We start from the raw sequence: 57,671 nt of genomic DNA, 5'->3' as shown, positions 1-57,671 counted from the left end.
AACCAAAAGGCGAGCATTAGGATCGTTAATGTTCTGTTTATAACGTCATTAATGATTTCTTTGGCCATGAGCGTATTTGTATCGAGTAACTCTAGCTGCTGAGGTGCGACTGTCTCTAGCTGGGCAGATAGCTCAGTCTTCAGCCATTCAAAGTTAACGATATCGAAATAAGCCCCCCAAAATAGGAAAGGGGAGAGAATCAGAACGATATAAGGTTGCCAGCCCCACATTCCTCTCTGGTGTAGTGCCAGAAAGCATGAACTTGGGGAGCGAAAAATATCGACCAGCATACTCAAAGGGTTACTTGACGGCGTCATACGCTTACCTTAGTCACATCCACATAGAGTTTGAGTTGTTGCCCGGGCTTAATGAATGTGGCTTTGCTCAAACCATTCCATTTGACAATATCTTGTGATTTCACTTTGAACTTGTTCGCTATGCCACTGATGGTGTCACCTGAACGTACTTTATAGAAAACGGTTCGGATAATTCCGCCATCAGTATTGTCTTTCCAAATAACCAGTTTTTGGCCTTGACGCAGCGTATCGCGTGGCCCCATGCCATTCCATTTCGCTAGGGATTGATGAGACACCTTATTGGCTTTAGCGATACTCCAAAGACTTTCACCTGAAGAGACTGTGTGTGTTAGCTTGTACTTACCACGACTCTTTGATTGCGTTTTCGCAAGACGATTTGTCGCTGACAGTTCGTAGGTCTGTTCTTCTTTCGCAGAGACAGGTATCAATAAGTATTGACCCGCGCGGATATTGTGTCCATTCAGACCGTTGGCTTTCTGAATCACTTTCGTGGTCGTGTTATTGCGCTTAGCCAAGACACTCAGAGAGTCGCCAGACTTCACTTTGTACCGCACTAGCTTTAACCCTTTACCGCGATTTTTCTCTACTTCGACTTTGAATTTATCAACGGAGTGGTTAGGAATAAGTAGTTGATGTGGTCCGCTTGGCGCGGTTGACCATTGGTTATAAGCAGGGTTTAAACTTTGAAGTTGTTTAACAGAAATACCTGCGTATTGCGCTGCGATAGCGAGATCCAACTGTTCTTTCGGGTCGACCAAAGTCACAACTGGCTTGTTCGCAATTGGCGGTATTTTGATGCCATATTTCTCCTGATTCGCAATAACATCTGCGAGCGCCAGAAGTTTTGGTACGTAACCACTTGTCTCTTTAGGCAGATCAAGAGAGAAGAAGTCGATAGGTTTCCCTAGTCCGTTATTCTTTCGTATTGCCCGAGATACACGACCACCGCCACTGTTGTAAGCGGCAATTGCATGCGTCCATTCGCCGTCGAATCGTTTATTGAGGTTGGTGAGGTAGGTAAGTGCTGCATCGGTAGATTTGGATACATCACGACGACCGTCGTACCAAAAGTTTTGTTCAAGGCCAAACATTTTGCCAGTTGAAGGGATAAACTGCCATAAACCCGCAGCACTTCCGTGAGAGTAGGCAAACGCATCAAACGAACTCTCTACGACGGGAAGCAACGCCAATTCCAGTGGTAGGCCACGCTCTTCTATCTCTTCTGTAATGAGATAGAGGAAGGGTTCAGCACGCTTAGAAACCGTTTTTAAATGATTTGGGTGCTTTAGATACCACGATCGATAGTAGTTGACCGCTTTATGATCTGGGATAGGCATCTCTAGCTGCATAGCGATACGTTGCCATACGTCTTCTTGAGATTGGGGGGTCTCAACAGGTTGCGGATTCGCGTTATGTTGAGAAGATTCAGTCTGATCGACCGCAGGGGTATTGTTGGTGGCTGAAGAGGCATTCTCTCCAGAATCAGTTGGCTGGGTTAGCTGACATCCGGCTAATAAAAGTGCTAATACCCAGCTGTACGTTACTCGCATTACACAGCCCTTTTTTATTTTGGCTGGAGATAATACTTGCCACTGAGTAAGAGTGACAAGTAACAAATCGTTAAAATTCGTTTTTCCACTCACGCAAAGCGGTAAAAATTGAAAGTGGATCGGTTTTTTGAGTCCGGTTTGCCACTGAACGCATGACACTGGTTTGGTCTGTTCTCAAAAATGGGTTGATCCATTTTTCGCGGCGGATAGTGGTTGGTAATGTCGGTCTATTTTGTGCGCGAAGACGATTTACGTCATCTCTGTATTGTTGCAGTTGCGTATTGTCCGGTTCAACGGCTAATGCAAATGCGACGTTACTCGCGGTGTATTCATGGGCGCAGTACACTTCGGTTTCTTCTGGAAGAGAGGAGAGTTTAGTCAGAGAGCTATACATCTGCTCCATTGTGCCTTCGAAGACGCGACCACATCCTGCTGAAAATAGCACATCGCCGCAAAACAGTTTGCCATCGCCAATGTATCCAATGTGTCCACTTGTATGGCCTTCAAGACCTAATACAAGAAATATCTCATCAAATAACTCAATTTGGTCACCTGCTTCAACCGCGTGTGTCAAAGTCGGTACTGGTTCATTCGCCGGACCAACGACACTGATTCCCGGGTACTGTCGTACAAGCTCAGACACGCCACCGATATGATCGTTATGGTGGTGAGTGATCAGGATCGCTTCTAAGCTTAGGTCGTGCTGTTTAAGGTATTCTAATACGGGTTTGGCGTCTCCTGGGTCAACAACAGCGCAACGCTGATCGCTATTTTGAATCAGCCAGATGTAATTATCATGAAACGCAGGTATGCTTTTGATATCTAACATGGTCGTCTCTCCCGTTACCAGAGTGAAGCAGGTTATGTATGAAACCAGCACGCAGCAATAAGAAGCTTGAACAGCCTCATTCATGGTCTCAGCTTAAAAATGGCCAATGGGTGCATGAATCAATTCAAACTCGCATCGACGAATGGTGCACGAAGCTTTTTGGCTATCATATGCTTAAGCTTGGTGGGCTTAGTTGCGAGTTAACCAGTTTTGCCTGTAATATTCAACATCAAGTCCACCTTGATTGCCAGAATCCACTACATAATGTTATTGCAGATGCGCACGACCTACCTTTTTTGGAAAAAAGTTTTGATGCAGTGGTAATGGCTCATCAACTCGACTATAGCAATGACCCGCATCGATTACTTCGCGAAGTGGATAGAGTGATGATCGACGATGGTTACCTAATAGTGACCGGATTTAATCCCATTAGCTTTATTGGTCTTGGAAGTCTGATGCCTTGGAGAAGGCGCTGCCTACCGTGGAGTGGACGGATGTTTACGCCAAATCGCATCGCCGATTGGCTAGGTGTCCTTAACTATCAGGTAATAGAGCGAGATTGCTACGCACTCTTTCCAATGCAAAAGTATCGCCCTATGTGGACGTGGTTAGAGAATGGTCTTGGTGATTGCGCATCCCCATTTGGCAGCCTGTATTTCATTGTTGCCAGAAAACGAACCTACCCACTTAAACCTATAAAGTCGTATCGGTCACTGAAACGAAAATTGACGCCACTGGGCGTCAATTACAAAATTTCAAACCGATAGATTTAGCTCGGAATATAACCCGTATCTTCGTCCGTTGGGTTTTCCGCCGCCGCGCGTGCGAGCTCGTCACACATTTCGTTTTCTCTGTGACCAGCATGACCTTTCACCCAATGCCACTCCACTTGATGACGTTGAGTTTCTGTATCAAGTGCTTTCCATAAATCGGCGTTTTTAACCGGCTTTTTGTCGGCGGTTTTCCAGCCACGTTTTTTCCAGTTATGGATCCACTGAGTAATACCTTGGCGAACATATTGACTGTCGGTGGTAAGGATAACCTTGCATGGCTCTTTAAGTGTTTGCAGCGCAACAATGCTAGCCAGCATCTCCATGCGATTGTTGGTGGTTAGGGTATAACCCTTAGAAAGAGTTTTTTCGACTTGTTTATAGCGAAGTACGATGCCATATCCACCTGGCCCCGGATTACCCAAGCAAGAACCATCTGTGAAAATTTCCACCTGTTTCGTCATGATTTGATACTATTGGTTAAAGCATTTAATTGGCATAGTCTGACACACATATTGTTATGAATACCAGCGACAATTCGAAATACAATCGTATCGTAGTACTTGATACCGAAACCACGGGTATGAACCGAGAAGGTGGTCCTCACTACCAAGGACACCGGATCATTGAAATCGGTGCGGTAGAGATCATCAACCGTAAATTAACCGGGCGTCACTTTCACGTTTACATCAAGCCTGATCGAGAGATTCAATCCGAGGCTGTTGAAGTTCACGGTATTACCGATGAGTTTCTGGTTGATAAGCCAGAGTATCAAGACGTCCATGCCGAGTTCTTAGAGTTTATTAAAGGCGCAGAGCTAGTTGCCCACAACGCGCCCTTCGATACCGGCTTTATGGACCATGAGTTTTCTATGCTCGATTCAAGCATCGGAAAGACGGACGATTACTGTAAGGTGACGGATACCCTTGCCATGGCGAAGAAAATCTTCCCGGGCAAGCGAAATAACCTTGATGTGTTGTGTGATCGCTATGGTATTGATAACTCACACCGTACGCTCCACGGGGCACTTCTCGATGCGGAGATACTGGCTGACGTCTATCTATTAATGACCGGTGGGCAGACCTCATTGCAGTTTAATGCGGGAAGCTCTGAAGGCGATATGGGAGGCGAGTCAATAAAACGAGCAGTTGCTGGACGAAAAGCGCTAAAGGTAATTCGTGCGACTGCCGATGAGCTAGATGCACATCAGAGTAGATTAGATATCGTCGAGAAAAGCGGAAGCTGCCTTTGGCGTCAGTAGGAGAGAGAATGTTAAGGATTTGGTTTGTTGTTTTCGGTTTATTACTAAGCAGTGCCAGCTTCGCTGCGCAAGAATCTTCGATGAGCTTGATTGATAACCGTTTCCGCGTCGATCCTTCGATTCAGCAAATTACGTTTGTCATTTATCGAGAAGAAAACTCTCAGCCAACAGTGTTAGTCCGCCCAGACGGTAAGAAATATTACGCATGGCGTAGCCCAGACAACGTACGTTGGTATCAAGAGCCATCAATGGACATCATCTCGATTGATAACCCGATGCCGGGGCCTTGGCAAGCTGTTGGTAAAGTGACACCAAAGAACAACATCAAATTGATTTCCCACTTAAAGCTCTCTTCTGATGTATTACCAACACGTTTGTTTCAAGGAGAGTCACTGAAATTTACAGCTCGGTTGACGTCGGACGACAAGCCTCTGGTTCTACGAGATTTTATAGATAGAGTGAAATTAAACGTCACTTTTACTAAGTACGTAGAAAATGAAGAGACTCTTAATAAAGAGGCAAAACCACTGCCGATGACCATTGGTGAGTTTGCTGATGACGGGTTAGAGCTAGACGAAGTGGCTGGTGATGGCGTGTTTACGGTTTCTCTACCCATTAGCAGTGCGCCAGGGAAATATCGAGTGCGTATTACTTCAGGAAACGGCATCTTCCTACGCGCGCAAGAGCAAGAAGTGCTTGTATATCCAACGCCGATGGAAATCACGTTCATTCAATCGCGAGCGGATACTGAACCACATCGCGTTGTTGTGTCTGGTGAGCAGGGGATGATTGCGCCAGGTTCAATTGCAGCTTTTGTCGAACACAAAGATCCTAAAGGGAATGTAGTGAACGTTCAAGGTTCAGCTGGACAAGAGAGCAATAAACTTGAACTGACCATCCCTTATACTCAATTGCTAGGGAACTACGCATGGACAGGGGGAATCTTCGCCACTGAACTAGGTTCAGGACGTCCTTTAACATTCACGATGGACGAGCGCACTTATAGCGTTGTTGAGGAAGTCGATATTGCTGAAACTCGACGTCTTCAGGAAATAGAGCGGCTAAAGCAACAGCAACTGCTTGAAGAGCAACGCCTGATAGAAATGCGCGAAGCAGAGAAAACGAAGGCGATGATTATGATCGCGGTGGGTAATGTGGTCGTGATTATTCTTGCATTAGTGGCTTGGTTTGTTATGGGTAAACTGAGGGCGCGCAAACAAGCATTGCCAGAATTGCAGTTAAATGTACCTAAGAAATAAACACATTTAACTCTCAAAACATGAAAAGGGCTGCAAACGCAGCCCTTTGTTTTAGGAGAGCGGGGGAGGTGACGGTTAAGCCACTTCTTCCATTGGTGTTATTTGAGTTGGAAGTGGTTTAGCGGCTAACTCTTCTGGAGAAAAATCATCGACATTGATGGCATACAAGCGATGTTCTTCCGCTTCTTTCAGAAGTTTCGCTTCGCTGTTATTGATAATTCCTTTCTCTAAACCGATATCCGCAATCGCATCTAAGCGAAGGAATGGACGTCGTTCTCCAATGGCTTTACACACTTTGTCGAAAACAGGTTCTGCTTCCAGAATAATTTCTAGTGCTTGTTCCAATCGACCTGCCGGGTTGAATGGCGTTGCAGCGGTGTATTGGTTGCGGCCGATACGTGATCGTGTCGCAGATGGCGTTTGCAGAATGCGTGCAACTTGGCTATCGAGTGTATCACTTGGCGCTTTTCTTACACGGCCAAATGGCATAATGAGAACACGCAGTGCTTTACCTAACCATTTGTTCGGGAAGTTAGCCAAAAACTCATCAATGGCTACTTCTGTTTGTTTTAAGCTATCTTGAAGTCCCCAGTGAACCAAAGGCAGATCGTCTGCAATTCGACCATCACTTTCAAAGCGTTTTAGAGCCGCAGAGCTTAGATACAGTTGACTTAAGATATCGCCAAGTCGAGCAGATAAACGTTCTTTGCGTTTTAAAGAGCCGCCTAGTACCGCCATCGAGATATCTGACAAGAACGCGATATTAGCGCTGTAACGGTTAAGCTGTTGGTAGTAGCGCGTGGTGGCGTCTTTGACTGGCGCACTTGAAAAACGCCCATCCGTCAAACCAAGCCAAAAGCTTCTTACTAAATTGCTCATCGTAAAACTTACGTGACCTGCCAATGCACTATCAAATTTGTTTAGGGCATCTGATGAGTCCGAGTACGCGGCGTTCATTTCTTCCAACACATATGGATGGCAGCGGATGGCACCTTGACCAAAGATGATCATGGAGCGAGTTAGAATGTTTGCTCCTTCTACAGTCACGGCAATTGGCGCACCTTGGTAACCGCGAGCTAAGAAGTTTGATGGACCAAGACAGATCCCTTTACCCCCAACAATATCCATCGCGTCGATGATGCTTTGCTGACCACGATGAGTACAGTGGTACTTCACAATTGCGGAGATAACAGATGGCTTTTCACCTAGGTCGATACCAGCAACGGTTAGATTGCTTGCCGCATCCATCACATACGCGTTACCGCCCAATCGCGCCAATGGCTCTTCCACACCTTCCATATGGCCAATAGGCTGCTTGAATTGACGGCGAATACGTGAATACGCACCGGTAGCCAAAGCTGCACTCTTGATGCCACCAGTAGAGTTAGACGGTAGTGTGATTCCTCGACCTACTGAAAGACATTCCACTAGCATACGCCAGCCTTGACCCGCCATCTTAGGTCCACCGATGATGAAGTCCAAAGGCACAAATAAGTCATTGGCACGTGTTGGACCATTTTGGAACGGTACATTCAATGGGAAGTGACGGTTACCGATCTCAACGCCTTTTAGATCAGTCGGGATTAGCGCACAAGTAATGCCGATGTCTTCTTTATCGCCTAACAGACCGTCAGGGTCGCGCAGCTTGAATGCAAGACCAAGGACTGTCGCAACAGGTGCTAAAGTGATATAGCGTTTGTTCCAGGTTAGGCGCATACCCAGCACCTCTTTTCCTTGCCACTCACCTTTACATACCACACCGAAATCAGGGATCGATCCTGCATCTGAACCCGCTTCAGGGCTGGTTAACGCGAAACAAGGGATCTCTTTACCTTCTGCTAGGCGAGGTAGGTAATGGTCCTGTTGCTCACGTGTGCCATAGTGCTGAAGAAGCTCACCAGGGCCAAGAGAGTTAGGCACCCCAACCGTTGAAGAAAGTACACCAGACACACCTGTCAGTTTTTGTAGCACTAACGATTGGGCGTACGCAGAAAACTCTAGACCACCGTATTTTTTCTTGATGATCATGGCGAAGAACTTGTGGTCTTTTAGGTATTGCCATACCTCTGGCGGAAGGTCTGCCAATTCATGAGTGACTTGGTAATCATTGACCATTGCGCAGACTTCATTCACTGGGCCGTCAAGAAAGGCTTGTTCTTCGGCGCTCAGACTTGGTGCTTTAATGCCGTGTAACTTGTTCCAGTCAGGTTTGCCTTTAAACAGCTCTGCTTCCCACCAGACAGTACCCGCATCGAGTGCTTCTTTCTCTGTTTGAGACATGGCAGGCAGGACTTTTTTAAACAGGCTCAGCGCTTTTTTACTGATTAATGATTGGCGAATCGCTGGTACGGCGAATACGATGACTGCCGCGACATAAAGCAGCCAACCGACAGAGCCCGCTGTTCCAGCAAAAGAAAGTATCACCATCGTTGCCGTTAACGCTGCTATTGAGATGAGTAGTGAGGCTCTGTGGTACATGCATATGGCCAGTACCGCAGTAAACCCGAGTATAGAGAGCAAGATATCCATATTTATTTTCCTTGTTCGACGTTTTTAGTTTGAGCACGTCGTGTTTTGGTAAGAGGTCTTACCAGTTAAGTGTAATCAAAGTATTAACAAAATGTAAAACATGTTCTTGTTCAAAAAGTGATCTAAGTAGAGTGAAAATTCTAAAAATGGCTGATGGTGCTGATTTTCTGAGCGTTGAAGGTCAAGAAAGGGGGAAATGTTAGGGGTGATCTATCGACAGTTAGGATTGTTTGAGTAAACTCAACCAATAAAGGAGGTAACGCCATCGGCGTGCCGTATATTTCATATTAATTAGAGATAGCCTATGTACCAGGATCTGATTAAAAACGAGCTACTTGAAGCTGCAGACGTTCTGAACAAGTTTTTAAGCGATGACAACAACATTGCTCAAATTGAAGCGGCAGCAAAAATGCTTGCAGACTCATTTAAACAAGGCGGTAAAGTACTGTCTTGTGGTAATGGCGGCTCACATTGTGACTCCATGCACTTTGCTGAAGAATTAACAGGTCGCTACCGTGAAAACCGTCCGGGTCTTCCGGGTATTGCCATCTCTGACCCAAGCCACCTTTCTTGTGTAAGTAACGATTTTGGTTACGATTACGTATTCTCTCGTTATGTTGAAGCCGTTGGTTCTAAAGGTGATGTTCTGTTTGGCCTATCGACGTCTGGTAACTCGGGCAATATTTTAAAGGCGATTGATGCCGCAAAAGAAAAAGGCATGAAAACCATCGCTTTGACGGGTAAAGATGGCGGAAAAATGGCGGGTCTGGCGGATATCGAAATTCGTGTTCCTCACTTTGGTTACGCGGACCGTATCCAAGAGATCCACATCAAAATCATCCATATTATTATTCAGTTAATTGAAAAGGAGATGGAGAAGTAAATCTTCTTCATTTTATCGCGGTGAAGCACTCGAGCATCGGGTGCTTTCAACAGCGATGGTCGTAGTAAGGGAGTTGCTTAAACCATGTGTGAATTGCTCGGAATGAGCGCGAATGTGCCGACAGATATCTGTTTTAGTTTTACAGGTCTGATGCAACGTGGTGGTAAAACTGGACCTCACCGAGACGGTTGGGGGATTACGTTTTACGAAGGAAAAGGCTTCCGTACTTTTAAAGATCCTAACCCGAGTTGCCAGTCGAAAATTGCTGAACTGGTGCAGAACTACCCGATAAAAAGTCGTGCGGTGGTGAGCCATATTCGTCAGGCGAACCGTGGTGGTGTAAACCTAGAAAATACGCACCCATTTACCCGTGAGTTATGGGGACGTTACTGGACGTTTGCCCACAATGGTCAACTCACTGACTACCAGAGTTTAGAGACAGGGCGACATCGTCCGGTCGGGCAAACGGATAGCGAGTTGTCATTTTGCTGGTTACTCAAGCAGATGGAAGATCGGTATCCAGAGCCCCCGCAAGACATGATCGGTGTGTTTCGTTTTGTCGCACAGTGCTGCGAAATACTTAAAGCGAAAGGCGTATTTAACATGTTGCTTTCAGACGGTGAGTACGTCATGACCTTCTGTACCAACCATCTTTACTGGATCACCCGCCGAGCACCATTTGGAAAAGCGACGTTGATTGATGAAGATGTGACGATTAACTTCCAAGAAGAAACCACGCCCAACGATATTGTCTCAGTGGTTGCGACTCAGCCACTCACCGATAACGAAAAATGGCATCGAATGAAGCCAGGTGAGTTTGGTATTTTTCATTTTGGTGAGTTGATTGATGGCAATGCATCAGAGCTAGCAGATGTTGCTTTCGCGCCAAAGAAAGTGGAAAGCCAAGCGCCGACTGAACCTTTGGAGTAACTCTCTGTTAGGGTGGTTTTTGACGGTTTGAAAATTAAATAGAAATAAAAAAGGTTGATGCATTGGCATCAACCTTTTTCTTTATTTACTAAATGGAAATTATGCTATCTGAGCTTTTACGTGCTCGACGATGTCCGCCATCGCAACAGCAGCTTTCTCACCAGTACGGCGGTTCTTGTACTCGAAGTTGCCTTCTTTCATTGAACGGTCACCGATGATGATGGTGTGTGGTACACCAAGCAGTTCCATATCAGAGAACATCACGCCTGGACGCTCTTTACGATCGTCAAACAGAACTTCGATACCCATAGCGGTCAGTTCAGCGTACAGCTTCTCAGCTGCTTCTTTCACTTCTTCAGACTTGTGCATGTTCATCGGTACAATCGCAACCTGGAATGGAGCAAGTGCATCAGGCCAGATGATACCGTACTTGTCGTGGTTTTGTTCGATAGCTGCCGCAACAACACGCGTGACACCGATACCGTAACAACCCATCTCAAGAATGACATTCTTACCGTCAGGGCCAAGCACGCCACAGTTCATCTTCTCAGAGTAGTTTTTACCTAGTTGGAAGATATGGCCGACTTCGATACCGCGTTTAAGCTGAATAGTACCTTTACCACATGGGCTAGGATCGCCTTCAACCACGTTACGTAGGTCTTCTACTTGACCCAACTCAACGTCACGACCCCAGTTAATTCCGAAGTAATGTTTGTCATCGATGTTCGCACCCGCGCCGAAGTCGCTCATGACTGCTACGCTACGATCAACGATGAATGGCAGTTTAAGACCAACAGGGCCTAGAGAACCTGGGCCTGCACCGATAAGTGCACGAATCTCTTCTTCCGTTGCCATTTCAAGTGGAGCAGCAACTTCTTTCAAGTTTTCTGCTTTCACTTCGTTTAGCTCGTGGTCACCACGGATGATCAGAGCAATGATGTCTGCATCAACTTCGTCAGACGCTTTGACAAACAATGTCTTAACTGTTTTCTCGATTGCCAGACCGTGTTGCTCAACCAATTCTGCGATCGTTTTCGCGTTTGGCGTATCCACTAGCGTCATTTCTTGAGTTGGCGCTGGAGCTGCATCAGCAAGAGCCAAAGCTTCTGCTTTTTCGATGTTCGCTGCGTAGTCAGACTCAGTGGAGAACGCAATCAGGTCTTCACCGCTCTCTGCTAGCACGTGGAACTCTTGAGAGCCGCTACCACCGATAGCACCGCTATCTGCAAGTACAGGGCGGTAATCCAGACCCATGCGGTCGAAGGCTTTACAGTAAGCATCGTGCATTGCGTCGTAAGACTTCTGTAGACCGTCTTTATCGATGTCAAAGCTGTATGCATCCATCATCGAGAATTCGCGAGAACGCATTACGCCAAAGCGTGGACGGCGTTCGTCACGGAATTTAGTCTGGATTTGGTACAGGTTGAGTGGAAGTTGCTTATAAGAGCTGACTTCGTTACGTACCAAGCTGGTGATCACTTCTTCAGCTGTCGGGCTAAGAACAAACGGACGAACATGACGGTCAGTAAAGCGAAGTAGCTCAGGTCCCATTTTTTCGCTGCGGCCTGTCTCTTCCCATAGTTCAAACGGCTGAACAACGGGCATCAAAGTTTCGATTGCACCTGCATTGTCGATCTCTTGACGAACGATGTTTTCGACTTTACGCAGCACACGTAGACCAGTAGGTAGCCAGGTGTAAAGACCTGAAGCCAGCTTACGGATCATACCTGCACGTAGCATGAGCTGGTGGCTCACTACTTCTGCGTCGTTTGGAGTCTCCTTCAGAGTAGAAAGAAGATATTTACTGGTACGCATTAAATTTATCCGTTTATTTAAGTTAGATACTCATGCCAGATCTGGCAGAAGTACGGAGGTCCCATAATGGGAAAATTGTTAGCCGCTTATAATATCAGCCAATTGGCTTTGTCAAAAGCTCTCTATAGCAGTAACTGTTATTAAGTTGGTATTCGCTACGAACTTTACGTTCAAATTGAACAAATTTACCGCATATTCTTTAGTGTCAGGTTTGTTTTTTTTATAGGCTGGACGAGGGTCTTGAGCGAGAACTTGTTCTATCACTTTTTGTTTCATGTCTTTGTCTTTGCTGGATTGCAATACGGCTAACGCGTCCGGGGAAAATTCGACGAGCAATGTTTCTGGCTCAGCTTCTGCGTAGCCGCCAGCAGCGTTGTTAATGGCGTCAGAGTAGGGGATGTAAGGTTTGATATCCACAATCGGTGTGCCATCGACTAAGTCGACACTGCCTAATTCTAGATACAACTGATCGCCTTTTTTACTCACACCTTTCACTTCTACTGCCGACATGCCTATTCCGTTTGGGCGGAACGTTGAGCGTGATGCAAAAACCCCAATCCGCTCGTTGCCACCAAGCCTTGGTGGTCGTACGGTCGGTTTCCAGCCAGCTTCAAGATTTTGATCGAACAAGAACAATAGCCAAACATGGCTAAACTGCTCTATTCCGCGTAGTGCTTCAGGAGAGTTCGCAGCACCACTCAAACGTACTCTAGAGTTTGCGGCTGGAACCAAGCGTGGTTGTCTTGGTACAGCAAATTTCTCTTTATATGGGCTTTCAATGTAACCAATCGGTTCAATGGAATACATGCTTTTTGATTTCTGTAGAAATACATGGCGTTAAAAATATCACAGAAATGTCTTGCAATTCTTTTTGAGAATGATTACTAATTAATATGTTATAACATAACATTTATTGATTATCTTGGAGAGAACTATGCAACCTAATATTCATCCGGAATACCGTGAAGTGGTGTTTCACGATACAAGCGTCGACAAATATTTTGTCGTTGGATCTACCCTACAGACTGATCGAACCATTGAATGGAAAGACGGTAAGACGTATCCCTATTTTACGATTGAAGTCTCTTCTGAATCGCATCCGTTTTATACCGGTAAGCAGCGGGTAATCCATAAGGAAGGGCGTGTCGCTAATTTCAATCGTAAATTTGGTCAGTTTAGTCAAGAGAAGGAATAAGAAGTGAAAGTCGTAAAATCATTAAAAAGTGCCAAAAATCGCCACCCTGACTGCCAGATTGTTAAGAGAAGAGGGCGTATGTATGTGATTTGTAAGACCAATCCGCGTTTTAAAGCGGTTCAGAAGTAATGGGGCTAGTTTGGTTGCATATATGTGAATTATAGTTCTATTATTTGTTTACTGAGTGGTGATATTTGCTATTAATCTGTTCAAAAGGCGTTAAATAATCCGATCTAGTACACAGTTTGTAACATTTTGGATTTCTATTTGACCTCCTTGTCGAGTAACCTTCGCCCGCTTTTTGACATTTTTGTCATAAATGCACAGGAATCACTACAAGGAGGAACCAGATGAGTTCATCTGCTTCGATTAAACAAAATTCACCAAAGAAGCCGTTATTTACAAGGTTTCTAGATACGGTTGAATATTTGGGGAACCTATTACCCCACCCAATTACGCTTTTCGCGCTGTTCTGCTTAGCTATTCTGGTTGCTTCTGGAATTGCAGGTTACTTTGAAGTTTCAGTTGTCGATCCTCGTCCTGAGGGCGCGAATGGCCGTGCCGCGGATGGCATGATCCACGTTGTAAGCTTACTTAACGCCGATGGCCTTGAGCTAATCGTAACTAGCCTAGTTAAAAACTTTGTTGGTTTCGCTCCACTAGGGACAGTGCTTGTCGCAATGTTGGGTGTAGCGATTGCAGAATATTCAGGACTTCTGTCTGCTGCAATGCGTGGCTTGGTAATGGGCGCATCTAAGCGCATGGTGACTGTAACAGTAGTATTTGCTGGTATCATTTCTAATACAGCATCTGAGCTTGGTTATGTGGTACTTATTCCACTAGCGGCGATGTTGTTCCACTCTTTAGGTCGTCACCCTCTAGCTGGTCTTGCTGCGGCATTCGCTGGTGTATCAGGTGGCTACTCAGCAAACCTACTTATCGGTACCGTTGACCCACTGCTTTCTGGTATCACAGAAACAGCGGCACAAATGATTGATCCGACTTACACTGTTGGTCCAGAAGTAAACTGGTACTTCATGTTTGTTTCTACCTTCTTCATTGCGGGTATGGGTGCATTCGTAACCGAAAAAATCGTTGAGCCAAAACTAGGTAAATACAACGACGAAGAAGCGGCTGAAGATCTTTCAAACGACAAAATGGGTAGCCTCACTGCCATCGAGAAGAAAGGTCTAAAACTAGCAGGTGTTGCGATCCTAGTCGTATCAGCACTCCTTGCTTGGACAGTTGTTCCAGCAGACGGCATTCTACGTTCTGACGCAGGTACAATCGCAGGATCTCCATTCCTGAAAAGTATTGTAGCGTTCATTTTTGTGTTCTTCGCAATTCCGGGTTTTGTGTACGGTAAAGTGGTAGGCACAATGAACACAGACCGCGATGTGATCGATGCGATGGCGAAATCAATGTCATCTATGGGTATGTACATTGTATTGGTGTTCTTCGCGGCTCAGTTTGTTGCTTTCTTTAAGTGGACTAACTTCGGTCAGGTATTCGCTGTTGCGGGCGCAGATTTCCTACAAAACATTGGTCTAACGGGCCCAATGTTGTTCTTCGCGTTTATCTTGATGTGTGGCTTCATCAACCTGATGATCGGTTCGGCGTCTGCTCAGTGGGCGGTAACAGCACCAATCTTCGTTCCTATGCTGATGCTTGTAGGCTACGCTCCTGAAACTATTCAGGCTGCTTACCGTATTGGTGACTCGACAACCAACATCATCACTCCAATGATGAGTTACTTTGGTCTGATCTTGGCTGTAGCGACACGCTATATGAAGAACCTAGGTATCGGTACGCTGATCGCGACTATGTTGCCTTACTCAATCTGCTTTATTGTAGGTTGGAGTATTCTGTTCTACCTATGGGTATTCGTATTTGGCCTACCTGTTGGTCCTGGTGCGGCAACCTACTACACACCTTAATTTTTAGACCTCACTTTCTTTCACCAAAGCCGGAGCAACTTGCTCCGGTTTTTTTCGTTCATACCCAATCAATTCCAGCACGTACTTGGATATTCTACATTTGCAGAGGTAAGGCTGATTGCGTTTACACCGGATGGGAAGCAGCTATCGCTATTTTGTCCACGCTGTGTTTTTGCTGTCGCAGTAATGGTATAAGCAGCGGTTGCTGAGCTTGTTATCGAGAAAGAGAATCGCTCAGAATTCGAATCACACAAGGTGCAGTTCCCTCCTGAAATGATGTGGCTCCAATCATATCCACCATCATAAGACGTCTCTAATTCTAACTGGATACGGCTGATATCACTCAGCGCCACCGTGCGGTGCGATGTGATGACATGTTGTGTGTAGGCCGGGTAGGCGATCGAGGAAATAATCCCAATGACCACAACAGCGATCATTAATTCGATCAATGTCATACCTTTGTTCATTTTTTTGTAGTAATTACAGCGAGAAATTCGAATCGTCACGAGTAGTTCCTTTTGATTTAACAGCCTATTTTTGTCAGGTGATAGCATCCATGCAAGTTGATTTATGGTCACTTTGACGTTTGCATAGGAATTTGGGAAATGCCTCGCGGGTTTACGTTGTTAGAGCTTCTTATAACAATTTCGGTGCTAAGTATTTTATTGGCTACGGCTGCGCCGAGTTTTAGTAGTACTTCTCAATCTGTACAAATGCAGAGCCTAGCAACAGAACTCTTTGGGTTTTTGAGCCAAAGTAAATCTGAGGCAGTCATGAGAAATAAGAAGTTATATGTACATTTGTCTATGGCTAAGAACGTTCCAGCTGAAAAGGGAGCTTGGTCGTTAAGTCTGACTGACTCTGCTAGCGGTACAGGTAATACAATTCTATACATGTCTGGTGAGGCATATTCTAAATTGTCAATAACTCATGGTTATGCCGGTGACAATATTAGTTTTGATGGGGTGAGGGGAAGACCTAAGAGCGGGGGGGTTGAAATTTATCCAACATCGAACCCTAGCTTGAAGCTGAAATTTAATTTATCTAACCCGCCGGGGCGAATAAAAGTCTGTAGTCTGTCTGGAGCGAAGTTATATGGCTACCCTAAGTGCTAGGAGGTGTTCTCAACTTGGTAGTTCCCTCGTTGAGATGATGGTTGGTTCCCTACTGGGGATAGTGATATTGGGTGTGATCAGTTCCGTCTTTTTGAGTTTTCAACGAGCTGCAAAAGAAAAAAGTCTGGAACTGCATTTACAACAACAGCTTAGTATAGCGCTTGTTACCCTAAAAGAGGACATCCAGAGAGCGGGCTATGACGGCGGGAAAGGATTTTCATTAAAGCTTTCAGGAGCAGATGAAACTATACAAGTTAGTGGTGGGACTTCTATTGGCCTAGCCTACTTCAGAGAAGGATCCAGAGAAAACAAAGATTTCAGAAGCATTAAATATATGCTGAGTGGTAAGAAGTTACTCGCTTGTGAAAAAGGAGTCGTATCGAAAGCTCAAGTTGTGGCTCTTTCTGATATTAGCCCATGTGCTTCCTTGTTTGATGAAGATCTGATTGAAGTGAGTCACTTTAGCATGAGTTCTGCAAAGATAACCGATGGGGCAATAGAAAGTGCTGTTACGAGCATTAAAGTGAGTCTACAGACTGCTGATGGAGCTTATAGTGAGACAGGTGAAACTTCATTTAAGCAAAGGAATTGGCAATGATATTGAAGGCTAGGCAACGGGGCTATGTCGCTTTGTTGGTCACATCAGTGATTCTGTTATTGGCGCTGATCATTTCTTTGGCGTTGTCTAAAAGTGTCTTTTATCAGATTAAAGTAGCGCAGAATGAAGTAAAAATGCGGAAATCGCACTGGAAAGCGGAGGCAGGTCTAGAATGCGCATATTCCATAAACAAACTTTATAAAACGACCTTACCTACAGATCAAGATTATTCATCCTGTGATTTGAGTACTTTGACGGTGACTCAATCTATCACAAACCCAGAACATTTTTTGGTTTCTTCAACTGCAGATACAGTTACGTTAAAAAAGCAGATCAAGGTGTCAGGCCGCACTACTGGTGCTATTCAAGCTCGCTCAGATCTAAAGCTAATGGGGTCTTACACATTTACCCCTGAATTTGTTGAACCGGACACATGCATTTCCGTACGCTTCCAACATAAGCTCTCTTTAGCGGGGGGATTTGTGACAAAAAATCCAAGTGGGAAAATTTGTAAATCAAGCCAATTGACTGATACACAGCGTCCGGATTTGTGTGTTGATGGGCAGGCACAGTGTGATGATTCGAGAGGCGTAAACGATTATAGACTCACTATGGATCCTGAGCATGAGTCACATTACATCGGCGATGAGAAAATGTTTGAGGATGATTTTGTCTATGATGAATTTCTGGACCCTTTTGAATCTTTTTTTGGATATCCACGCAGTCAAATAGCCACAGTCAAGAGTGATTTTGAAGTAATAAGTGGGAGTACTAGCAATTGCCAAGAGTTAATTAAAAATGCTTTTGCATCAAAAAATCAGGTTTGGGTTACAGGTGACTGTGATTTAAAAGATGGGCAAAAATTATCTGCGTCAGTAATAGGTTCAAGCCCAAAAGTACTAGTTATAGAAAACGGTTTATTAACTGCTAATGGTACGAATGTGTTTCCTGGCATGATATACCACCTTTTCACCTCCGATATAAAAAGTATTGATATGACATCAAGGTGGTCGAACTTATCAACAAGTGCGTTTCTTACGGGACTCTCTGCTACTGAAAAATCCAAACTTACCTTTTACAGCCATGGCTCATTCAGGCCTAAAGGTGGTTATGTGTTTGATACAGAAAACGGGTTAAGTGTGTTCGGGAGTGCAGTAGACTTGGAGTTTGATGCTGCATCTATCCCAAATGATATTAAAAAAGTCTCATGGGTTAGAGGGTCTTGGAATGATCTGTAAACAGAAAGGCTTTAGTTTACTTGAAGTCGTTATCGCATTCTTACTCGTTGGTATTGGAGTACTTGGTCTGACTAAATTACAGGTACATATCGAGCGGCAGTCTGATTACGCAATTGAAAGTGTAAGTGCTTTACGTTTAGCAGAATTAAAACTGGAGGAGTTTCGGACTCGAGGTGCATCTTCTGCTATTTCTTTGACCGCGATTACTGACTTTGATTCTATAACATCTGGCACTAAGACTTCTGGTGCTTACACCGTGGAGTGGGATGTGGAGCCACCAACAATATCTGGGTCGTTGAAAAGCATTATCGTAACGACTAGCTGGGTAGACCGAGTAGGAGTCTCTCAGTCAGTACAGCTAGAATCCATGATTTCAAGTCATAGTGAATTTAAGCGTTAGAGTCTAAGCCTTCATGAACGCTAGTAGGTTAATACGAGGTTATGGGTTGTTGTCGGTAAAGATAATAAGATGTTTTGATGCTGTTTATCTTAAACTGTATTTTTGCAAAATATATCTCTAAACATAGAAAAACCACTGGAATACTGTGCTTTCATAATGTGATTTGAATAGAATGTTTGGCTGAAAGACGGCTGAAATAATAATTCGTAAACGTCTAAGTCAACAACATCACATTATGGAGTTACGATGAGTAACCAAGCTGTAAATAGAGGTCCTGCTACAAAGCCGAGTGGTATGGACCGATTTTTGAATTTTATCGAACGTGCGGGTAACAAGATCCCAGATCCTGCTATTTTGTTCTTTTGGGCATTAATTATTACTTGGGTCGCATCAGCGTTACTGTCTAACATTTCGTTTGATCTGATTAACCCTCGAACTGGCGATGTGCTTGCGATCAACAACCTTCTTACTGGCGACTCTTTAGCAAGCTTCTTGGCCAACATGGTTAAAACCTTCACAGGTTTTGCGCCTTTGGGTATCGTTCTTGTTGCAATGCTGGGTGTCGGTGTCGCAGATTCTTCAGGCTTTATTACTACAGGCCTTAAGAAAATGCTGAACTTTACCCCGGCAAAACTGTTAACGCCGATGCTGATTTTAGTTGCGATTGTGTCGCACACAGCAGCAGATGCAGGCTATGTTCTTGTTATTCCTCTGGGCGGTATTATATTCCATGCTGCGGGTCGCCACCCACTAGCCGGGATTGCTGCTGCATTCGCGGGTGTATCAGGCGGTTTCTCAGCAAACTTCATTCCTTCAGGTATTGACCCTCTATTGGCTGGCTTTACACAAACAGCCGCGCAGGTTTTGGATCCTGAATATATCGTTAACCCTTTGGCGAACATCTTCTTTACGGGCCTATCTTCAATTCTCATTGTTGGTATCGGCTGGTATGTGACTGAGAAAATCATTGAGCCTCGTTTGGCAAACACACCGATTGATAAAGATGCGGAGCAAGCGCCAGATCTAGGGTCTTTTACTGAGCTGGAATCTAAAGCATTCCGTTATGCTGGTTGGGCGATGCTTGCGGGGATCGCTCTGCTGATTTTTGCTTTGATCCCTGAAAACTCAGCACTGCGTTCACCTGAAGGTGAAATCACGGCGTTTTCTGCTCCTATCATGAAGTCGATTGTGCCGCTGATCTTTATCTTGTTCATTATTCCTGGCTACGTTTACGGTAAGGTATCCGGCACATTTAAAACCAGTAACGACATCGTAAAGGCGATGGCAGACACCATGTCGACCATGGGCGCTTACATCGTAATGGCGTTCTTTTGTGCCCAATTCCTTTCAGCGTTTGCTCAATCTAACATCGGTACTATGTTGGCACTTTACGGCGCGCAAGGCCTTAAAGCGATGAACCTTCCGGGTGAAGCAACGATTGTGGGCATGATTCTGCTGACTGCCGCTGTAAACTTATTGATTGGTTCTGCTTCTGCAAAGTGGGCGCTGATTGGTCCTATCCTAGTTCCAATGTTGATGGCAGTGGGGATTTCTCCAGAGCTTTCTCAGGCGGCTTATCGTGTGGGTGACTCGGTCTCAAATATCATTTCTCCTCTGATGGTGTTCTTCCCACTGGTTGTGGTTTACTGCCAGCGTTATGTGAAATCGACGGGTATCGGCACACTTGCATCACTGATGATGCCATTTTCAATCGCGATGCTGATTGGGTGGTCAATCTTCCTGCTAGGTTACTGGGCAATTGGTATTCCACTGGGTATTCAAGCGCCGTATACCTACTCAATGTAAGCTAGGCTGAAACAGTATTGATGAAAGGCTCGTCTACCAAGACGGGCCTTTTTGTTTTTCTTATATTTGATTTCCGTTATCCTTAGCCGCATCTAGCCTTTATAAAAAATGAATTAGGATTCCACTGTGTCAGAGTCACTTTTTACGCCTGAAGATGAACAGTTTATGCGCCGCGCCATTGAGTTAGCAGAGCAAGCTGAATTGGAGGGAGAAGTACCCGTTGGAGCCGTGCTGGTCAAAAATGGAAAGGTGATCGCCGAGGGCTGGAACCAGTCTATTGGTCAACATGATGCCACAGCGCACGCTGAGATGCAGACATTGCGACAAGCCGGTCAGGTGCTAGAAAATTATCGATTGCTGGATACGACTCTGTATGTGACGTTAGAACCTTGTCCCATGTGCGCGGGCGCATTGTTGCACAGTCGAGTCAAAAGAATTGTGTTTGGCGCTCCAGATCTCAAAGCTGGTGCAGCGGGAACGGTGCTTAACTTGTTTGAACATCAAGCTGCCTATCACTATGCCGATGTAGAGCAAGGTTTGTTAGAAGAGGAATGCCGCTCTCAACTGCAGAGCTTTTTTAAGCGCCGTCGTAAAGAGAAAAAGGCGGAGAGGCAAGCTAAGCGATTAGGGGAAGGTGATAGCGAGAGTTAAGCAAACACCTTGTTGAAAGTGTTTGCTCAATCGATGATTTAATCGCTGATTAATTTCATAAACGCGCGATGGCGTGCAATTACTTTTTTCTTATTGTTACTTAACATTCGTTTGCGGCGATTTGACGCAACGGTTTTGTTGATTCGTTTTGATTTCAGTTTACGTCCACGCATAAAGTTATCTCCTATTGGGACACAACTCAGCCAATAGTTTGTGTTCAATCTCGCTATTGGCCGTTCGTTATTCTGGGTTATACCAGTCTTTTATTACAAAATTAATATCTTTGAGTGCTCATCAGAGGGTTTACTTCTCGATAGTCGTAGATTCATCCGACATTGTTTCGTTTGGCCCATTTTCACTAGACATATCTTCACTAGGTACGGCTTCGCTAGGGGGCGTTTCATCGCTTGAATCAGCCGCAGAAACATTGTTCGCACCCGACAAAGCAGATTCTGGGATTTGAATGACGGTAAAGTCGTCCATATTCTCCGCGTCAACTTCAGCCGACTGCTGCTCAACATGACCGATAATGCTTTGATAGTACCTGCGAATATTTTCTACGTAATTCTTCGCCTCATCTCCACGAGCGTATCCGTATCGGGTCTGGCTGTAATAGGCATGTTGACGCAATAAAGGAAGTCTGTCTTTTACATCGGACCATGCATCCTGGTTTGCGCCTTGCTTACGCGTCAAGCGTCTCGCGTCCATTACATGACCATAGCCAACATTATATGAAGCAAGAGCAAACCATATTTTCTCATGTTCATCAATTGAGTCGGGGATTCGATCAACCATACGGCGCAAGTATTTGACACCGCCTTTAACAGATTGTTCAGGATCTAAGCGATTGGTTACCCCTACAATTTTAGCAGTCGGTAGAGTTAGCATCATCATACCACGCACACCAGTCGGTGATTTAGCGGTAGGGTTCCAATGAGATTCTTGATAAGCAAGCGCTGCAATTAAGCGCCAGTCAAACTCTTCAGAGTATTTTTGGAAAAGCGATGACCATTTAGGTAGTTTAGAATCGAGTGCGCGAATAAATGCACGTGTATCAACATAATCAAAAGAGTCGATGTGGCCTATGTATTTCTCTTCAAGCGCGCCAAGCTCGCCAGACTGTTTGATGTTCCCAAAGAACTCAATAACGAGGGCATATAAGCTTTCATCTTGAGAGGGCTTTAAAAACCACGAAATTGGCTGGTCTTCGGTTAGCTCAAAGGCAACAGCAATATCAGGGTAGATGCGTTGAGAAAGGGAAACCTCTACTGAGTCTGCGACAGTAAACGATAAGTCTCCATCCGATACTTTTTTAAGAAGGTCATTAACATCGGCATCTTGATCTATTTCATAGCTAAACTCTGGATGCTGTGCATGGATATTACTCAGCGTTTGGTTAAAATGTGAATCGCCAACAATCTGAAGAACAGAGTCCCCTTCATTTTTTTCTATCAGTTCAGCTTGCTTGTTTAGCAGCTGATCCAGGTTTCTAGGTCGCCACTTGCCCTGCTTATACACGACTTGCTGACTGACATAGTAATAAGCAGGGCCAGGGCGGAAACTCTTCATTCTCTCTGGAGATTGTGTCAATCCGGCGGCAATGATATCTATTTCGCCATTGAGAAGTGCTGGATAAAGACTCGATGCGCGATAAGCCGGTTTCATTTCTAGCTTCACGCCGAGTTGGTTAGCAAACTCTCGTGCTAACTCATAATCCAGACCCGCAGGGCCATCAGGGCCAATATAGTAGGATAGCTGATTATTAAGTGTACCAACACGCAGCACGCCTCGTTCTCTTATCTGCTCCAGATCACTTTTAGGTTCAGACTCGATTTGGCAGCCTGCCAGTGTCAAAGCGCTAACTATTATTAAAGCAAACGCGCGTAGATGGGAAAGGTAATACTTTTTCATTAAATAACGATCTCATACATCCAGTAAGGCATTTATATCAAAGTGTCATAACAAGGCAAGACAATGAGAAAGCAATCGAACCTATGTCCGGATTTTGGTGTAATTCAAAATTGACAAAAAAAATGACGCAAACGGTTGCGTTTGATGTTACATCACAAAAACAATTGCTATATAATGCGCTCGCAAAGGAGAGGTGGAATCGGTATAAGTTCGACTTGATTTAGTATAAGTGACTGAATTTATTCCAATACTACCTTAATTAATTGCATAAGAGACCTAAGCACATGAGAATTTTGCGTGGCTCCCCAGCTCTATCTGAGTTTCGTGTTAATAAACTACTGGAACTTTGTCGTGAACAAGACTTACCTGTAACAGGTATTTACGCAGAGTTTATGCACTTTGCTGATCTTACCGCTGATTTAGACGTGCCAGAGTTAGAAAAGTTAGAAAAACTTCTAACGTACGGTCCTACGATCGAAGAGCACGAGCCTCAAGGTCTTTTGCTTTTGGTTACCCCTCGTCCGGGTACTATCTCACCTTGGTCTTCAAAATCTACCGACATTGCTAAAAACTGTGGTTTAGGCAAAGTTAAGCGTCTTGAGCGCGGTACAGCCTACTACGTTGAGACGACATCTGAACTGTCTCAAGCGCAAGTTGATGTGATTAAGTCACTAATCCATGACCGTATGATGGAAACGGTATTCACCGAACTTGAAGCGGCTTCAGCACTATTTACCATTGCAGAACCTGCACCAGTGGCACACGTTGATATCTTGGCTGGTGGTCGTCTTGCGCTTGAAGAAGCAAACGTTTCCCTAGGCTTAGCACTCGCAGAAGATGAAATTGATTACTTGGTAGAGAACTTTACTAAGCTTGGTCGTAACCCGAACGACATTGAACTGATGATGTTTGCACAGGCGAACTCAGAGCACTGTCGTCACAAGATCTTTAATGCAGATTGGACTATCGATGGCGTAGACCAAGAGAAGTCTCTGTTTAAGATGATCAAAAACACATTCGAAACGACACCAGACCACGTTCTGTCTGCTTACAAAGATAACGCAGCGGTAATGACGGGGTCGAAAGTGGGTCGTTTCTTCCCAGATCCTAAATCTCGTCAATACACATACCACCATGAAGATGCACACATCTTAATGAAGGTAGAGACGCACAACCACCCAACTGCTATCTCTCCATGGCCAGGTGCATCAACCGGCTCAGGCGGTGAAATCCGTGATGAAGGCGCGACCGGTATCGGTGGTAAGCCAAAAGCGGGTCTGGTTGGCTTCACAACTTCTAACTTGCGTATTCCTGGTTTTGAACAGCCGTGGGAAACAGACTTCGGTAAGCCGGGTCGTATCGTAAACGCACTAGACATCATGCTTGAAGGTCCTCTAGGCGGCGCGGCATTCAACAACGAATTTGGTCGTCCAAACCTGCTAGGCTACTTCCGTACCTACGAAGAAAAAGTGACGTCTCACGCGGGTGAAGAAGTGCGTGGTTACCACAAGCCAATCATGATTGCTGGTGGTATGGGTAACATCCGTGACGAGCACGTTCAGAAGAAAGAGATCCCAGTAGGTGCGAGCCTAATCGTACTTGGTGGTCCTGCAATGAACATCGGTCTTGGTGGCGGTGCGGCTTCTTCAATGGCGTCTGGTCAATCTGCAGAAGATCTGGACTTCGCTTCAGTACAACGTGAAAACCCAGAGATGGAGCGTCGTTGTCAGGAAGTGATCGACCGTTGTTGGCAGCTAGGTGAAGAGAACCCAATCGCATTTATCCACGATGTGGGTGCGGGCGGTATCTCTAACGCACTTCCTGAGCTTTGTGACGACGGCGAGCGCGGTGGTAAGTTCCAGCTACGTGATGTACCAAATGATGAATTGAGCATGAGCCCTCTGGAAATCTGGTGTAACGAATCTCAGGAGCGTTATGTACTTGCAGTAGCACCAGAAAACATGGAAGCGTTCGATGCAATCTGTAAGCGTGAGCGCGCACCTTACGCAGTGGTTGGTGTGGCAACAGAAGAGCGTCATCTGACGCTAGAAGACTCTCACTTCGATAACACACCAATTGATATGCCAATGGATATCTTGCTTGGTAAAACACCGAAGATGCACCGTGAAGCAACGACATTGAAAGTAGATAGCCCGGCGATTACTCGCGACGGTATCGAAATCAATGAAGCGGCAGATCGCGTACTTCGTCTGCCAACGGTTGCAGAGAAAACGTTCCTGATTACTATCGGTGACCGCTCAGTAACAGGTTTGGTTGCTCGTGATCAGATGGTTGGTCCTTGGCAGGTTCCTGTAGCGAACTGTGCAGTTACGGCGGCAAGTTACGACACATACCACGGTGAAGCGATGTCGATGGGTGAGCGTACTCCGGTTGCTCTACTAGACTTCGGCGCGTCTGCTCGTCTGGCTGTTGGTGAGTCACTAACTAACATCGCTGCGACTGACATTGGTGATATCAAGCGCATTAAACTGTCTGCGAACTGGATGTCTCCAGCGGGTCACCCTGGTGAAGATGCAGGTCTTTACGAAGCAGTGAAAGCTGTCGGTGAAGAGCTATGTCCGGCGCTAGGTTTGACTATCCCGGTTGGTAAAGACTCAATGTCAATGAAGACCAAGTGGGAAGAGAATGGCGAAAGCAAAGAAGTCACTTCTCCACTGTCTCTTGTTATCACAGCCTTTGGTCGTGTAGAAGACGTCCGTAAAACAGTGACACCGCAGCTTCGTACCCCTGCTACCTTGGAAGGACTAGGCGACACTTCACTGGTTCTTGTTGACTTAGGTAACGGTAAGAACCGTTTAGGTGCGACGGCATTGGCACAGGTTTACAAACAACTTGGTGACAAGCCAGCAGACGTAGATAACGCAGAGCAGCTTAAAGGCTTCTTCGATGCAATGCAGACGCTTGTTCGTCAAGACAAGCTACTGGCGTACCACGATAAAGGTGACGGCGGTTTGTTTGTTACTCTTGCTGAGATGGCATTCGCTGGTCATTGTGGCGTAAAAGCGAACATCGCTGGTCTTTCTTCTGCAGAGAATGGTGACGATGCTTTGGCTGTCCTATTTAACGAAGAGTTAGGCGCGGTTGTTCAAGTTAAGAATGAAGATCTGGATTCGGTACTATCAACGCTAGCATCTAACGGTTTAGAAGCGTGTTCGCATGTGATTGGTTCAGTTGATGCGTCAGACGACTTTGTTATCACGTCTGGTGATTCGGTTGTACTTGAGCGTTCACGTACAGAGTTACGTGTTATCTGGGCAGAAACAACGCATAAGATGCAGGCGCTACGTGATAACCCAGCATGTGCAGACCAAGAATTTGAAGCGAAGAAAGACAACACTGACCCAGGTCTGAATGTATCTCTAAGTTTTGATGTCAACGAAGATATCGCAGCACCTTACATTGCGAAAGGCGCGAAACCTAAGATGGCGATTCTGCGTGAGCAAGGTGTTAACTCTCACGTTGAAATGGCGGCGGCGTTTGACCGTGCTGGTTTTGAAGCGACTGATATCCACATGAGCGATATTCTAACAGGTCAAGCAGTGTTGGAAGAGTACCAAGGTCTGGTGGCTTGTGGTGGCTTCTCTTATGGTGACGTACTAGGCGCGGGTGAAGGTTGGGCGAAGTCTATCCTGTTTAACGCACAAGCTCGTGAGCAGTTCCAAGCGTTCTTCAACCGTGAAGAGACATTCTCTCTAGGTGTGTGTAACGGTTGTCAGATGCTTTCTAACCTGAAAGAACTTATCCCAGGTGCAGACTTGTGGCCACGTTTTGTTCGCAACGAATCTGAGCGTTTTGAAGCGCGCTTTAGCCTAGTTGAAGTACAGAAGTCCGATTCTGTGTTCTTCGATGGCATGGCAGGCTCACGTATGCCTATCGCAGTTTCTCACGGTGAAGGTCGTGTAGAAGTACGTGACGGTGAGCACCTAAACGCAATTGAAGCGTCAGGTACTGTGGCACTACGTTACGTTGATAATAACGGTAACCCAACGCAACAATACCCGAACAACCCGAATGGTTCGCCAAATGCGATTACTGGCTTAACAACTGCTGACGGTCGTGTAACCATTATGATGCCTCACCCAGAGCGTGTATTCCGTACGGTTGCAAACTCTTGGTCTCCAGAGGGATGGGGTGAAAATGGCGCTTGGATGCGTATGTTCCAAAACGCACGTAAGAACCTTGGTTAATCGAATTTCGATAACTTAAAGCTGAAAGCGCAAGCCCTATGCTTGCGCTTTTTGGTTTTTGTGTAAAGGTTTTCGGCAGAGTAAATGATTCGTTCGTGTTAGATAAAAAATCCGCTGAGTACGCTAAATTTTTACAGCTTAGATCTGACATTTATGCTCTAATACCGCCCTTGCCAAGGGAAGGGGCGACATGAGCTTCATACCGATGGACAACTCAAAGCAATACACACAACTTCCTTGAGGGTAATAATATGTCTAAGTTTGCAGTACGCGTATCAGAAAAACGTAATGGTTGGTGCGCGGAGATTACACGCCAAGTGACATCGAGAAAAACAGTAGTATCGAAAAGAGAAAGCGGTTTTGAATCGGAAGAGCTTGCAAAAGCTTGGGGTGAGCAGGAGTTAGCTGCATTTATTAAGAATCAAACTGAGCGTAACTCACGTAAATCAGCACAAAGAAAAGCACGAAACGCTGAATAATACGCTTGATTTGAAAAGGTTGACGACATCGTCAACCTTTTTTGTATGTGGCTTAACGAAACTGTCCTGCGTCAGGCAAAAAATCAAATCCAGCACTTGCTAATTTAGCTTCTAAGGCTGCTCTATCGATATCGAAGAAATTTACCAGTTTATCGAGGTCACCGCCAAAGTCATCACGTAGCTTCATGTTGACAATACTCATTAGCATCACGGGATCCATGCTTTCAAAGTTAGCTAGATTCATCTTTAGTTAATCCTCAAAATCTGAAATTAGTAGATTTGCCGCGGCAAACGCTGCTTTTTCTCGCGCTTCCATTGGTAAAGATTCATCGGCGGCAATTTCATTCAACGCTTTAACTGCACATGAAATCGCGTTAGGCACATACGCCTGATCACCACTTCCTATCTGTGCGTAAAGCGCGCGAACTAATTCACAGCATCCATATACTTGCATGGCTAAATCCTTAATAAATGATAACTGCTCTCAAATATACACACCCAAAAGCGGAAACTCAAAGCGAGAGATTGAGCTAGCTCAAGGGGATGTAGCAATTGCTTTTTCTTTGTACACAGGTATTAGTTTGTCAGTTGTTGCTCAAGCTGATAGGTGACATCGGGAGATAGCTGGAGTTGCTTTGCTAACTCTTGAAGATAAGCTTTCTCCATAAAGTTTTGCTCATCGACGACAATTAATGACGCAAGATAAATTTCTGAAGCCTGTTGCGGTGTCTGCGCTAAGCGAGCCACTTCTGCAGGATCGAGAGGTTTATTCAGCTCTGAGTGCAGCAATGTTTGCAATTGAGTGTCCGCTCCTGCGTCTTTTACTGCAGCCTCGATACGTTGCATTTCTTGCTGGTCGACATGACCATCAGCTTTGGCCGCTGCAACCATCGCTTTGAGGATCAGTTCGCTGTGTAGATTGTCTTCAGGATTGAAGCTCTCTTTGACTGTTGACGTGCCTTGTGTTTGCTGAGAATCGTTGTAGACCTTGTAAGCGAGGGCCGCCAACGCTGCGACACCACCAATTTTCAATGCATTCTTGCCGACTTTCTTACCTAGTTTTTTGCTCTTTTTTGAGCCCATAAGCAAGTTTACCAAGCCTCCGCCAACGGCACCTGCGCCCAACGATTTGAATGTGCCAGAACTAGATTGTTGTTTGATTTGCTGTTGGCCTTGTTTGAGCAGATCAGAGTTTAATGCTTGGTTAAGTAAACTTTTAAGATCCATATAACACCTCCTAATTTTCATTAGCTTAGCGAAAGGAGGATGAATAGAGAATTAACAGGGATAAAAAAGGCGAGCTAGTGCTCGCCAAAGGATTGAAATCGCTTTTTACTCTTGTGCGTAACCGTGAATGCCTAGCTGTTCACCATCTAGAAATGCTTTTCCGTTTTTCATTTCCAAACGATCTTCAACCATCCACTTGACGACCAGAGGATAAATTTTATGCTCTTGAGTTTGTACACGAGCCGTTAGATTTTCGACATTATCTTCGTCGAAAATCGGAACTTTCGCCTGAAGAATAACAGGACCACCATCGAGTTGCTCAGTAACGAAATGTACACTGGTACCGTGCTCTTCGTCTCCGGCATGAATAGCGCGTTGGTAAGTATTGAGTCCCGGATATTTAGGCAGCAGAGAAGGGTGGATATTGATCATACGTCCCATGTAATGGCGAACGAACTCGCCACTCAAAATACGCATGTAACCAGCCAGAACAATAACGTCTGGTTTGTATTCATCAATTTGCTTCATCAATTCATGATCAAATGCGTCTCGTGTATCGAACGCTTTGGGGTCAAGAAAGTGGCCAGCAGCGCCAGCCTTCTTTGCTCTCTCTAACGCATAAGCCGTTGCTTTGTTCGAAAAAACAGCCGTCACTCGTCCGTTATCAATGCTGGTTTCACAAGCATCAATAATCGCTTGCAAGTTTGAACCATTCCCTGAAACTAAAACAACAATACTCTTCATTATTATTTGATCCCTACTTGTTCTTCGCCAGCTTCAGCTTGTGCAATCTCGCCAATAACCCAGGCATTTTCACCTTCTGCGTTCAGTAGCTTCACTGCCGCTTCAGCTTGATCCTGAGGCAGAGCAACAATCAAACCAACACCACAGTTAAATGTGCGGTACATTTCGTGAGTGTCTACGTTGCCTTTCTCTTGTAGCCATTTGAAGATCACAGGCCATTCCCAGCTATTGCCATCAACCACGGCTTTTGTACCTTGAGGCAGTACGCGAGGAATATTCTCCCAGAAGCCGCCACCTGTAATATGAGAAATGGCGTGGATGTCATGCTGCTCAATCATTTTAAGCGCAGACTTGATGTAGATTTTTGTTGGCTCTAGAAGGTGCTCACCGATGGTTTTTCCTTCTAGGTTTTCATTCTTATCGGCACCTGAAACTTCTAAAATTTTGCGGATAAGAGAATAGCCATTTGAGTGAGGGCCACTTGAACCTACAGCGATAAGCGCGTCACCCGCGGCAACTTTCGTTCCGTCGATAACGTCTTCTTTTTCTACGACACCAACACAGAAGCCAGCTACGTCGTAATCTTCGCCTTCGTACATGCCTGGCATTTCAGCGGTTTCACCACCGATTAGTGCACAGCCTGCTTGTAGACAGCCATCAGCGATTCCGGATACGACTTCTGCTGCAGTATCAACATCTAGCTTGCCTGTCGCATAGTAATCAAGGAAGAATAGAGGCTCAGCACCTTGTACGATAAGGTCATTCACGCACATAGCCACTAGGTCGATACCGATAGTGTCATGTTTGTTCATATCCAAAGCAAGACGCAGCTTTGTTCCAACACCGTCAGTGCCCGAAACTAGAACTGGGTGCTTGTATTTCGTTGGCAGTTCACAAAGTGCGCCAAAGCCACCAATGCCACCCATTACTTCAGGGCGACGCGTGCGTTTTACAGCACCTTTAATACGGTCAACAAGTGCGTTGCCTGCATCAATATCAACGCCAGCATCTTTGTAGCTTAGAGAAGTGTTATTAGCACTCACAGTGAAGTCCTCGGTTTTGAAAGTGGGTATGAAAACGGCGCTATTCTAACAGCGGATAAACCCATATAGCAAACGTTTGCGTGAGTTTTTTCTTTTGTCCTATCGCAAGAAATTGTTAATGAAATCGTTTATAATCTGAAGGTTTGTTTAAAAATCATCATATATCCGGAGATGGAAATGAAAGTTGTTGAAGTAAAACACCCTCTTGTTAAACACAAAATTGGTCTAATGAGAGAAGGTGACATCAGCACTAAGCGCTTTCGCGAGTTAGCTACTGAGGTTGGTAGCCTGCTTACTTATGAAGCGACTGCAGACTTTGAAATGGAAAAAGTAACCATTGATGGTTGGAATGGTCCAGTGGAAGTTGACCAAATCAAGGGTAAGAAAGTTACTGTAGTGCCAATCCTGCGTGCAGGTCTGGGTATGATGGATGGTGTACTAGAACATATGCCAAGTGCTCGTATCAGCGTTGTTGGTATTTATCGTGATGAAGAGACATTGGAACCAGTACCTTATTTCAACAAACTGGCCTCGAATATTGACGAGCGTATTGCGATTGTTGTTGACCCTATGCTAGCAACGGGCGGCTCGATGATCGCGACGATTGATCTTCTTAAAGAAAAAGGCTGTAGCCAAATAAAGGTGTTGGTACTTGTGGCAGCGCCAGAAGGTATTGAAGCATTAGAAAAAGCACACCCTGACGTAGAACTATACACAGCTTCTATCGATGAAAAGCTAAATGATAAAGGCTACATCGTACCTGGTCTGGGCGATGCAGGTGATAAAATTTTCGGTACTAAGTAATTGAAATTGATGTAATCGAAATTGAATACGAGAAGGGGAGCATTTGCTCCCCTTTGTTGTTTTTGAACCATTGATTACTTTTTCAAGCTCAATGTGCCACCTGTACGGGGCTTGCTTGCTGGACGCGATGCAGGCTTGCTTGTATTTGGTTGATACGCTTGTTTCGTTTTTTCACTGCCAGTGTGACTTTTCGAGTTAGACGTACCGTGACGGCCTTTTTTTGAGTTTGGTGCGTGGCGAAGTTCATCGGCATTGCGACCTTTAAATGTGCGCTGCTTTTGATTGCGACGTGCTATTGAGCCTTGATTCTCTTCTCGGCTGTCATAGAGTTTTGCATCGGTTGCTTGGCGTATTTTTTTCCCGCGATTATCGAGCTTTGATGCCTCTTCGGTACTCACTGAGCCTTCACACATCGCTAAGATTTCAGAAACTTCATCATCACTTAGGTATCGCCACTGACCATTTGGGATGCCATCGAGCGTAATGTTCATAATACGAACTCGACGCAGTTTAAATACTTCGTAGCCTATAGCTTCGCACATGCGTCGAATTTGGCGGTTAAGACCCTGTGTCAGAACAATGCGGAAAGAGAACTTGGTCTCTTTAGTCACTTTGCATGGCAATGTCACCGTGTCGAGAATTTCAACGCCAGAGCTCATTTTCTGAATAAATTGGTCTGTAATGGGTTTATCCACACGCACTACGTATTCTTTTTCGTGATTGTTACCCGCACGAAGGATTTTATTGACGATGTCACCGTCATTGGTCAAAAAGATCAAGCCATCTGATGGTTTATCCAAACGTCCGATAGGAAAGATACGTTTTTTATGGCCAATAAAGTCAACGATGTTACCTGGAATATCTCGTTCGGTGGTACAGGTAATGCCGGTTGGTTTGTTAAGCGCAATGTAGATTGGCTTTTCTTTAGCACTGACTGGCTTACCATCGACACAAACGTCATCGCCAGGTACGACCTTCGTTCCCATTTCTGGGATCTGACCATTAATAGTCACGCGACCTTGTTCAATAAGTTTGTCTGCTTCTCTACGTGAGCAAAAGCCAGTTTCACTGATGAATTTGTTTAATCTTTTTGCGGATTCTAGGGACATGTTGGTTTCTCTCTAACGTTTCACAACGGCGTGTTAGTGGAAATGAAAAAGCAGCCACCTCGGCTGCTTTGAGATTCTAACACTTTGGCTTTGCTTAACCCAAACGCTTTTGGTGACGTTCTCGGGTTTCTGTTTTTTTGTCGGCGCTTTTCTTAAGAAGTACATAGACAGCGCCTGTCCCGCCGTGAAAACGCTGTGCGCTGTGTGCACATTGAACTTCGTTGATTTGTGACAGCCAATGGGCAACGAAGCTTTTCATTAGCGCTGGTGGGTTTGATTTTTCACCTCGTCCATGAACGATCACAACGGTACGGATATCCATGCTCATGCACTGTTTAAGAAAGTGCACGACTTCATCTCGACCTTGTTTAAGTGTTTTTCTGTGCAAATCTAAACGTGCTTGAATCGGATATTTTCCTAAGCGTAATTTGCGGTAAACACCATCCTGAACGCCATCTCGCTTAAATTCGATCATGTCTTCTGGTTTAAGCATTGGGGCGTGATCGACCGAGAGATACTCAGGGTCATCTTCAGTTAACCAGATTGCTGCCTCACGTTTTGCTAGTTGCGCTTGTGAGACGGAGTGTTGTGTTTTATGTTCGGCGGTGTCTTGTGTGATAGGTTTTACATCGCCCATCATCGCTTGAAAGAGGGCTAAGTCATCATCGTGAGACATAACGGCATCTCAGAGTAAGGAATCAGTGCTGTCAGTATACCAACGTTAGGATGAGTTGTTTAAAAAAATAAAAAAACCGAAGTAGACAGAGTACCTACTTCGGTGCAAAGCGAACGTCTATTGCGAGAATAGCGCTAAGCGATTTCTAGTGAGGAGATTTGTCGTTCATCACTTTGTAGATGAAATAGCCACCGTAAAATAGCATTAGACTTAAAGCGCCGAAAATCACGAGCATTGAGGATAAACCTACTGCATTACCAAATAGGAGTTCAAGCCAAAAGTCCATAGTCTTCTCCATCTAAATCAAAGTGTGTTGACAGGAGTAAAAATAAACTGAGCTAGGATATGCAACACTGATCTGGATCAATTGTTGTCTTTTAGTTGTTTATTTGTTTGTGCTGATGTGTATTTGCTCACAATTTGCTGCTTGGTGATTGCGTTTTAATCAAACGGTACGGTTTTTTGAAAAAAGCGAGGAAATGGCTTGCGTTAAAATACAGAATCCGTAATATACGACTCCGTTGACGGGCAATATGCCTGAAGAAACAGCTCGGTGAATAGCGCAGCTTGGTAGCGCATCTGGTTTGGGACCAGAGGGTCGGGGGTTCGAATCCCTCTTCACCGACCACATTCTAAGCCCTAGCAGAAATGCTGGGGCTTTTTCGTTTCTGCTCATAAGAAATTTGTGAGCATAGGGTCGGGGGGCTGGAACGCCAGTCCGATCGAATCCCTCTTCACCGACCATATTCTAAGCCCTAGCAGAAATGCTGGGGCTTTTTCGTTTCTGATCATAGGAAATTTGTGAGCATAGGGTCGGGGGCTGGAACGCCAGTCCGATCGAATCCCTCTTCACCGACCACATTCTAAGCCCTAGCAGAAATGCTGGGGCTTTTTCGTTTCTGCTCATAGGAAATTTGTGAGCATAGGGTCGGGGGCTGGAACGCCAGTCCGATCGAATCCCTCTTCACCGACCATATTCTAAGCCCTAGCAGAAATGCTGGGGCTTTTTCGTATATGTCAGTTAGCTTTTAAATTGGCAATTGGCCTTCTTACTATTGGACTGTTGAGTCACCTTAAATCCTTGCTTTCGAAGCTGAACCAAGACATTGCGATCACCAACTAAATGCAGCGTGCCTACAACCAAGACATATGACCCTTCTGGGTTGGGTAACCAACTCGGCTTAGAAAGCTTGTTGACCCAGTCTGTATTACGCTGATGGATAAAAGCCTGTTCAAATTCCGGAGATAGTTCGGTTAATCCCGAAAACTCGTTGAGCTTCTCAAGGTCACCTGCTTTCCAGCTATCAATCAAACAGTGCGTCGCCTTCTCGGCATCGTTGAAATCATCAAGAGCACTGATCAATAGTTCTTTTCCACTTTCTTGTTGACCCGTGAGTAGGTCAATTTGGAACTGTACAGTTTCCAAGCTCAATACTGGGATGTTTCTGGTTGTTGCTTTGTACATGAGCATTAAATCGACACCTGTATCAGAGCTATAACCAAAAGATTCAATTTGTTTCATTTGAATGAGCAATGCAGCAGCCCAAGGAGGGGAAGAGAGCAACTCATTGGCGTTTATCTGGAGTTGGCTCGCGATGTTTTTTAACGTCGCAATTTGAGTATCAGAGAGCACATCTTTGCTCGACAGGGTCTGCTCGGGATAAGCGACGTTTTGGTTCTTTCTTATGTCGGCTTCCAGAATTAAACCATCACTCGCTTGTAGTGTATCGACAATGGCTTGAGGCAAAGGGAACATGGATTCATCTCCAACGTGTACAGAGCCTAAAATGAGGTACTTCAAATCGCCTTTTTCTGCGCTCCAGAATAACGGCTCAGCGCAAAGTGATGAAGAGAGGAGAAGCAGCGTAGCCCACAAACCCTTATACATATTCAATCCCTATTTTTACCATCGTTGTCATTTGGTTCTTGAAGTATATAGGCAGTGTGCAACCAGATACATGTGAAATGTAAGGATTGAGAGCTAAAGCAGTATGCGACTTTCATCTTTCAAACAATGACATAGCGGCTTTTGACAAATAAAAACGGCTGCTCTAGTGATTAGGGCAGCCGTTTTTGAACTGTTTTCTGACGCTAAGCTAGCTGAGTATGCTTAGCACTTGCTTCTTCATCCGTCACGTGGGCTGATACTGCACCATGCATCCAGCGAACTAAGATACCAGAGAAGAACAACAACAGAATGCCTGAAAGCGTTGCTGTAACAGCGATACCACCAAATATTGACAAAGCACCAAGCTCACCCACATGTGACCCAATAACACCTGCTACATAGTTTGCGATTGCGTTGAAACCAAACCAAGCCCCCATCATAAGCGAAGCTAAGCGTAGAGGTGCCAATTTGGTGACCATAGATAACCCAATAGGAGATAAGCACAACTCACCTAAGGTATGGAAGAAGAAGGCACCAACCAACCAAAGCATGGATGTTTTTACGGTAGTGTCACCACCTTGCTCCATCACCGCGCCAACCATACATAGGAAACCTAAAGCTAAAAAGAAGAGTGCCAAGGCAAATTTCACTGGTGAACTTGGTTCTTTCTTGCCTAATTTAACCCAAAGAGCTGCTAGAACCGGTGCAAGGGTAATGATAAAGAATGGGTTAAGAGATTGGAACCAAGCGGCTGGAACTTCAAACGTTCCAATCATTCGGTCTGTGTATTGCTGAGTATAAATGTTCATCAGACCGCCAGCTTGTTCAAAGCCTGCCCAAAACACGATGACAAATAATCCCATAACCATGATCACTTTCAGGCGATTCACTTCTTCTTTGGTAAGAGCTTGTTTCTTTTGAGACTTATTGTTCTCAAGATCACGCACAGCCGCTGGCGCTATCCCAATGTCTCCCAACCAAGAATGCGCTAGGCTTAATTGCATGATTAAGCTGATGATCATACCGGCACCTGCGACGATAAACCCTGCTTTCCAGCCGAACTCATTTGTTACAGAACCTGATACGACACCTGCTAAGAGAGCACCGATGTTGATACCCATGTAGAAAATGGTAAACGCGCCATCGCGGCGGTTATCGCCTTCTTGATAAAGGTCGCCCACCATAGTTGAAATGTTTGGTTTAAACAGGCCATTACCTGCAACGAGAAGTGCTAGACCTAAGTAAAAGGTCTGCACTGCACTTAGACCGAGAGCGTCAGCTGGCATCGCTAAGGTGAACTGACCAATAGCCATTAACGCACCGCCAATTAAAATAGATCGGCGCTGGCCCAGATAATTATCAGCTAACCATCCGCCAATGAGAGGTGTGATGTATACAAGACCTGTATATATACCATAGAGATCTAATGCGTCTTTAGTAGACCAACCCATACCGCCATTGATCGTTGTATCCGTGAGGTACAGAACCAAGATTGCACGCATGGCATAGTATGAAAATCGCTCCCAAAGTTCAGTACCGAACAATAGGAATAGGCCTCGAGGGTGGCCAAGAATCTGTTTAGGGCTCGTCATATATTCTTCTGTTTTAATTAGGGGTAGATGTTTATAGTTTGTTACGTATACATAATGGTGAAAAAAACTGCAAATAAATAAAAATAAAAAATAAATAAAATTCACATTTAAGTGATTGAAAATATTGGCAATAATTCTGGTGAACTTTTATGGGCTAGAAGTGGCAAACTTAAGTTGCAAAAATGTATAGTGAAATTTGTCAGTAAAATGCAGTAGGGAATTCATCAATCGATTAACAAATTACCCCTTACTTATACCTTCCTCAAAATGCTACGATGTGAAAAACAGAACAGTTGGCTAGCACAATGAAACAATGGTATTTACTTTACTGTAAACGAAGCGAACAGCAGCGAGCAAAAATGCACTTGGAGAATCAGGGTGTAGAGTGCTACTACCCAGAAACGCAGGTTGAAAAAATTACTCGCGGTAAAAGACAAATTAAGCCTGAACCCCTTTTTCCTTCCTATGTTTTTGCTAGGTTTGACGCGGAACTTGGTCCTACATTTACAACAATTCGATCGACTCGCGGTGTGGTTGATTTTGTGAGGATGGGGCCGCATCCTCAGATTCTTCAGGATAGTTTGATTGAAACGTTAAAAGAAATTGAGCAGCTTCAGCAACAGATGCAGAGTGACCTCCCAAGCGAAGGCGATGTGATTCGAGTTGCTAGCGGTCAATTTTCAGGGATGGAAGCGATTTATAAAGAGCCGGACGGGGAAACACGCTCAATTTTATTGGTGAAGATGCTAAGCAAGCCTGTAGAGGTGAGTGTCGATAACAAACACTTAGATATATAACGACAGAAACAACGTTAAAACGTGAAAGAGGCACCTTGTGGGCCTCTTTCATTACTGTTGGTCAGGGAGAATTATCTGTTAGTACGCGTCGTTGTGTACCGTTTGCACCGCACGACCAGAAGGGTCAACACAGTTTTTGAATGATTCATCCCATTCAATCGCTTTTGCTGACGAACATGCCACTGAAGGTCCACCAGGAACACACTCTGCAGCCGAAGGTAGAGGGAACAACTCTTCAAAAATTTCGCGGTAAACGTAACCTTCTTTTGTTGTTGGTGTGTTGTAAGGGAAGCGGTACTGAGCTGTTTCCATTTGTTGATCAGTAATTTTGGCTTCCGCCACTTCTTTCAGAGTGTCAATCCAGCTGTAGCCTACACCATCAGAGAACTGTTCTTTCTGACGCCAAGCAATTGAATCTGGTAGGTAGTGCTCAAAACATTCGCGTAGAATGTGTTTCTCCATCTTACCGTTACCACACATCTTATCGGCTGGGTTTAGGCGCATTGCCACATCGATAAACTCTTTATCTAGGAAAGGTACACGACCTTCAACGCCCCAAGCTGCAAGTGATTTGTTTGCACGCGCGCAGTCAAACATGTTTAGAGCAAGCAACTTACGTACTGTTTCTTCGTGGAACTCTTTCGCGTTCGGCGCTTTGTGGAAGTAGAGGTATCCACCGAAGATCTCGTCTGCACCTTCTCCAGAAAGCACCATCTTAATACCCATCGCTTTAATCTTACGGCCCATTAGGTACATAGGCGTTGAAGCGCGGATGGTTGTTACGTCGTAAGTTTCGATATGGTAAATCACGTCACGAATCGCATCCAAACCTTCTTGAATGGTGTACGTCATTTCGTGGTGTACTGTACCAATTTTATCTGCTACTTCACGAGCCGCTTTTAGATCTGGAGCACCTTCTAGGCCCACTGCGAATGAGTGTAGCTGAGGCCACCAAGCTTCTGATTTCTCGTCATCTTCGATACGCATTGCAGCAAAGCGTTTTGCAACTGCTGAAGTGATTGAAGAGTCCAAACCACCAGAAAGAAGTACACCGTAAGGAACATCAGTCATTAGCTGGCGTTTTACTGCGGCTTCAAGCGCTTCAGTTAGCTCTTCTTTACTTGATGTGTTGTCTTTTACTGCGTCGTATTCGTTCCAATCGCGAGTGTAGTAACGCTGTGGTTCAGAATCTGCAGACGAGTAGTAACAACCTGGAGGGAATTCACTGATTGTTTTACAAACTGGCGTTAGCGCTTTCATTTCTGAAGCAACATAGTAGTTACCATGTTCATCGTAACCTTGGTACAACGGGATGATACCGATGTGATCGCGACCGATTAGGTACGTGTCTTTTTCTTCATCGTATAGGATAAAGGCAAAGATACCGTTTAAGTCTTCTAGTAGGTCGACACCTTTATCTTGGTAAAGCGCTAGAATAACTTCGCAGTCTGAATCTGTTTGAAAGTCGTATTTACCTTCGTAGCGTGCGCGGATCTCTTTGTGGTTGTAGATCTCACCATTGACCGCAAGGATGTGTTTCTTATCTGGGCTAATTAGCGGCTGAGCACCACTATTTAGACCAACAATTGCCAAACGCTCGTGAGCAAGAATAGCTTTGTCAGATGCATAGATACCAGACCAGTCTGGGCCACGGTGGCGCAGTTTTTTAGACATTTCCAATGCTACTGGGCGAAGAGCTTGAGCATCACTTTTGATATCTAAAATGCCGAAGATTGAACACATACAACTTCCCTTTAAAATTTATTTAACTCGTTGACATCAATTTGCCATCCTGATTAAAAAAAGCAACTATCACTGATTAAAAAAATAATAAAAAGCCCATTGTGGTAAATATTATTTAAAATAAACGGTGATTTAGTGGATTTTTTCCATGTCTTGCTTGTCGATCGAGCAAAAAATTAAAAAAGGCTGCCACTTGGCAGCCAATTTTAAAACTTATTCAGATGGGGTAAATGAAGGTTGAAGCTGTTTACATACATGCCTTGCAAAACCGCTCCCCGCTTCATTATAGATATTGAACGCAGCGTCGACCCCTTTTTCTACCAAGCTATCTAATTGATCCGGATACTCTGCGATAGCGGCAATCTGGCCTTCGAAGTTTCTGCGCTGTAACTGCTCCAGCGCAATTTGGTTCCCTTGGTGGTGCGGCATGGATAGGAGCACCAATTTCACATTGGTTGTGTCTAAGATACGTTCCCAAAAATCTGAGTCGGTAGCATCACCAGCGATGACGTTACGACCTTCGCTTTGATGTTTGATTGCTGCATCTTCACGAACCTCTATACCTAAGCTTATATTGCCGTATCGTGCTTTTAGCTCGTCGTATGCACCCGTACCAATGCGGCCCATGCCTAAGATTAGGATCTGTGCATGCCCAGGGTTAATTAACTTATCTCTGGTGTTGAGCTTTTCAGCGGCATGCTCTCGTAACCAGTGGCTAGAGTGTTGATAGAGTCTATGACCGTAGCGGTTGATAGGTGCTGCAAGGATAAAAGACATGGACACAGCAATCGCAATGGCTACCAAGATATCGCCACTCATCCAACCCATCTTAAAGGCCAAGCCACCGACGATGAGGCCAAATTCACTGTAGTTAAATAGGCTTAGAGAGGCTAAAAGCGAAGTGCGTACACGGAACTTAAAGGCGTTGATGACGATAAAGTAGAGAATCCCTTTGATTGGAAGCAGTAGCATGAACAGTACGGCAAGCGCGAAGCCCGACCAAGTAGGTTGCTCTGATAAACCAATATTGAGGAAGAAACAGACAAGGAATAGCTCTTTTAAATTGAACAGTGACTTAGATAACTCCGATGCTTTGCTGTGACCAGCCAGAAGCATTCCGAGAATCAGAGCCCCGAGATCTGGTTTCATGCCAACCAGTTCGAATAAACCAGCACCAACAACTAGCGCGAAAAATATACCAAACAGTACCAGCATTTCGCCGTGGCCAACCAAATCTAAGATTTTGTAGAACACGGGTCTGAGTAAAGGAAGGGCAAACAAAGCAATCGCATACCACTCAGGTAGCTTTCCTGTCGATGCGGTTAAGAAAATAACAGCAAAAATATCCTGCATGACCAGAATACCGATGGCGAGCGTGCCATAGGTCGCGTTCATTTCCCCTTTTTCTTGCAACGATTTAACGGCGAATACGGTACTTGAGAAAGACAGGGCAAAGCCAAGCAATAAGATTTGATCCATGGACATGTCGGCTAATGCGCTGATACCAAGATACTTAAAGCAGATTAATGCAATACTGAACAGGGCCGTAGAAGCAATATTATGAACGGTTGAGCCAGCCCAAATTTCTTTAGAAAGTAACGTCTTAATATCAAGCTTAAGACCAATGGTAAACAATAGCAGCGTAACGCCTAAATCAGCCAAAGTAACAATCGTTTCGTTACTTTCAAAACCGAAAGCATAAAGCCCAAAGCCAGCCAGCAAAAAGCCAACGAGAGGAGGAAGGTTTAACTTTAATACAATAAAGCCAGCGAGAAATGCGGCTGATATGAGAATGAGTTCCATAGTTGTTCTTATATTTTGATTCCAAAGAAAAAGGCTGCATCTTTCGACACAGCCTTCTATTCTAACTCAACTAATTGCTTAAGCGATCAATCTTCAAGCAATTTTTGTAACAAAACGCCGTTCAGCATAGCGCGCTTGATCATGGCAAACGCACCTAGTGTCGGCTGTTTATCAATTTCAGACGCAACAATAGGTAAGTCATGATGGAACGTTGGTAGTGATTGATTTTCGACATTTCGACGAATAGCAGGAAAAACAATCTCTTCACATTGAGTGATCTTACCGGCGATGACAATTTTTTGAGGGTTAAATAGGTTAATGGTAATGGCAATGGCTTTACCAAGTTGGTTCCCGACCCGGACTAAGCTTTGTTTTGCTAGCTCATCACCTAGGTTTGCGTGTTCGCATACGTCGGCAATGGTGATCGTTTCTAGGGTAGACAAACTCGACTCATAACCCTGTGCAAGTAGCTTATTTACGCGCTCAATGATGGCTGGGTTGGCGGCGACTGTTTCTAAACAACCAAAATTGCCACACTGACACTGTTCGCCAAGAGGATCGATCTGAATATGGCCGATTTCGCCCACGTTGCGGTTGTAGCCTAAAAACACTTGCCCATTAACAATGATACCTGCACCGGTACCTCTATGTACGCTGACTAAGATAGAGTCTTGGCAATCGCGACTTGCGCCAAAGTAATGTTCGGCTAATGCCATGCCTCTAACGTCATTTCCAACAAAACACTCGACATGGAACGTATTTTTGATCAGTTCAGCCAGGCTTAATTTATCAATAGAAATATTTGGCATGTACTCAACAACACCAGTTTCCGGATTAACGAGTCCTGGCAAGGAAATACCAATCGCAATCAGTTGATTAATTAAGTTGTGGTTAGTACTGATGAACTGTTTAAGTTGGCTAAGTAGCCCTTCCACTAGCTCTTCTTGAGTCGTGTAGAAAAACTCAGTGTAATCAGAAGCCAGCTCTTTGGCACCTAGGTTGTAGAGGCTAAACTGGATGTAATCTCGACCAATTCGCACTGCAATCGAGTGAAAAGGTTCGACTTCTGTCGTTAGAGAGATCGCTCTTCGTCCACCAGTAGAAGCTTGCTGCGCGACCTCTTTGATTAGGCCACGCTCTAAAAGTTGGCGGGTTATTTTTGTAACACTGGCAGGAGCCAGTTGGCTGACGTCAGCTACTTGAATCCTTGAAATAGGACCTTGCTGGTCAATCAACCGATACACTGCTGCACTGTTTAGCTGTTTTACTAAATCTACGTTACCTATTTGTCCGCCATTCATTCTCAATTTTGCTCGTATTGTCCGTTTACAATTGTCGCTTGAACTTTAAAGTCACGATCGAATACGGTTAGGTTTGCCACCATGCCTTTTCTTATACGGCCTAGTTTGTGATCCAACCCGATGGCTTTAGCAGGGTATAGCGTTGCCATTCGAAGTGCTTCGTCCAAAGCGATACCGACGTGCTCAACAGTATTTTGAACTGCTTCAATCATTGTGAGTGCCGAGCCGCCGAGTGTGCCGTTTTCATCAACACACTTACCATTTCGGTAATATACTTTCTTACCAACAAAAATAAAGTAATCCATGTCAGCGCCTGCAGGAGCTGTGGCATCGGTCACTAATACTAATTTTTCGCCCTTAATTTTGTGAGCGATACGAATGTTTGCATAATCGACATGGAACCCGTCTGCAATGATACCTGCGTACACATCCGGTGTATCGTAAATGGCTCCGACAACACCAGGCTCACGGCCCGTCATTGGTGTCATCGCATTGAATAGGTGAGTGGCAAAGGTAATGCCTGCATCAAATCCTTGGCGAGCTTCAGAGTAAGTCGCGTTAGTATGGCCAATCGACACAATAATCCCAGCGTTTTTGAGACGTTCGATGTGCGTTAGGTCGTTGTGTTCCGGAGCTAATGTGACTTTAGCGATGACGTCTGCATTGTCGCAGATAAAGTCAATCATGCTTTCATCGGAAGGGCGTATATAATCGACGCTGTGGATACCTTTTTTCTCAACATTTAGGTAAGGACCCTCGAGGTGTAAACCTAAAGATTGGTTCTGATACTTATCATGGTACTCGCGAGCGGCTGCAATCGCTTGACGCATATCTTCGTCAGAGGAAGTAATCAGTGTTGGAAGAAAGCTAGTACAACCTGATTTCAGATTAGCTTGATGCATGATTTGCATCGTGTCCGCGGTAATTTCATCATTCAACATCACACCGCCACAGCCATTGAGCTGTAAATCAATAAACCCAGGGCTTAATTTAGCGCCGCTAAGGTCACGGGTTTCTATGCCTGTCGGAAGTTCAGAAACCAAGCATACAGATTCAATTATGCCGTTGTTAATAATTACAGCGTGGTCAACCAGAACATCGCTGCCGGTATAAATTGTACAATTTGTTAGCGCGTACATGGTGGGCTAATCCTTATGTCTAAATTCTAAAAGTTGTCAGTGATCTAATAGGAGCAATTTAAGTGAAACAGAACTTTATTTGCAGACTTCAATTAGATCGAAAAATATCTTTAGCAAGCGGGAAATTTTTTCTCGAAAAAGTGGTATGAACCGACGAGGTGATTCTTACTTTTCTATTGAACTATCGATGTGCTGCCCCGTAATTAACACAACGATAGATAAGGTATCATGCCACTCTCAGTACTTAGAGGATACTGCAAGTTTGTTCGTGTATTCTTCATTTTTTTGTATTGTAAAATAAGTTTTATGATCTCGCTAGCAAAAACCCTCTCGCCTGATCATTTCAGGTGACTATGATCACAAATGATGACCTTTTAATTTGCGGGGCAAAATTAATCTCATAAACTGAACGGGACTAAATTGAGCCACTAAAAAAAGTTGCTCAGACAAAATATGAAATCCTATAGGGGGAACTAAAGGTGAATATTCTTGGATATGCGCAGAAGTTAGGTAAAGCTCTTATGCTTCCTATCGCGACCTTGCCAATCGCAGGCTTGTTATTGCGTTTGGGCCAACCAGATGTGTTTGATATCGCATTTATGGCACAAGCTGGTAACTCTATTTTCTCTAATCTTCCATTGTTGTTTGGCCTCGGCATTGCGATTGGCTTGTCTAAAGACGGTCAAGGTGCGGCAGGTCTAGCGGGTGCAGTTGCATACTTTGTGCTGACTGCAACAGCGACTACAATTGATGCTTCGATTAACATGTCATTCTTCGGTGGTATCATCGCGGGTATTATCGCTGGTCACTCTTACAACGCTTTTCATGCTACACGTCTTCCAGAGTGGTTGGCCTTTTTCTCTGGTAAACGTTTAGTACCTATTATGGCGGGCCTGTTTGCTCTTGTAGCGGGTGCCATTGGCGGTTTCGTATGGCCAACTATTCAAAGTGGTCTGGACGCGTTAGCACACGGTATTTCAACGTCTGGTGCTATTGGTCAGTTCCTTTACGGTACGCTTAACCGTGCACTTATTCCTGTTGGTCTTCACCACGTACTTAACTCTTTCTTCTGGTTTGGTATGGGTAGCTGTCAAGAAGTACTCGTAACGGGTGCATCTGCAGCTGGTCAAGCTCTACCTGCGCTACAGCAGCTGTGTGTAGATCCTGCACTAGCGAAGACACTTGTTGCTGGTCAAACTCATACATTTGAATTTACTAACACTGTCACTCCAGAAATTACTGCTACAGTGAAAGAAGTCACAGATGTGGTTAAATCTGGTGACCTACACCGCTTCTTCGGTGGCGACAAATCTGCTGGCGTATTCATGAACGGTTTCTTCCCTGTGATGATGTTCGGTCTGCCAGGTGCGGCGCTAGCAATGTACTTTGCTGCTCCAGCTGAAAAACGTCATCAAGTTGGTGGTGCACTATTCTCAGTAGCATTCTGTTCATTCCTAACAGGTATCACTGAACCTCTAGAGTTCATGTTTGTCTTCCTAGCGCCTGCACTGTATGCCATTCACGCAGTGTTTACAGGTCTATCGCTAGTGGTTGCGAATATGCTTGGTACACTACATGGGTTTACTTTCTCAGCAGGTCTGATTGATTACGCATTGAACTTTGGCTTAGCAACTCACCCATTACTACTAGGTGCGGTAGGTCTTGGTTTTGGTGCTCTGTACTTCTTTACATTCAGCTTCGCAATCCGCGTATTTAACCTAAAATCGCCAGGTCGTGAAGATGATGATTCAGAAGTAAGTGCCGCTCCTGCAGCTAAATCAGATAAAGGTGAGCTAGCGCGCCAATATCTTAAAGCGTTAGGTGGTCATGAGAACCTGACTTCCATTGATGCTTGTATCACGCGTTTACGTTTAACTCTGAAAGATCGCTCTGTTGCCGATGAGATTGTACTTAAGAAACTTGGTGCAAAAGGCGTTGTGAAGTTGGGTGAAAATAACCTCCAAGTTATCTTAGGCCCACTTGCTGAAATCGTTGCCGGCGAAATGAAAGCTGTCGGTGCGAATGAAGACCTAACAAATGTAAAACTGCCACACTAACTACATAGCAGTTCAATGTTAATGAAAGCCTCCTTCGGGAGGTTTTTCTTTACCCGCTTTCTGCTTATTGAGTGCCGAAAAGCTGCGCACATCAGAGCTCATTTCAATCTAATGCCATAATATTTGCGAATAAAAGCTGAGTTCTAGTTGTGTAAATGCCAATAATTGTGGATCATTGGACGCTATATACTTTGAGGGGAAAGAGACTCCTCAAATACAATTTATCTGAACAATACTACAACAATTGAGGTGCTCTAGATGAGTGAAGCTGAAGCTCGTCCATCGAATTTCATTCGCCAAATCATCGATAAAGATTTAGCGGATGGTAAACACACAAGCGTGCATACTCGTTTCCCGCCAGAACCAAACGGTTATCTGCACATCGGTCACGCTAAGTCAATTTGCTTGAACTTTGGTATTGCTCAGGACTATCAGGGTAAGTGTAATCTGCGTTTTGATGACACAAACCCAGAGAAAGAAGACGTAGAGTACGTTGAGTCAATTAAGAATGATGTGAGCTGGTTAGGCTTCGAATGGGATGGTGAGATTTGCTATTCATCAAACTACTTCGACAAGCTTTACGAGTTTGCAGTGGAATTAATTAACAAAGGCTTAGCGTACATTGAAGAGCTAAGTCCTGAGCAGATCCGCGAATACCGTGGCACACTAACTGCGCCTGGTAAACCAAGCCCATACCGTGATCGTAGCGTTGAGGAAAACTTAGCGTTATTTGAGAAAATGCGTGATGGCGGCTTTGAAGAAGGTAAAGCATGTCTTCGTGCGAAGATCGATATGGCTTCTTCTTTTATGGTTATGCGTGATCCGGTTCTTTACCGTGTTCGTTTTGCTCACCATCACCAAACGGGTGATAAGTGGTGCATCTACCCAATGTACGATTTTACGCATTGTATCTCAGATGCGTTGGAAGGCATTACTCACTCGCTATGTACACTTGAATTCCAAGACAACCGTCGTCTTTACGATTGGGTATTGGAAAACATTACAATAGATTGTCAGCCACATCAGTATGAGTTTAGCCGCCTAAACCTTGAGTACACAGTGATGTCTAAGCGTAAGCTAAACCAGTTGGTTAGCGAAAAGCTTGTGAACGGCTGGGATGACCCACGTATGCCAACGATCTCAGGTCTACGTCGTCGTGGCTTTACATCAGCTTCTATCCGTGAGTTTTGTAAACGTATCGGTGTGACTAAGCAAGACAACATGATCGAGATGAGCTCACTAGAGTCTTGTATTCGTGATGATCTGAACGAAAACGCGCCGCGTGCGATGGCAGTTCTGGATCCTGTGAAAGTAGTGATTGAAAACTACGACGCAGATAAAGTAGAAACACTTACGGTAGCGAACCATCCGAACAAACCTGAGATGGGCGAGCGTGAAGTACCGTTCACTCGTGAAGTTTGGATCGAACGTGAAGACTTCCGCGAAGAAGCGAACAAGAAGTACAAGCGTCTGGTTCTAGGTAAAGAAGTTCGTCTACGTGGCGCTTACGTAATTAAAGCTGAGCGTATCGAAAAAGACGCCGAAGGTAACATCACGACTATCTTCTGTACTTATGACGATGAAACGCTAGGTCAAAACCCAGCAGACGGTCGTAAGGTTAAAGGTGTTATTCATTGGGTATCGGCAGATAAAGGTCTACCAGCGGAAATCCGCCTATACGATCGCTTGTTTACTGTGCCTAACCCAGCGGCGGCTGATAACTTTGCAGAAACGATCAACCCTGATTCGCTGCAAGTTAAGCAAGGTTTCGTTGAGCCTAGCTTGGCGAACGCTGAAGCTGAAAAAGGCTTCCAGTTCGAACGTATGGGCTACTTCTGCGCGGATGCGAAAGATTCAAAAGCAGACGCTTTAGTATTTAACCGCACAGTAGGTTTACGTGATACTTGGGCTAAAATCGACGCTCAGTAATGACCGTTTAAAATAGAAATAAAATGCCAGTCTTCGGACTGGCATTTTTGTATCTGTACATAAAAGGGGGACAAAATAAAAGCGCTGTAGAAGCGCTTTTAAATAGTCGTTATTTTTTTGGTTTGTGTGCGTCTGGATTATCTTTGCAGCTACCATCACTACATTTACCATACAGGTATAGGCTGTGGTTGGTCAGGATAACGTTGTATCTAGCCGCAATCTCTTTTTGACGTTCTTCGATAAGGTCATCTGAGAACTCAATAACTTCACCGCAGTCTAGGCAGACTAGGTGATCGTGATGGTGTTGTGTCGAGAGCTCAAATACTGATTTGCCACCTTCAAAATGGTGACGAGTCACAATACCTGCATCATCAAATTGGTTTAATACTCGGTATACGGTAGCTAGACCGATCTCTTCTCCTAGATCAATCAGCTTTTTATATAGCTCTTCAGCACTAATATGTTGGCATTCTGGCTGCTGTAGTACTTCTAAAATCTTCAGTCTTGGAAGGGTAACCTTAAGACCAGCATCCTTTAGCGCTTGGTTGTTGTCTGACATATACTTTCCTGTTGATGATCTGCAGTAATAAACAGAATTCAATATTCCTAATATTATAGGGTAGTCGGCAATAACAATAAACCACGAACTTCAAAGGGTTACTTTGTATTGACGTAAACTCGTTCTATGTCACTGATTAAACAACTCTGACCAGTTACAATTCATTAACATTGTGATGGAAAATTCAGGGAATGAAAATGAAATTGTGGATGAATATCGCTGATAAACCAAAAGTCGTTAAATTTGCTCTCAACTTATGGCCGCCTTTTTGGGGCTCAGGGATTAAGATTTTGTCGATCAGTGAGGATTTTCGCCAAGTTCAAGTGAAGCTAAAGTTACGTTGGTGGAACAAAAACGCCAATCGTACTCAGTATGGCGGCAGCATATTTTCTTTAACTGATCCTGTCTACTCGCTGATGTTGATGGGTATTTTGGGTAAAGAATATTATGTCTGGGACAAAGAGGCGAGTATCAACTTTATCAAGCCTGGGCAAAGTGATTTATATGCCGACTTTATTGTTCCTCAAGATTTGCTAGAGGACGTTCTTTGTCAGACCGCAAACGGTGATAAGTGTTTTCCTGAGTTTATTATCCATATTAAGGACAAAGATGGGATTATAGTCTCAGAAGTACAAAGAACACTCTACGTACGCAAGAAACCTCAATATCGAGAGAGTGTACAAGAGCAGGCAGCGTAAACCGAAGATACAAAAAAACCTCCGATTTGGAGGTTTTTAATCAACGCTTTGGTTAGCCTTCAAGCTCTGCTAAGCACATTTCTTCATGAATCTGCTTACACCAGTTGTTTACGCGTTCTTCAGTAAGTTCTGGTTGACGGTCTTCATCAATACATAAACCAACGAATTGGCTATCGTCGCCTTCAACAAGCCCTTTAGATGCTTCGAATTCGTAGCCTTCTGTTGAGGTGTAGCCTAGGATCGTACCGCCTTTTGCTTCAACGATGTCACGAACAGTGCCCATCGCATCACAGAAGTATTCCGCGTAATCTTCTTGATCACCACATCCAAAGATAGCAACTAGCTTAGTTGAGAAATCAATTTGTTCTAGTTCTGGGAAGAAATCATCCCAGTCACATTGAGCTTCACCGTAGTACCAAGTTGGGATACCAAGTAGTAGCAGATCGAAGTTATCGATGTCTTCTTTACTACTTTTAGCAATATCTTGTACGTGAACAAGCTGTTTACCTAGTTGTTTTTGAATCATCTTTGCAACAGCTTCAGTGTTACCTGTGTCGCTACCGAAGAAGATACCTACACTTGCCATAGATTCGTTACCCTTACTATTTTCTTGTTGTGGCTATACAGGAGATCAACCTAGCCCCGTGCCTTCCCAGCTGAACTGAATAATGCCTTTTGCAATAAAACCAGCACAGCCCAAGAATAGGACTAGCCATACTATGCGACGACCAAAAGGAGGAACATTGCCTGCTTTAAGGACATCTTTAATCGCCATACCAATTAAGAAAAAGATAGACGCAAAAAGTAAATCGAGACCGATAGACTCGAGCATGTTCATGTAGTCGTAGAGCATGGAATCCCTATATACCAAAATACTTGCGCTGCACTATACCATCGTTAATAGATAAAGTTAACGGGTAGGTTGCAACTGACCTCTCATTATGTTTTATGCAATAAATTTGCGTATTGCTCTTAAAACTTCGGCTGGCTTTTCTGCATGCAACCAGTGGCCAGTATTTGCGATGACATGAGCTTTAGCCGCAGAAAATTGCTTTTGAACGTCTGGCTGGTGATCATTGGTTAAATAGTCTGAGTCGCCCCCCTTGATAAATAGGGTAGGCGTAGAGATTCGTTCGATAGGTGCCCAGCCAAGGATTTCCCAATAGTTGTTCCAAAGGCTTTCAACGTTAAAGCGCCACTCTAGATGATCGCCGCTGTTGTATAATGACTTGCCCAAAAATTGTCTTACACCTTCTAGCTCAATATGCTGGGATAAGATATCTAAAGCTTGCTTTCGCGAGGTTGGTTTTTGCGCTAGTACTGTTTTTAAGCCACTGAAGACATTATCGTGACGACTTTGCGTATATTCCACTGGGGCCATATCTAAGACCACGAGCTGAGTCATCTGGTCTTGTGCCAGCTCTGCCAACTTCATAGCGACCTTTCCACCCATGGAATGACCGATAACTGTGTATTTTTTAAGATCCAAGCTCTGAATCAAATGGAATACGTCTTGAGCCATGAGGGCATAGTTGTGTTCATCGCTTTGGAAAGATTGACCGTGGTTACGTAGATCCACACTGAGAACCTGATGATCAGTGCGTAAATCTCGTGCTAGTAGACCTAGGTTATCTAGATTTCCAAACAATCCGTGGATCAAAATGATGGTGTGACCTTCACCTTCGACTTTGTAGTTGAGCAGTTGTGACATTTTACTTTATTCGTGGCAGTTTAACGTTGAGACTAGTTTAAGCCTTCATTCTGCTTCAGATACAGGATCTGAAACTCGCATCTTGAGGTTACTTGGGTATATAATCCCCCAGAGTTTAAACATAGAGATTGTGAAAAGCGAATGAAAACAATTGAGGTTGATGAGGATCTATACCGTTACATCGCAAGTCAAACCCAGCATATTGGTGAAAGTGCATCTGATATTTTACGTCGACTACTGAATGTGGACGGAAAGAATCAATCGCCAGCGCCAGTCATTCCGGTACAGCCACAAGGTATTGTCGTTAGCCGTGATGCAGCTAAAGAAGAAAAAGTAGACAGCGTAAAAGAGATGCGCTCGCTGCTTATCTCGGATGAGTTTGCAGGGCTTAAGAAAGCGATTGATCGATTTATGTTAGTGCTATCTACACTTCATCGCATCGACCCAACAGGTTTTTCTGAAGCGACTCAAGTTAAAGGTCGCAAGCGAGTATACTTCGCAGATAATGAACAAACATTACTCGAACACGGTAACACCACGAAACCAAAAGCGATTCCGGGCTCACCTTTCTGGGTGATCACCAACAATAATACTAGCCGGAAACGACAGATGGTGGATCAGCTAATGATTCGAATGAGCTTCCCAGCCGACCTGACCGAAAAGGTTGCTAACTCGATTTAAAGAAGTCTGATTTAAACCTCATAATGCTCTGTAAGACTCCAGTATTATGAGGTTTTTTAGTTCCATTATTTAAAGAAAGGATGTCAAAATGGCTATGCACCTACGAGCAGGGCAAAAAGCTCAGCAGCAGGATCTTCATAATATCCCTGCTCTTGTTTCAAATTATTTTCTACTTCAACCAGACCCTGCTAACCCGGCACATAAAGTGGAATTCGGGACTTCTGGCCATCGCGGCACGGCAGATAAATCAACGTTCAATGAGAATCATATTCTGGCAATCGCACAAGCTATTGCAGAAGTCCGAGCGCAAAAGGGAACGACAGGGCCGTTATTCGTAGGTAAAGATACTCACGCGTTATCGGAACCTGCATTCTCAAGCGTAGTAGAAGTGCTCATTGCAAATGGCGTGGAAGTGATTACGCAGGAAGATAACGGTTACACGCCAACGCCAGGTATTTCCCACGCAATCTTAACTTACAACCTGAAGCATGAAGATAAAGCGGATGGTATTGTTATTACCCCTTCTCATAACCCGCCTCAAGACGGTGGCATCAAATACAACCCACCACATGGTGGCCCAGCGGAAGGTGAGTTGACAGAAGCAATCCAAAATCGTGCAAACGAGCTGATTTCAGAAGGGCTTAAGAGCGTAAAACGTATGCCTCTTTTTGAAGCTAAATCGTCAGCGTTGTTTGTAGAGAAGGATTTAGTGAAGCCATACATCGATGATCTGGTTAACGTTATCGATATGGACGCGATTCAAAAAGCAAACTTAAAAATCGGTGTGGACCCACTCGGTGGTAGCGGCATTGATTACTGGCGTCAAATTGCAAAGACGTACAACTTAGATCTTACTCTAGTGAGTGAGGCGATTGATCCGTCGTTCCAGTTTATGTCCTTAGATAAGGATGGGGTAGTACGTATGGACTGCTCTTCACCTTATGCGATGGCAGGTCTATTGGCGCTTAAAGACGAATACGATTTGGCATTTGGTAATGATCCTGACTATGACCGTCACGGTATTGTGACACCAAAAGGCTTGATGAACCCTAACCACTATTTGGCTGTATGTATCGATTACCTATACCGTCATCGCGAAGGGTGGGGTAAAGACGTAGCAGTTGGTAAGACTCTGGTATCAAGTGCACTGATTGACCGCGTGGTTGCTGACCTTGGGCGCGAATTATGTGAAGTTCCGGTGGGCTTTAAATGGTTCGTTGATGGTTTGTACGAAGGTAAATTCGGATTTGGTGGTGAAGAAAGTGCAGGTGCATCTTTCCTACGTAAAGATGGTACGCCTTGGTCGACAGATAAAGACGGCATCATCCTTTGCTTGCTAGCCGCTGAAATTACAGCAGTGACAGGCAAGAACCCTCAGGAGTACTACGAAGAGTTAGCAGCGAAACACGGCGAATCTCAGTACAACCGTATTCAAGCTGTTGCCAACGGCCCGCAAAAAGATGTGTTGAAGAAACTGTCTGCGGAAATGGTCACTGCTGATACGCTGGCTGGTGATGCGATTACGGCTCGTTTGACTCACGCTCCGGGTAACGGTGCAGCAATTGGTGGTCTAAAAGTGACGACCGAGAACGGTTGGTTTGCGGCTCGGCCATCGGGCACAGAAGATATTTACAAAATTTACTGTGAGAGCTTCAAAGGCGCAGAGCATCTGAAGCAAATAGAAGCAGAAGCGCAAGATATTGTAAATCAGGTGTTTGCTAACGCAGGTTTATAATTTTGGCCCTTGCCATCGAATACGAATACTGCAAATCATTCGTGAATGATAAAGGTTGGTGATTATCACCAACCTTTATTGTATCTGCCGAGAAGGCTCATGTTACTTTCCGGGCCAGCTATTAGGTACAACAAACCAAAATTTCCCGTCTTTCGTTTGTGCGTGAATAAATCGACCATTTGGCTTTTCAATAGGGTGTTCAAACTCAGTGATTCCAGTCGCCCAGTAGGGTTTGGCTAATTCAAACAATGTTTCGCCAATTTGATCCCACTGGCTTTGATAGCACCAGTAACCTGAAAGTTGTCTCTGATTTAGGGCGAATCCAAGACACTCTGTTGGCACGGGCTCATCAGTAAATGGGTTGATATAGAGGCGACCTTGTAGCAATAGATGTTCAGTCAGGTTGTCTAAGTGTGGATACTGATTTTTAAATGGCTCGGTTGAACTCATTTTCAATTGATGGGTTAACATTCTAGCTAGCTTTTTATCTAGCTGATCATGTGCATTTGGGCCAAACCACGTACCTTTATGAAGAAGATAAAACTTAATCGCCACTTCCCAATGCTCTAACTTTCCAGACTCTTTATTGTTAAGAATCAGATCGATAGCGCCAAGTGTTTGTCCGTTGTCGTGATTGATTTGCGCTTCGTCGAGTACGATGGAGTAGCGATCGCTCTGATTTAATAACTCAGTACATAAGTGTTGATACAAAAAACCCAGTCTCGGGTTTCCTATGTAATCGCTGTTTGACAGAGGGGCGACGCGCAAATTTTCCAAAGAAACAAATGGCGGTGTTAACTTAAACAGTGAAGGAGAGTGCGCAATCCAGTCATAAAAGCGTTGTAGCTGATTCATCTTAATTCCTGTTTTCGGACGCTTACCACGAAGCCATGTAAATCTCTCTCTATTGTAACCATTTCTGATTGCATCTAGCATCACTAACATCGTTAGAATACACTTTGTCAGTGGCGAAATAAGCGGAAGTCGAAATGAACAATTTACAGCTGGAAAAAATATTAAACGAGCTTTTATCTCCTCAACTTATTAAAGATTACGCACCGAATGGTCTGCAAGTTGAAGGAAAATCAGAAATTAAGCGCATCGTAACGGGTGTTACAGCCTCTCAAGCATTGATTAATAAAGCAGTAGAGCTCAATGCAGACGCACTGCTTGTTCACCATGGTTACTTCTGGAAAGGAGAGCCAGAGCCGATTCGAGGCATGAAAGGCAACCGCATTCGCACGCTAATAAAAAATGATATCAACTTGTTCGGCTATCACCTGCCGTTAGATATTCATCCTGAGTTGGGCAATAACGCAGAATTGGCTCGCTTACTTGAGATAGACGTAGAGGGTGGATTAGAAGGTCATCCACAATCAGTCGCGATGTTTGGTCGTTTAAAAGAGCCGCTAAGTGGTGAAGAGTTTGCTAAAAAAATCAACCAAGTGCTGAATCGAGAGCCGCTACACATTGCTCCAGAAGCTAATGACAAGATGATTGAAACGGTTGGATGGTGTACAGGTGGTGGACAAGATTTTATCGAATTAGCCGTGGCAAACGGTTTGGATGCATTTCTTTCGGGTGAGATCTCAGAAAGAACGACTTACACTGCTCGCGAAATGGATATTCATTACTTCGCAGCCGGGCACCATGCAACAGAAAGATACGGTGTTAAAGCGTTGGGTGAGTGGCTGGCGAAAGAGCACGGTTTGGACGTCGAGTTTATCGATATTGATAATCCAGTTTAAAATTGCTTATAAAAACGAAAGGTTGGCACATGGCCAACCTTTTTACTCTATCAAACGGAGATATTACTCGCGTTCATGCATAGGGTGAAATTCACGTTGCTCTTTACCAGTGTATAGCTGGCGAGGGCGACCGATTCGGTTTAGCGGATCAGTGTGCATTTCGTTCCAGTGAGCAATCCAACCAACTGTACGTGAAAGTGCAAAGATAACCGTAAACATAGAAACAGGAATACCAATCGCTTTTAGAATAATACCTGAGTAGAAATCCACGTTCGGGTAAAGTTTCTTAGAAACGAAATATTCATCAGAAAGTGCAATACGCTCAAGTTCCATTGCAACATCAAGTAGTGGATCTTTGATGTTTAGCTCTTTAAGTACTTCGTGACATGTTTCGCGCATTACTGTCGCACGTGGATCGTAGTTTTTGTAAACTCGGTGACCGAAGCCCATCAAGCGGAATGGGTCATCTTTGTCTTTCGCACGTTCAACGTATTCTGGAATGTTGTCTACACTTCCAATCTCTTCAAGCATTTTCAGACATGCTTCGTTTGCACCGCCGTGAGCAGGGCCCCAAAGGGACGCGATACCTGCGGCAATACATGCGAATGGGTTCGCGCCAGATGAACCAGCAAGACGCACAGTTGAAGTAGATGCGTTTTGCTCGTGATCCGCATGAAGTGTAAAGATTTTATCCATTGCACGAGCGACAACAGGATTAACTTCGTACTCTTCACATGGGTTTGAAAACATCATGTGCAAGTAGTTTTCTGCGTAGTTTAAATCGTTTCTTGGGTAGATGAACGGCTGACCAACAGAATATTTGTAACACATAGCTGCCAGGGTAGGCATCTTAGATATTAGTCGGTATGCAGCGATTTCACGGTGCTCATCATTGTTGATATCAAGAGAATCGTGGTAGAACGCTGCAAGCGCACCAACCACACCACACATAACCGCCATTGGGTGAGCGTCACGGCGGAAACCATGGAAAAAGCTCGCGATTTGCTCGTGTACCATTGTATGACGAGTTACGGTGACTTTAAATTGCTCGTATTGTTCGCGGGTTGGGGCTTCGCCATAAAGAAGGATGTAACATACTTCTAAATAATCAGCGTTGTTTGCTAGTTGATCAATCGGGTAACCACGGTGTAAAAGAATGCCTTTATCACCGTCGATATATGTGATTTGAGATTCACAAGATGCAGTGGCAAGAAAACCTGGGTCAAAAGTAAAGTATCCGTTTGCTCCCAGTGTTCGAACGTCAATTACAGGGGTACCTAAAGCACCTTCCATAATTGGCAGCTCGATAGGCGCTTTGCCTTCAACATGAAGGGTCGCTTTCTTATCCGCCATAACAATCTCCTTTGTTTATTATTAATCCGTCCAGGATGTTTGTGTGACATTTTTGTACGTGCATTCGTTACCAAAGTCAATTTATCTCCTCTGATGTGTGCACTTGTTATGATTTTTTGAACACGTAACGCCAAAAACCTGCCCTGTGTAGCAAAAATTGTTACATCAATTGTATTAGAATGTTGCCAGCCGTATAGTGGCGCAGTCAATTTTGGCGGAACCCTAATAAATTCAAGGCTTGAAACAAAAGTGAGGTGAAGTTTCAAATCTTGTTGTTAACAAATATTTTACAATCTACTCGGCGTTAAGGTGGGGATGCTTGTTAAATAAATGTTAACTTTTGTGGGTTTACTACCAAAATTCGTTCATAACTATAAATGCTCAATGGAGCTGAGTGAGCAAGCCCGTGAAAGAAAGAAAGTCAAGACCTGTTAATTTAGATTTACAGACCATTCACTTTCCGATCACTGCAATCGCATCTATCTTACACCGAGTCTCTGGTGTAATTACGTTTGTCGCGGTCGGAATTCTGCTTTGGTTATTATCCATTTCATTATCCTCTCCAGTAGGTTTCGCACAAGCAGTCGATATCGTCGATGGCTTTTTTGTGAAATTTATCTTATGGGGCATTCTAACGGCTTTGGCCTACCATATTGCAGGTGGTATTCGTCACCTACTGATGGACCTAGGTCATTTTGAAGAGCTGGAATCTGGCGCAATGAGCGCTAAGGTTGCATTCGCAGCAACAGCCGTTCTGTCACTACTAGCGGGGGTTTTGGTGTGGTAAAACATATTTCATCATTTGGTCGTAACGGTGTACACGATTTCATACTGATTCGTGCGACGGCGATCATCATGACGCTTTACACTATTTATATGGTGAGCTTTTGCGCTTTCACCGATATTTCTTACGTATCTTGGACTCAGTTCTTTGGTGGCACCTTCACTAAAGTATTCACAATGCTAGCGCTAGTGTCAGTACTTATCCATGCGTGGATTGGTTTGTGGCAAGTTCTTACTGACTACATCAAGTGCGCTATGCTTCGTGGTGGCCTACAGCTAGGTATTATTGCCATTCTGTTCGGTTACTTCTTCTCTGGTCTATTTGTTCTGTGGGGTGCGTAAGTGTCTATTCCAGTTCGTGAATTTGATGCCGTAGTAATCGGCGCTGGTGGTGCAGGCATGCGTGCTGCGCTACAAATCTCGGAGCAGGGCTTAAGCTGTGCTCTACTATCAAAAGTTTTCCCAACACGCTCTCATACAGTTTCTGCTCAGGGCGGTATCACTGTAGCTTTAGGTAACTCGCATAAAGACAACTGGCAGTGGCATATGTATGACACTGTTAAAGGTTCGGACTACATCGGTGACCAAAACGCTATCGAGTACATGTGTAAAAATGGTCCAGAGTCTGTAATCGAGCTAGAGAAAATGGGTCTACCTTTCTCTCGTTTTGAAGACGGTTCTATCTACCAGCGTCCATTCGGCGGTCAGTCGAAGGAGTTTGGTGGTGAGCAGGCGGCTCGTACAGCGGCGGCGGCTGACCGTACTGGTCACGCACTACTGCACACGCTTTACCAACAAAACGTAAAACACAAAACAACTATCTTCTCTGAATGGTACGCTTTGGATCTTGTGAAAAACCAAGACGGCGCA

The 57,671-nt window shown here is 44.5% G+C and carries 55 protein-coding genes, 1 tRNA gene and 1 pseudogene (2 of these 57 only partly in view); 28 read left to right on the top strand and 29 right to left on the bottom strand.

Annotated features, from left to right (window positions below; genetic code table 11):
- The 3 genes from NP165_RS09550 to gloB form a co-directional block, all read right to left on the bottom strand.
- On the bottom strand, positions 1–317 hold the 5' end (the start) of the coding sequence (locus NP165_RS09550; protein WP_257083743.1) for a YIP1 family protein. The gene continues 370 nt to the left of window position 1, outside the view; the window shows 317 of its 687 coding nt (coding positions 1–317); the start codon lies at positions 315–317; its stop codon lies off the left edge, out of view.
- Positions 314–1,867, bottom strand: a complete 1,554-nt coding sequence (locus NP165_RS09545) for a lytic transglycosylase (RefSeq protein WP_257083742.1) — start codon at positions 1,865–1,867, stop codon at positions 314–316. The genes NP165_RS09550 and NP165_RS09545 overlap by 4 nt, the downstream gene beginning before the upstream one ends.
- A gap of 70 nt (positions 1,868–1,937) precedes the next feature.
- Complete coding sequence (gene gloB / locus NP165_RS09540; RefSeq protein WP_257083741.1) at positions 1,938–2,696, bottom strand: hydroxyacylglutathione hydrolase; 759 nt, start codon at positions 2,694–2,696, stop codon at positions 1,938–1,940.
- 38 nt (positions 2,697–2,734) lie between these two features.
- Between gloB and NP165_RS09535 the strand changes: the two genes are divergently transcribed.
- The gene (locus tag NP165_RS09535; protein ID WP_257083740.1) at positions 2,735–3,463 is read left to right on the top strand and encodes a class I SAM-dependent methyltransferase; all 729 of its coding nucleotides are present in this window, start codon (positions 2,735–2,737) and stop codon (positions 3,461–3,463) included.
- Between the two features lie 2 nt (positions 3,464–3,465).
- Here the strand turns inward: NP165_RS09535 and rnhA are convergent, their stop codons facing one another.
- Complete coding sequence (rnhA, locus tag NP165_RS09530; RefSeq protein ID WP_257083739.1) at positions 3,466–3,930, bottom strand: ribonuclease HI; 465 nt, start codon at positions 3,928–3,930, stop codon at positions 3,466–3,468.
- A 56-nt stretch (positions 3,931–3,986) separates the two neighbouring features.
- Here rnhA and dnaQ point away from each other — a divergent pair, with 56 nt between their 5' ends.
- Both dnaQ and NP165_RS09520 read left to right on the top strand, forming a co-directional pair.
- Entirely contained in the window at positions 3,987–4,727 is a 741-nt protein-coding gene (gene dnaQ, locus NP165_RS09525; protein ID WP_257083738.1) for a DNA polymerase III subunit epsilon, read from the top strand.
- Positions 4,728–4,735: 8 nt separating this feature from the next.
- Entirely contained in the window at positions 4,736–5,986 is a 1,251-nt protein-coding gene (locus NP165_RS09520; protein WP_257083737.1) for a TIGR03503 family protein, read from the top strand.
- A 75-nt stretch (positions 5,987–6,061) separates the two neighbouring features.
- Here NP165_RS09520 and fadE read toward each other — a convergent pair whose 3' ends face one another.
- Positions 6,062–8,515 (bottom strand): acyl-CoA dehydrogenase FadE, encoded by a 2,454-nt coding sequence (fadE, locus tag NP165_RS09515; protein WP_257083736.1) that lies wholly within the window; start codon positions 8,513–8,515, stop codon positions 6,062–6,064.
- A 304-nt stretch (positions 8,516–8,819) separates the two neighbouring features.
- On the opposite strand from fadE, the gene lpcA reads away from it, so the two are divergent.
- The gene (gene lpcA, locus NP165_RS09510; protein ID WP_257083735.1) at positions 8,820–9,398 is read left to right on the top strand and encodes a D-sedoheptulose 7-phosphate isomerase; all 579 of its coding nucleotides are present in this window, start codon (positions 8,820–8,822) and stop codon (positions 9,396–9,398) included.
- 84 nt (positions 9,399–9,482) lie between these two features.
- Entirely contained in the window at positions 9,483–10,328 is an 846-nt protein-coding gene (locus NP165_RS09505; protein ID WP_257083734.1) for a class II glutamine amidotransferase, read from the top strand.
- 99 nt (positions 10,329–10,427) lie between these two features.
- Here NP165_RS09505 and NP165_RS09500 read toward each other — a convergent pair whose 3' ends face one another.
- Positions 10,428–12,143 (bottom strand): proline--tRNA ligase, encoded by a 1,716-nt coding sequence (locus tag NP165_RS09500; RefSeq protein WP_257083733.1) that lies wholly within the window; start codon positions 12,141–12,143, stop codon positions 10,428–10,430.
- Between the two features lie 111 nt (positions 12,144–12,254).
- Positions 12,255–12,950, bottom strand: coding sequence for a tRNA (N6-threonylcarbamoyladenosine(37)-N6)-methyltransferase TrmO (tsaA, locus tag NP165_RS09495; RefSeq protein WP_257083732.1), 696 nt, complete (start codon positions 12,948–12,950; stop codon positions 12,255–12,257).
- A 127-nt stretch (positions 12,951–13,077) separates the two neighbouring features.
- Between tsaA and NP165_RS09490 the strand changes: the two genes are divergently transcribed.
- The 3 genes from NP165_RS09490 to NP165_RS09480 all read left to right on the top strand — a co-directional run bounded on the left by NP165_RS09490 (position 13,078) and on the right by NP165_RS09480 (position 15,275).
- Positions 13,078–13,338 carry a type B 50S ribosomal protein L31 gene (locus NP165_RS09490; protein WP_257083731.1) on the top strand — a complete coding sequence of 87 codons (261 nt, stop codon included), beginning with the start codon at positions 13,078–13,080 and terminating at the stop codon, positions 13,336–13,338.
- Positions 13,339–13,341: 3 nt separating this feature from the next.
- Positions 13,342–13,467 carry a type B 50S ribosomal protein L36 gene (ykgO, locus tag NP165_RS09485; RefSeq protein WP_257083730.1) on the top strand — a complete coding sequence of 42 codons (126 nt, stop codon included), beginning with the start codon at positions 13,342–13,344 and terminating at the stop codon, positions 13,465–13,467.
- 221 nt (positions 13,468–13,688) lie between these two features.
- Entirely contained in the window at positions 13,689–15,275 is a 1,587-nt protein-coding gene (locus NP165_RS09480; protein WP_257083729.1) for an AbgT family transporter, read from the top strand.
- 68 nt (positions 15,276–15,343) lie between these two features.
- Here NP165_RS09480 and NP165_RS09475 read toward each other — a convergent pair whose 3' ends face one another.
- The gene (locus NP165_RS09475; RefSeq protein ID WP_257085579.1) at positions 15,344–15,730 is read right to left on the bottom strand and encodes a type IV pilin protein; all 387 of its coding nucleotides are present in this window, start codon (positions 15,728–15,730) and stop codon (positions 15,344–15,346) included.
- Positions 15,731–15,880: 150 nt separating this feature from the next.
- Here NP165_RS09475 and NP165_RS09470 point away from each other — a divergent pair, with 150 nt between their 5' ends.
- From NP165_RS09470 to tadA, 6 genes are all read left to right on the top strand, one after another.
- Entirely contained in the window at positions 15,881–16,390 is a 510-nt protein-coding gene (locus tag NP165_RS09470; RefSeq protein ID WP_257083728.1) for a pilus assembly FimT family protein, read from the top strand.
- The gene (locus NP165_RS09465; RefSeq protein ID WP_257083727.1) at positions 16,371–16,988 is read left to right on the top strand and encodes a PilW family protein; all 618 of its coding nucleotides are present in this window, start codon (positions 16,371–16,373) and stop codon (positions 16,986–16,988) included. Before NP165_RS09470 ends, NP165_RS09465 begins: the two co-directional genes overlap by 20 nt.
- Positions 16,985–18,226 carry a hypothetical protein gene (locus NP165_RS09460; protein WP_257083726.1) on the top strand — a complete coding sequence of 414 codons (1,242 nt, stop codon included), beginning with the start codon at positions 16,985–16,987 and terminating at the stop codon, positions 18,224–18,226. Before NP165_RS09465 ends, NP165_RS09460 begins: the two co-directional genes overlap by 4 nt.
- Positions 18,216–18,626 (top strand): type IV pilus modification PilV family protein, encoded by a 411-nt coding sequence (locus NP165_RS09455; RefSeq protein WP_257083725.1) that lies wholly within the window; start codon positions 18,216–18,218, stop codon positions 18,624–18,626. Before NP165_RS09460 ends, NP165_RS09455 begins: the two co-directional genes overlap by 11 nt.
- A 246-nt stretch (positions 18,627–18,872) precedes the next feature.
- Positions 18,873–20,432 (top strand): AbgT family transporter, encoded by a 1,560-nt coding sequence (locus NP165_RS09450; RefSeq protein WP_257083724.1) that lies wholly within the window; start codon positions 18,873–18,875, stop codon positions 20,430–20,432.
- A 126-nt stretch (positions 20,433–20,558) separates the two neighbouring features.
- A complete protein-coding gene (tadA, locus tag NP165_RS09445; RefSeq protein WP_257083723.1) occupies positions 20,559–21,083 on the top strand; it encodes a tRNA adenosine(34) deaminase TadA in 525 nt (174 codons plus the stop codon).
- A 303-nt stretch (positions 21,084–21,386) separates the two neighbouring features.
- Here tadA and mltF read toward each other — a convergent pair whose 3' ends face one another.
- The gene (mltF, locus tag NP165_RS09440) at positions 21,387–22,994 is read right to left on the bottom strand and encodes a membrane-bound lytic murein transglycosylase MltF (protein WP_257083722.1); all 1,608 of its coding nucleotides are present in this window, start codon (positions 22,992–22,994) and stop codon (positions 21,387–21,389) included.
- Between the two features lie 284 nt (positions 22,995–23,278).
- Here mltF and purL point away from each other — a divergent pair, with 284 nt between their 5' ends.
- Both purL and NP165_RS09430 read left to right on the top strand, forming a co-directional pair.
- A complete protein-coding gene (gene purL, locus NP165_RS09435; RefSeq protein WP_257083721.1) occupies positions 23,279–27,202 on the top strand; it encodes a phosphoribosylformylglycinamidine synthase in 3,924 nt (1,307 codons plus the stop codon).
- 251 nt (positions 27,203–27,453) lie between these two features.
- Positions 27,454–27,678 (top strand): annotated as a pseudogene (locus NP165_RS09430) (DUF3622 domain-containing protein); the annotation flags it as partial.
- A gap of 55 nt (positions 27,679–27,733) precedes the next feature.
- On the opposite strand, the gene NP165_RS09425 reads toward NP165_RS09430, so the two are convergent.
- From NP165_RS09425 to purM, 5 genes are all read right to left on the bottom strand, one after another.
- Complete coding sequence (locus NP165_RS09425; protein ID WP_257083720.1) at positions 27,734–27,925, bottom strand: DUF4250 domain-containing protein; 192 nt, start codon at positions 27,923–27,925, stop codon at positions 27,734–27,736.
- Between the two features lie 6 nt (positions 27,926–27,931).
- Complete coding sequence (locus NP165_RS09420; RefSeq protein WP_257083719.1) at positions 27,932–28,135, bottom strand: YaeP family protein; 204 nt, start codon at positions 28,133–28,135, stop codon at positions 27,932–27,934.
- 122 nt (positions 28,136–28,257) lie between these two features.
- A complete protein-coding gene (locus tag NP165_RS09415; RefSeq protein ID WP_257083718.1) occupies positions 28,258–28,908 on the bottom strand; it encodes a tellurite resistance TerB family protein in 651 nt (216 codons plus the stop codon).
- Between the two features lie 105 nt (positions 28,909–29,013).
- Positions 29,014–29,652, bottom strand: a complete 639-nt coding sequence (gene purN, locus NP165_RS09410) for a phosphoribosylglycinamide formyltransferase (protein WP_257083717.1) — start codon at positions 29,650–29,652, stop codon at positions 29,014–29,016.
- A 2-nt stretch (positions 29,653–29,654) separates the two neighbouring features.
- Positions 29,655–30,695, bottom strand: a complete 1,041-nt coding sequence (gene purM / locus NP165_RS09405) for a phosphoribosylformylglycinamidine cyclo-ligase (protein WP_257083716.1) — start codon at positions 30,693–30,695, stop codon at positions 29,655–29,657.
- Between the two features lie 177 nt (positions 30,696–30,872).
- Here purM and upp point away from each other — a divergent pair, with 177 nt between their 5' ends.
- Complete coding sequence (gene upp / locus NP165_RS09400; RefSeq protein WP_257083715.1) at positions 30,873–31,499, top strand: uracil phosphoribosyltransferase; 627 nt, start codon at positions 30,873–30,875, stop codon at positions 31,497–31,499.
- A 74-nt stretch (positions 31,500–31,573) separates the two neighbouring features.
- Here upp and rluF read toward each other — a convergent pair whose 3' ends face one another.
- The 3 genes from rluF to NP165_RS09385 form a co-directional block, all read right to left on the bottom strand.
- Positions 31,574–32,608, bottom strand: coding sequence for a 23S rRNA pseudouridine(2604) synthase RluF (rluF, locus tag NP165_RS09395; protein WP_257083714.1), 1,035 nt, complete (start codon positions 32,606–32,608; stop codon positions 31,574–31,576).
- Between the two features lie 94 nt (positions 32,609–32,702).
- Positions 32,703–33,284: a DNA endonuclease SmrA gene (gene smrA, locus NP165_RS09390; RefSeq protein WP_257083713.1), complete on the bottom strand. Its 582-nt coding sequence runs from the start codon at positions 33,282–33,284 to the stop codon at positions 32,703–32,705.
- A 145-nt stretch (positions 33,285–33,429) separates the two neighbouring features.
- A complete protein-coding gene (locus NP165_RS09385) occupies positions 33,430–33,570 on the bottom strand; it encodes a DUF3149 domain-containing protein (RefSeq protein WP_257083712.1) in 141 nt (46 codons plus the stop codon).
- A 265-nt stretch (positions 33,571–33,835) separates the two neighbouring features.
- On the opposite strand from NP165_RS09385, the gene NP165_RS09380 reads away from it, so the two are divergent.
- Positions 33,836–33,912 (top strand) — tRNA-Pro (locus tag NP165_RS09380).
- A gap of 393 nt (positions 33,913–34,305) precedes the next feature.
- Here NP165_RS09380 and NP165_RS09375 read toward each other — a convergent pair.
- Positions 34,306–35,172 carry a TraB/GumN family protein gene (locus tag NP165_RS09375; protein WP_257083711.1) on the bottom strand — a complete coding sequence of 289 codons (867 nt, stop codon included), beginning with the start codon at positions 35,170–35,172 and terminating at the stop codon, positions 34,306–34,308.
- Between the two features lie 203 nt (positions 35,173–35,375).
- On the bottom strand, positions 35,376–36,764 hold the full coding sequence (locus tag NP165_RS09370) for a peptide MFS transporter (RefSeq protein WP_257083710.1): 1,389 nt from the start codon (positions 36,762–36,764) through the stop codon (positions 35,376–35,378).
- Positions 36,765–37,069: 305 nt separating this feature from the next.
- Here NP165_RS09370 and rfaH point away from each other — a divergent pair, with 305 nt between their 5' ends.
- A complete protein-coding gene (rfaH, locus tag NP165_RS09365) occupies positions 37,070–37,561 on the top strand; it encodes a transcription/translation regulatory transformer protein RfaH (protein ID WP_257083709.1) in 492 nt (163 codons plus the stop codon).
- Positions 37,562–37,639: 78 nt separating this feature from the next.
- Here the strand turns inward: rfaH and asnB are convergent, their stop codons facing one another.
- The 4 genes from asnB to nagA all read right to left on the bottom strand — a co-directional run bounded on the left by asnB (position 37,640) and on the right by nagA (position 43,547).
- On the bottom strand, positions 37,640–39,304 hold the full coding sequence (gene asnB / locus NP165_RS09360) for an asparagine synthase B (RefSeq protein WP_257083708.1): 1,665 nt from the start codon (positions 39,302–39,304) through the stop codon (positions 37,640–37,642).
- Between the two features lie 213 nt (positions 39,305–39,517).
- On the bottom strand, positions 39,518–41,107 hold the full coding sequence (locus tag NP165_RS09355) for a cation:proton antiporter domain-containing protein (protein WP_257083706.1): 1,590 nt from the start codon (positions 41,105–41,107) through the stop codon (positions 39,518–39,520).
- An 86-nt stretch (positions 41,108–41,193) separates the two neighbouring features.
- Positions 41,194–42,408 (bottom strand): DNA-binding transcriptional regulator NagC, encoded by a 1,215-nt coding sequence (gene nagC / locus NP165_RS09350; protein ID WP_257083705.1) that lies wholly within the window; start codon positions 42,406–42,408, stop codon positions 41,194–41,196.
- 2 nt (positions 42,409–42,410) lie between these two features.
- A complete protein-coding gene (gene nagA / locus NP165_RS09345; protein ID WP_257083704.1) occupies positions 42,411–43,547 on the bottom strand; it encodes an N-acetylglucosamine-6-phosphate deacetylase in 1,137 nt (378 codons plus the stop codon).
- 479 nt (positions 43,548–44,026) lie between these two features.
- Here nagA and nagE point away from each other — a divergent pair, with 479 nt between their 5' ends.
- Both nagE and glnS read left to right on the top strand, forming a co-directional pair.
- Positions 44,027–45,604: an N-acetylglucosamine-specific PTS transporter subunit IIBC gene (nagE, locus tag NP165_RS09340; RefSeq protein WP_257083703.1), complete on the top strand. Its 1,578-nt coding sequence runs from the start codon at positions 44,027–44,029 to the stop codon at positions 45,602–45,604.
- 258 nt (positions 45,605–45,862) lie between these two features.
- Positions 45,863–47,533, top strand: coding sequence for a glutamine--tRNA ligase (gene glnS / locus NP165_RS09335; RefSeq protein ID WP_257083702.1), 1,671 nt, complete (start codon positions 45,863–45,865; stop codon positions 47,531–47,533).
- A gap of 109 nt (positions 47,534–47,642) precedes the next feature.
- Here the strand turns inward: glnS and fcrX are convergent, their stop codons facing one another.
- Positions 47,643–48,092, bottom strand: a complete 450-nt coding sequence (gene fcrX / locus NP165_RS09330) for a ferric iron uptake transcriptional regulator FcrX (protein WP_257083701.1) — start codon at positions 48,090–48,092, stop codon at positions 47,643–47,645.
- Positions 48,093–48,289: 197 nt separating this feature from the next.
- On the opposite strand from fcrX, the gene NP165_RS09325 reads away from it, so the two are divergent.
- Entirely contained in the window at positions 48,290–48,790 is a 501-nt protein-coding gene (locus NP165_RS09325; protein ID WP_257085578.1) for a DUF4442 domain-containing protein, read from the top strand.
- Positions 48,791–48,842: 52 nt separating this feature from the next.
- On the opposite strand, the gene fldA is transcribed toward NP165_RS09325, so the two are convergent.
- The 3 genes from fldA to NP165_RS09310 form a co-directional block, all read right to left on the bottom strand.
- Positions 48,843–49,376, bottom strand: a complete 534-nt coding sequence (fldA, locus tag NP165_RS09320) for a flavodoxin FldA (protein WP_257083700.1) — start codon at positions 49,374–49,376, stop codon at positions 48,843–48,845.
- 45 nt (positions 49,377–49,421) lie between these two features.
- Complete coding sequence (locus tag NP165_RS09315; protein WP_257083699.1) at positions 49,422–49,643, bottom strand: DUF2788 domain-containing protein; 222 nt, start codon at positions 49,641–49,643, stop codon at positions 49,422–49,424.
- 93 nt (positions 49,644–49,736) lie between these two features.
- Positions 49,737–50,501, bottom strand: coding sequence for an alpha/beta fold hydrolase (locus tag NP165_RS09310; RefSeq protein ID WP_257083698.1), 765 nt, complete (start codon positions 50,499–50,501; stop codon positions 49,737–49,739).
- A 141-nt stretch (positions 50,502–50,642) separates the two neighbouring features.
- On the opposite strand from NP165_RS09310, the gene seqA reads away from it, so the two are divergent.
- Together seqA and pgm are read left to right on the top strand one after the other, a co-directional pair.
- Entirely contained in the window at positions 50,643–51,182 is a 540-nt protein-coding gene (gene seqA / locus NP165_RS09305; protein WP_257083697.1) for a replication initiation negative regulator SeqA, read from the top strand.
- Positions 51,183–51,270: 88 nt separating this feature from the next.
- Positions 51,271–52,917, top strand: a complete 1,647-nt coding sequence (gene pgm, locus NP165_RS09300) for a phosphoglucomutase (alpha-D-glucose-1,6-bisphosphate-dependent) (protein WP_257083696.1) — start codon at positions 51,271–51,273, stop codon at positions 52,915–52,917.
- Between the two features lie 102 nt (positions 52,918–53,019).
- Here the strand turns inward: pgm and NP165_RS09295 are convergent, their stop codons facing one another.
- Positions 53,020–53,772, bottom strand: coding sequence for a DUF1853 family protein (locus tag NP165_RS09295; RefSeq protein WP_257083695.1), 753 nt, complete (start codon positions 53,770–53,772; stop codon positions 53,020–53,022).
- A gap of 134 nt (positions 53,773–53,906) precedes the next feature.
- Between NP165_RS09295 and NP165_RS09290 the strand changes: the two genes are divergently transcribed.
- Entirely contained in the window at positions 53,907–54,665 is a 759-nt protein-coding gene (locus NP165_RS09290) for a Nif3-like dinuclear metal center hexameric protein (RefSeq protein ID WP_257083694.1), read from the top strand.
- A 63-nt stretch (positions 54,666–54,728) separates the two neighbouring features.
- Here the strand turns inward: NP165_RS09290 and NP165_RS09285 are convergent, their stop codons facing one another.
- The gene (locus tag NP165_RS09285) at positions 54,729–56,018 is read right to left on the bottom strand and encodes a citrate synthase (RefSeq protein WP_257083693.1); all 1,290 of its coding nucleotides are present in this window, start codon (positions 56,016–56,018) and stop codon (positions 54,729–54,731) included.
- A 394-nt stretch (positions 56,019–56,412) separates the two neighbouring features.
- On the opposite strand from NP165_RS09285, the gene sdhC reads away from it, so the two are divergent.
- The 3 genes in view from sdhC to sdhA are tightly spaced (each overlapping or abutting the next) and all read left to right on the top strand, a layout consistent with a single transcriptional unit that may run on beyond the window.
- Entirely contained in the window at positions 56,413–56,805 is a 393-nt protein-coding gene (gene sdhC, locus NP165_RS09280; protein ID WP_257083692.1) for a succinate dehydrogenase cytochrome b556 subunit, read from the top strand.
- Positions 56,799–57,143, top strand: a complete 345-nt coding sequence (gene sdhD, locus NP165_RS09275; protein WP_257083691.1) for a succinate dehydrogenase, hydrophobic membrane anchor protein — start codon at positions 56,799–56,801, stop codon at positions 57,141–57,143. Before sdhC ends, sdhD begins: the two co-directional genes overlap by 7 nt.
- Positions 57,144–57,671: the beginning of a succinate dehydrogenase flavoprotein subunit gene (gene sdhA / locus NP165_RS09270; protein ID WP_257083690.1), read on the top strand. The gene runs 1,239 nt beyond the window's last position; only the first 528 of its 1,767 coding nucleotides appear in the window; the start codon lies at positions 57,144–57,146; its stop codon lies off the right edge, out of view. It begins immediately after the preceding gene.

Source organism: Vibrio japonicus (assembly GCF_024582835.1).
Taxonomy (GTDB): domain Bacteria; phylum Pseudomonadota; class Gammaproteobacteria; order Enterobacterales; family Vibrionaceae; genus Vibrio; species Vibrio japonicus.
The sequence above is the reverse complement of the archived record's forward strand: the minus strand, read 5'-3'. Positions and strand labels throughout refer to the sequence as shown.

Bases quoted from the DNA above. Each gene is read 5' to 3' on its own strand.
- NP165_RS09325 (WP_257085578.1), top strand. From the start codon at position 48,290: ATGAAATTGTGGATGAATATCGCTGATAAACCAAAAGTCGTTAAATTT.
- asnB (WP_257083708.1), bottom strand. From the start codon at position 39,304: ATGTGTTCAATCTTCGGCATTTTAGATATCAAAAGTGATGCTCAAGCT.
- smrA (WP_257083713.1), bottom strand. From the start codon at position 33,284: ATGTCTCACGATGATGACTTAGCCCTCTTTCAAGCGATGATGGGCGAT.
- NP165_RS09385 (WP_257083712.1), bottom strand. From the start codon at position 33,570: ATGGACTTTTGGCTTGAACTCCTATTTGGTAATGCAGTAGGTTTATCC.
- NP165_RS09535 (WP_257083740.1), top strand. From the start codon at position 2,735: ATGAAACCAGCACGCAGCAATAAGAAGCTTGAACAGCCTCATTCATGG.
- NP165_RS09420 (WP_257083719.1), bottom strand. From the start codon at position 28,135: ATGCAAGTATATGGATGCTGTGAATTAGTTCGCGCGCTTTACGCACAG.
- gloB (WP_257083741.1), bottom strand. From the start codon at position 2,696: ATGTTAGATATCAAAAGCATACCTGCGTTTCATGATAATTACATCTGG.
- seqA (WP_257083697.1), top strand. From the start codon at position 50,643: ATGAAAACAATTGAGGTTGATGAGGATCTATACCGTTACATCGCAAGT.
- NP165_RS09520 (WP_257083737.1), top strand. From the start codon at position 4,736: ATGTTAAGGATTTGGTTTGTTGTTTTCGGTTTATTACTAAGCAGTGCC.
- NP165_RS09425 (WP_257083720.1), bottom strand. From the start codon at position 27,925: ATGAATCTAGCTAACTTTGAAAGCATGGATCCCGTGATGCTAATGAGT.
- fadE (WP_257083736.1), bottom strand. From the start codon at position 8,515: ATGGATATCTTGCTCTCTATACTCGGGTTTACTGCGGTACTGGCCATA.
- rfaH (WP_257083709.1), top strand. From the start codon at position 37,070: ATGAAACAATGGTATTTACTTTACTGTAAACGAAGCGAACAGCAGCGA.
- NP165_RS09470 (WP_257083728.1), top strand. From the start codon at position 15,881: ATGCCTCGCGGGTTTACGTTGTTAGAGCTTCTTATAACAATTTCGGTG.
- fldA (WP_257083700.1), bottom strand. From the start codon at position 49,376: ATGGCAAGTGTAGGTATCTTCTTCGGTAGCGACACAGGTAACACTGAA.
- NP165_RS09545 (WP_257083742.1), bottom strand. From the start codon at position 1,867: ATGCGAGTAACGTACAGCTGGGTATTAGCACTTTTATTAGCCGGATGT.
- nagA (WP_257083704.1), bottom strand. From the start codon at position 43,547: ATGTACGCGCTAACAAATTGTACAATTTATACCGGCAGCGATGTTCTG.
- mltF (WP_257083722.1), bottom strand. From the start codon at position 22,994: ATGAAAAAGTATTACCTTTCCCATCTACGCGCGTTTGCTTTAATAATA.
- tsaA (WP_257083732.1), bottom strand. From the start codon at position 12,950: ATGTATTCCATTGAACCGATTGGTTACATTGAAAGCCCATATAAAGAG.
- NP165_RS09310 (WP_257083698.1), bottom strand. From the start codon at position 50,501: ATGTCACAACTGCTCAACTACAAAGTCGAAGGTGAAGGTCACACCATC.
- purN (WP_257083717.1), bottom strand. From the start codon at position 29,652: ATGAAGAGTATTGTTGTTTTAGTTTCAGGGAATGGTTCAAACTTGCAA.
- rnhA (WP_257083739.1), bottom strand. From the start codon at position 3,930: ATGACGAAACAGGTGGAAATTTTCACAGATGGTTCTTGCTTGGGTAAT.
- nagC (WP_257083705.1), bottom strand. From the start codon at position 42,408: ATGAATGGCGGACAAATAGGTAACGTAGATTTAGTAAAACAGCTAAAC.
- NP165_RS09500 (WP_257083733.1), bottom strand. From the start codon at position 12,143: ATGCGTACCAGTAAATATCTTCTTTCTACTCTGAAGGAGACTCCAAAC.
- glnS (WP_257083702.1), top strand. From the start codon at position 45,863: ATGAGTGAAGCTGAAGCTCGTCCATCGAATTTCATTCGCCAAATCATC.
- dnaQ (WP_257083738.1), top strand. From the start codon at position 3,987: ATGAATACCAGCGACAATTCGAAATACAATCGTATCGTAGTACTTGAT.
- purL (WP_257083721.1), top strand. From the start codon at position 23,279: ATGAGAATTTTGCGTGGCTCCCCAGCTCTATCTGAGTTTCGTGTTAAT.
- NP165_RS09475 (WP_257085579.1), bottom strand. From the start codon at position 15,730: ATGACATTGATCGAATTAATGATCGCTGTTGTGGTCATTGGGATTATT.
- NP165_RS09285 (WP_257083693.1), bottom strand. From the start codon at position 56,018: ATGGCGGATAAGAAAGCGACCCTTCATGTTGAAGGCAAAGCGCCTATC.
- NP165_RS09505 (WP_257083734.1), top strand. From the start codon at position 9,483: ATGTGTGAATTGCTCGGAATGAGCGCGAATGTGCCGACAGATATCTGT.
- NP165_RS09315 (WP_257083699.1), bottom strand. From the start codon at position 49,643: ATGCTCTACGACTACATGAACATGCTCGAGTCTATCGGTCTCGATTTA.
- NP165_RS09295 (WP_257083695.1), bottom strand. From the start codon at position 53,772: ATGAATCAGCTACAACGCTTTTATGACTGGATTGCGCACTCTCCTTCA.
- NP165_RS09415 (WP_257083718.1), bottom strand. From the start codon at position 28,908: ATGGATCTTAAAAGTTTACTTAACCAAGCATTAAACTCTGATCTGCTC.
- NP165_RS09460 (WP_257083726.1), top strand. From the start codon at position 16,985: ATGATATTGAAGGCTAGGCAACGGGGCTATGTCGCTTTGTTGGTCACA.
- NP165_RS09450 (WP_257083724.1), top strand. From the start codon at position 18,873: ATGAGTAACCAAGCTGTAAATAGAGGTCCTGCTACAAAGCCGAGTGGT.
- rluF (WP_257083714.1), bottom strand. From the start codon at position 32,608: ATGTCCCTAGAATCCGCAAAAAGATTAAACAAATTCATCAGTGAAACT.
- NP165_RS09370 (WP_257083710.1), bottom strand. From the start codon at position 36,764: ATGACGAGCCCTAAACAGATTCTTGGCCACCCTCGAGGCCTATTCCTA.
- pgm (WP_257083696.1), top strand. From the start codon at position 51,271: ATGGCTATGCACCTACGAGCAGGGCAAAAAGCTCAGCAGCAGGATCTT.
- upp (WP_257083715.1), top strand. From the start codon at position 30,873: ATGAAAGTTGTTGAAGTAAAACACCCTCTTGTTAAACACAAAATTGGT.
- NP165_RS09290 (WP_257083694.1), top strand. From the start codon at position 53,907: ATGAACAATTTACAGCTGGAAAAAATATTAAACGAGCTTTTATCTCCT.
- NP165_RS09480 (WP_257083729.1), top strand. From the start codon at position 13,689: ATGAGTTCATCTGCTTCGATTAAACAAAATTCACCAAAGAAGCCGTTA.
- lpcA (WP_257083735.1), top strand. From the start codon at position 8,820: ATGTACCAGGATCTGATTAAAAACGAGCTACTTGAAGCTGCAGACGTT.
- NP165_RS09455 (WP_257083725.1), top strand. From the start codon at position 18,216: ATGATCTGTAAACAGAAAGGCTTTAGTTTACTTGAAGTCGTTATCGCA.
- fcrX (WP_257083701.1), bottom strand. From the start codon at position 48,092: ATGTCAGACAACAACCAAGCGCTAAAGGATGCTGGTCTTAAGGTTACC.
- NP165_RS09465 (WP_257083727.1), top strand. From the start codon at position 16,371: ATGGCTACCCTAAGTGCTAGGAGGTGTTCTCAACTTGGTAGTTCCCTC.
- NP165_RS09355 (WP_257083706.1), bottom strand. From the start codon at position 41,107: ATGGAACTCATTCTCATATCAGCCGCATTTCTCGCTGGCTTTATTGTA.
- NP165_RS09490 (WP_257083731.1), top strand. From the start codon at position 13,078: ATGCAACCTAATATTCATCCGGAATACCGTGAAGTGGTGTTTCACGAT.
- NP165_RS09375 (WP_257083711.1), bottom strand. From the start codon at position 35,172: ATGTATAAGGGTTTGTGGGCTACGCTGCTTCTCCTCTCTTCATCACTT.